Origin of the sequence: Krasilnikovia sp. M28-CT-15 (assembly GCF_047159595.1) — a bacterium.
In the GTDB taxonomy this organism is placed as follows: Bacteria; Actinomycetota; Actinomycetes; order Mycobacteriales; family Micromonosporaceae; genus Actinoplanes.
On sequence record NZ_BAAGAK010000001.1, the window covers coordinates 3,645,331 to 3,701,924 of the forward strand.

The 56,594-nt window shown below is 72.6% G+C and carries 49 protein-coding genes (2 of these 49 only partly in view); 17 read left to right on the top strand and 32 right to left on the bottom strand.

What is annotated here, in order from left to right:
* The 3 genes in view from nirB to ACMCNO_RS16840 are tightly spaced (each overlapping or abutting the next) and all read left to right on the top strand, a layout consistent with a single transcriptional unit that may run on beyond the window.
* A protein-coding gene (gene nirB, locus ACMCNO_RS16830) for a nitrite reductase large subunit NirB (protein ID WP_412750389.1) crosses the window boundary here: on the top strand, nucleotides 1–49 show its final stretch. 2,468 nt of this gene lie to the left of the window's left edge; 49 of the gene's 2,517 nt are visible here — the last part of the coding sequence; its start codon lies beyond the left edge, outside the window; it ends in the stop codon at nucleotides 47–49.
* Nucleotides 46–375 (top strand): Rieske (2Fe-2S) protein, encoded by a 330-nt coding sequence (locus ACMCNO_RS16835; protein ID WP_412750390.1) that lies wholly within the window; start codon nucleotides 46–48, stop codon nucleotides 373–375. Before nirB ends, ACMCNO_RS16835 begins: the two co-directional genes overlap by 4 nt.
* Nucleotides 372–1,748, top strand: coding sequence for a nitrate/nitrite transporter (locus ACMCNO_RS16840; RefSeq protein WP_412750391.1), 1,377 nt, complete (start codon nucleotides 372–374; stop codon nucleotides 1,746–1,748). Before ACMCNO_RS16835 ends, ACMCNO_RS16840 begins: the two co-directional genes overlap by 4 nt.
* A 97-nt stretch (nucleotides 1,749–1,845) precedes the next feature.
* Here the strand turns inward: ACMCNO_RS16840 and ACMCNO_RS16845 are convergent, their stop codons facing one another.
* Nucleotides 1,846–2,313 carry a DUF4396 domain-containing protein gene (locus ACMCNO_RS16845; protein ID WP_412753722.1) on the bottom strand — a complete coding sequence of 156 codons (468 nt, stop codon included), beginning with the start codon at nucleotides 2,311–2,313 and terminating at the stop codon, nucleotides 1,846–1,848.
* Between the two features lie 9 nt (nucleotides 2,314–2,322).
* Between ACMCNO_RS16845 and ACMCNO_RS16850 the strand changes: the two genes are divergently transcribed.
* Complete coding sequence (locus tag ACMCNO_RS16850) at nucleotides 2,323–2,847, top strand: hypothetical protein (RefSeq protein WP_412750392.1); 525 nt, start codon at nucleotides 2,323–2,325, stop codon at nucleotides 2,845–2,847.
* 58 nt (nucleotides 2,848–2,905) lie between these two features.
* Here ACMCNO_RS16850 and ACMCNO_RS16855 read toward each other — a convergent pair whose 3' ends face one another.
* The 11 genes from ACMCNO_RS16855 to ACMCNO_RS16905 all read right to left on the bottom strand — a co-directional run bounded on the left by ACMCNO_RS16855 (nucleotide 2,906) and on the right by ACMCNO_RS16905 (nucleotide 16,839).
* Nucleotides 2,906–3,319 (bottom strand): nitroreductase family deazaflavin-dependent oxidoreductase, encoded by a 414-nt coding sequence (locus ACMCNO_RS16855; RefSeq protein WP_412750393.1) that lies wholly within the window; start codon nucleotides 3,317–3,319, stop codon nucleotides 2,906–2,908.
* 86 nt (nucleotides 3,320–3,405) lie between these two features.
* Nucleotides 3,406–4,344 (bottom strand): alpha/beta fold hydrolase, encoded by a 939-nt coding sequence (locus ACMCNO_RS16860; RefSeq protein ID WP_412750394.1) that lies wholly within the window; start codon nucleotides 4,342–4,344, stop codon nucleotides 3,406–3,408.
* Nucleotides 4,345–4,476: 132 nt separating this feature from the next.
* A complete protein-coding gene (locus ACMCNO_RS16865; protein WP_412753723.1) occupies nucleotides 4,477–4,734 on the bottom strand; it encodes a diguanylate cyclase in 258 nt (85 codons plus the stop codon).
* Between the two features lie 3 nt (nucleotides 4,735–4,737).
* Nucleotides 4,738–5,460, bottom strand: a complete 723-nt coding sequence (locus tag ACMCNO_RS16870) for a hypothetical protein (protein ID WP_412750395.1) — start codon at nucleotides 5,458–5,460, stop codon at nucleotides 4,738–4,740.
* Nucleotides 5,461–5,611: 151 nt separating this feature from the next.
* Nucleotides 5,612–10,777 carry a hypothetical protein gene (locus ACMCNO_RS16875; protein WP_412750396.1) on the bottom strand — a complete coding sequence of 1,722 codons (5,166 nt, stop codon included), beginning with the start codon at nucleotides 10,775–10,777 and terminating at the stop codon, nucleotides 5,612–5,614.
* Nucleotides 10,778–10,912: 135 nt separating this feature from the next.
* Nucleotides 10,913–11,533, bottom strand: coding sequence for an L-threonylcarbamoyladenylate synthase (locus ACMCNO_RS16880; protein WP_412750397.1), 621 nt, complete (start codon nucleotides 11,531–11,533; stop codon nucleotides 10,913–10,915).
* 145 nt (nucleotides 11,534–11,678) lie between these two features.
* Nucleotides 11,679–12,893 carry an L-2-hydroxyglutarate oxidase gene (lhgO, locus tag ACMCNO_RS16885; RefSeq protein ID WP_412750398.1) on the bottom strand — a complete coding sequence of 405 codons (1,215 nt, stop codon included), beginning with the start codon at nucleotides 12,891–12,893 and terminating at the stop codon, nucleotides 11,679–11,681.
* Between the two features lie 8 nt (nucleotides 12,894–12,901).
* Nucleotides 12,902–14,008 (bottom strand): serine/threonine-protein kinase, encoded by a 1,107-nt coding sequence (locus tag ACMCNO_RS16890; RefSeq protein ID WP_412750399.1) that lies wholly within the window; start codon nucleotides 14,006–14,008, stop codon nucleotides 12,902–12,904.
* Nucleotides 14,009–14,203: 195 nt separating this feature from the next.
* Nucleotides 14,204–14,704, bottom strand: a complete 501-nt coding sequence (smpB, locus tag ACMCNO_RS16895; protein ID WP_412750400.1) for an SsrA-binding protein SmpB — start codon at nucleotides 14,702–14,704, stop codon at nucleotides 14,204–14,206.
* Between the two features lie 11 nt (nucleotides 14,705–14,715).
* Nucleotides 14,716–16,116, bottom strand: a complete 1,401-nt coding sequence (locus ACMCNO_RS16900; RefSeq protein WP_412750401.1) for an acyl-CoA synthetase — start codon at nucleotides 16,114–16,116, stop codon at nucleotides 14,716–14,718.
* A gap of 48 nt (nucleotides 16,117–16,164) precedes the next feature.
* A complete protein-coding gene (locus ACMCNO_RS16905; protein ID WP_412750402.1) occupies nucleotides 16,165–16,839 on the bottom strand; it encodes a 4'-phosphopantetheinyl transferase family protein in 675 nt (224 codons plus the stop codon).
* 106 nt (nucleotides 16,840–16,945) lie between these two features.
* Here ACMCNO_RS16905 and ACMCNO_RS16910 point away from each other — a divergent pair, with 106 nt between their 5' ends.
* Nucleotides 16,946–17,269 (top strand): putative quinol monooxygenase, encoded by a 324-nt coding sequence (locus ACMCNO_RS16910; RefSeq protein ID WP_412750403.1) that lies wholly within the window; start codon nucleotides 16,946–16,948, stop codon nucleotides 17,267–17,269.
* Here ACMCNO_RS16910 and ACMCNO_RS16915 read toward each other — a convergent pair.
* The 4 genes from ACMCNO_RS16915 to ACMCNO_RS16930 form a co-directional block, all read right to left on the bottom strand.
* Nucleotides 17,266–18,633: a (Fe-S)-binding protein gene (locus tag ACMCNO_RS16915; protein WP_412750404.1), complete on the bottom strand. Its 1,368-nt coding sequence runs from the start codon at nucleotides 18,631–18,633 to the stop codon at nucleotides 17,266–17,268. The genes ACMCNO_RS16910 and ACMCNO_RS16915 overlap by 4 nt on opposite strands.
* The gene (locus tag ACMCNO_RS16920; protein ID WP_412750405.1) at nucleotides 18,633–19,802 is read right to left on the bottom strand and encodes an FAD-binding oxidoreductase; all 1,170 of its coding nucleotides are present in this window, start codon (nucleotides 19,800–19,802) and stop codon (nucleotides 18,633–18,635) included. The genes ACMCNO_RS16915 and ACMCNO_RS16920 overlap by 1 nt, the downstream gene beginning before the upstream one ends.
* Nucleotides 19,802–21,262, bottom strand: coding sequence for an FAD-linked oxidase C-terminal domain-containing protein (locus ACMCNO_RS16925; RefSeq protein WP_412750406.1), 1,461 nt, complete (start codon nucleotides 21,260–21,262; stop codon nucleotides 19,802–19,804). The genes ACMCNO_RS16920 and ACMCNO_RS16925 overlap by 1 nt, the downstream gene beginning before the upstream one ends.
* Nucleotides 21,263–21,368: 106 nt before the next feature.
* Entirely contained in the window at nucleotides 21,369–22,511 is a 1,143-nt protein-coding gene (locus tag ACMCNO_RS16930; RefSeq protein WP_412750407.1) for a S1 family peptidase, read from the bottom strand.
* 285 nt (nucleotides 22,512–22,796) lie between these two features.
* Between ACMCNO_RS16930 and ACMCNO_RS16935 the strand changes: the two genes are divergently transcribed.
* Complete coding sequence (locus ACMCNO_RS16935) at nucleotides 22,797–25,637, top strand: M36 family metallopeptidase (RefSeq protein ID WP_412750408.1); 2,841 nt, start codon at nucleotides 22,797–22,799, stop codon at nucleotides 25,635–25,637.
* A 327-nt stretch (nucleotides 25,638–25,964) separates the two neighbouring features.
* Complete coding sequence (gene ppdK, locus ACMCNO_RS16940) at nucleotides 25,965–28,625, top strand: pyruvate, phosphate dikinase (RefSeq protein ID WP_412750409.1); 2,661 nt, start codon at nucleotides 25,965–25,967, stop codon at nucleotides 28,623–28,625.
* 133 nt (nucleotides 28,626–28,758) lie between these two features.
* Here the strand turns inward: ppdK and ACMCNO_RS16945 are convergent, their stop codons facing one another.
* The 4 genes from ACMCNO_RS16945 to ACMCNO_RS16960 form a co-directional block, all read right to left on the bottom strand.
* Nucleotides 28,759–29,673 carry a carbohydrate ABC transporter permease gene (locus ACMCNO_RS16945; protein WP_412750410.1) on the bottom strand — a complete coding sequence of 305 codons (915 nt, stop codon included), beginning with the start codon at nucleotides 29,671–29,673 and terminating at the stop codon, nucleotides 28,759–28,761.
* The gene (locus tag ACMCNO_RS16950; protein WP_412753724.1) at nucleotides 29,670–30,617 is read right to left on the bottom strand and encodes a carbohydrate ABC transporter permease; all 948 of its coding nucleotides are present in this window, start codon (nucleotides 30,615–30,617) and stop codon (nucleotides 29,670–29,672) included. Before ACMCNO_RS16950 ends, ACMCNO_RS16945 begins: the two co-directional genes overlap by 4 nt.
* A gap of 132 nt (nucleotides 30,618–30,749) precedes the next feature.
* Complete coding sequence (locus tag ACMCNO_RS16955) at nucleotides 30,750–32,120, bottom strand: ABC transporter substrate-binding protein (protein WP_412750411.1); 1,371 nt, start codon at nucleotides 32,118–32,120, stop codon at nucleotides 30,750–30,752.
* 314 nt (nucleotides 32,121–32,434) lie between these two features.
* Nucleotides 32,435–33,973 (bottom strand): M4 family metallopeptidase, encoded by a 1,539-nt coding sequence (locus ACMCNO_RS16960; RefSeq protein ID WP_412750412.1) that lies wholly within the window; start codon nucleotides 33,971–33,973, stop codon nucleotides 32,435–32,437.
* 402 nt (nucleotides 33,974–34,375) lie between these two features.
* Here ACMCNO_RS16960 and ACMCNO_RS16965 point away from each other — a divergent pair, with 402 nt between their 5' ends.
* The 3 genes from ACMCNO_RS16965 to ACMCNO_RS16975 all read left to right on the top strand — a co-directional run bounded on the left by ACMCNO_RS16965 (nucleotide 34,376) and on the right by ACMCNO_RS16975 (nucleotide 37,254).
* A complete protein-coding gene (locus ACMCNO_RS16965) occupies nucleotides 34,376–35,386 on the top strand; it encodes a 3-oxoacyl-ACP synthase III family protein (protein WP_412750413.1) in 1,011 nt (336 codons plus the stop codon).
* Between the two features lie 48 nt (nucleotides 35,387–35,434).
* Entirely contained in the window at nucleotides 35,435–36,442 is a 1,008-nt protein-coding gene (locus ACMCNO_RS16970; protein ID WP_412750414.1) for an MsnO8 family LLM class oxidoreductase, read from the top strand.
* Between the two features lie 95 nt (nucleotides 36,443–36,537).
* Nucleotides 36,538–37,254, top strand: a complete 717-nt coding sequence (locus ACMCNO_RS16975; protein ID WP_412750415.1) for a hypothetical protein — start codon at nucleotides 36,538–36,540, stop codon at nucleotides 37,252–37,254.
* Nucleotides 37,255–37,389: 135 nt separating this feature from the next.
* Here ACMCNO_RS16975 and ACMCNO_RS16980 read toward each other — a convergent pair whose 3' ends face one another.
* Together ACMCNO_RS16980 and ACMCNO_RS16985 are read right to left on the bottom strand one after the other, a co-directional pair.
* Nucleotides 37,390–39,153 carry a carbohydrate-binding module family 20 domain-containing protein gene (locus ACMCNO_RS16980; RefSeq protein WP_412750416.1) on the bottom strand — a complete coding sequence of 588 codons (1,764 nt, stop codon included), beginning with the start codon at nucleotides 39,151–39,153 and terminating at the stop codon, nucleotides 37,390–37,392.
* A 319-nt stretch (nucleotides 39,154–39,472) separates the two neighbouring features.
* Nucleotides 39,473–40,525 (bottom strand): LacI family DNA-binding transcriptional regulator, encoded by a 1,053-nt coding sequence (locus ACMCNO_RS16985; RefSeq protein WP_412750417.1) that lies wholly within the window; start codon nucleotides 40,523–40,525, stop codon nucleotides 39,473–39,475.
* Between the two features lie 232 nt (nucleotides 40,526–40,757).
* Here ACMCNO_RS16985 and ACMCNO_RS16990 point away from each other — a divergent pair, with 232 nt between their 5' ends.
* Nucleotides 40,758–41,153, top strand: coding sequence for a spore germination protein GerW family protein (locus ACMCNO_RS16990; RefSeq protein ID WP_412750418.1), 396 nt, complete (start codon nucleotides 40,758–40,760; stop codon nucleotides 41,151–41,153).
* Between the two features lie 95 nt (nucleotides 41,154–41,248).
* Nucleotides 41,249–41,659: a VOC family protein gene (locus tag ACMCNO_RS16995; protein WP_412750419.1), complete on the top strand. Its 411-nt coding sequence runs from the start codon at nucleotides 41,249–41,251 to the stop codon at nucleotides 41,657–41,659.
* A 7-nt stretch (nucleotides 41,660–41,666) separates the two neighbouring features.
* On the opposite strand, the gene recQ is transcribed toward ACMCNO_RS16995, so the two are convergent.
* Both recQ and ACMCNO_RS17005 read right to left on the bottom strand, forming a co-directional pair.
* Complete coding sequence (gene recQ / locus ACMCNO_RS17000) at nucleotides 41,667–43,502, bottom strand: DNA helicase RecQ (protein WP_412750420.1); 1,836 nt, start codon at nucleotides 43,500–43,502, stop codon at nucleotides 41,667–41,669.
* A 249-nt stretch (nucleotides 43,503–43,751) separates the two neighbouring features.
* Nucleotides 43,752–44,447 carry a GTP cyclohydrolase II gene (locus ACMCNO_RS17005; protein ID WP_412750421.1) on the bottom strand — a complete coding sequence of 232 codons (696 nt, stop codon included), beginning with the start codon at nucleotides 44,445–44,447 and terminating at the stop codon, nucleotides 43,752–43,754.
* 170 nt (nucleotides 44,448–44,617) lie between these two features.
* On the opposite strand from ACMCNO_RS17005, the gene ACMCNO_RS17010 reads away from it, so the two are divergent.
* The gene (locus ACMCNO_RS17010) at nucleotides 44,618–45,310 is read left to right on the top strand and encodes a RibD family protein (protein WP_412750422.1); all 693 of its coding nucleotides are present in this window, start codon (nucleotides 44,618–44,620) and stop codon (nucleotides 45,308–45,310) included.
* A 4-nt stretch (nucleotides 45,311–45,314) separates the two neighbouring features.
* On the opposite strand, the gene ACMCNO_RS17015 is transcribed toward ACMCNO_RS17010, so the two are convergent.
* The 5 genes from ACMCNO_RS17015 to ACMCNO_RS17035 are packed head-to-tail and all read right to left on the bottom strand — an operon-like array spanning nucleotide 45,315 to nucleotide 49,853.
* Nucleotides 45,315–46,370, bottom strand: coding sequence for a lysylphosphatidylglycerol synthase transmembrane domain-containing protein (locus tag ACMCNO_RS17015; RefSeq protein WP_412750423.1), 1,056 nt, complete (start codon nucleotides 46,368–46,370; stop codon nucleotides 45,315–45,317).
* Nucleotides 46,371–46,424: 54 nt separating this feature from the next.
* Nucleotides 46,425–47,216 (bottom strand): class I SAM-dependent methyltransferase, encoded by a 792-nt coding sequence (locus tag ACMCNO_RS17020; RefSeq protein WP_412750424.1) that lies wholly within the window; start codon nucleotides 47,214–47,216, stop codon nucleotides 46,425–46,427.
* Nucleotides 47,213–48,469, bottom strand: a complete 1,257-nt coding sequence (locus ACMCNO_RS17025; protein ID WP_412750425.1) for a glycosyltransferase — start codon at nucleotides 48,467–48,469, stop codon at nucleotides 47,213–47,215. The genes ACMCNO_RS17020 and ACMCNO_RS17025 overlap by 4 nt, the downstream gene beginning before the upstream one ends.
* Nucleotides 48,466–48,864: a 6-pyruvoyl trahydropterin synthase family protein gene (locus ACMCNO_RS17030; RefSeq protein ID WP_412753725.1), complete on the bottom strand. Its 399-nt coding sequence runs from the start codon at nucleotides 48,862–48,864 to the stop codon at nucleotides 48,466–48,468. The genes ACMCNO_RS17025 and ACMCNO_RS17030 overlap by 4 nt, the downstream gene beginning before the upstream one ends.
* Nucleotides 48,865–48,869: 5 nt before the next feature.
* Nucleotides 48,870–49,853 carry a zinc-dependent alcohol dehydrogenase gene (locus ACMCNO_RS17035; protein WP_412750426.1) on the bottom strand — a complete coding sequence of 328 codons (984 nt, stop codon included), beginning with the start codon at nucleotides 49,851–49,853 and terminating at the stop codon, nucleotides 48,870–48,872.
* A gap of 257 nt (nucleotides 49,854–50,110) precedes the next feature.
* Here ACMCNO_RS17035 and ACMCNO_RS17040 point away from each other — a divergent pair, with 257 nt between their 5' ends.
* The gene (locus ACMCNO_RS17040) at nucleotides 50,111–50,947 is read left to right on the top strand and encodes a CDP-alcohol phosphatidyltransferase family protein (RefSeq protein WP_412750427.1); all 837 of its coding nucleotides are present in this window, start codon (nucleotides 50,111–50,113) and stop codon (nucleotides 50,945–50,947) included.
* Between the two features lie 38 nt (nucleotides 50,948–50,985).
* On the opposite strand, the gene ACMCNO_RS17045 is transcribed toward ACMCNO_RS17040, so the two are convergent.
* Entirely contained in the window at nucleotides 50,986–51,870 is an 885-nt protein-coding gene (locus ACMCNO_RS17045; RefSeq protein ID WP_412750428.1) for an ABC transporter substrate-binding protein, read from the bottom strand.
* Nucleotides 51,871–51,907: 37 nt separating this feature from the next.
* On the bottom strand, nucleotides 51,908–52,744 hold the full coding sequence (locus ACMCNO_RS17050; RefSeq protein ID WP_412750429.1) for an alpha/beta hydrolase-fold protein: 837 nt from the start codon (nucleotides 52,742–52,744) through the stop codon (nucleotides 51,908–51,910).
* 257 nt (nucleotides 52,745–53,001) lie between these two features.
* On the opposite strand from ACMCNO_RS17050, the gene ACMCNO_RS17055 reads away from it, so the two are divergent.
* The 3 genes from ACMCNO_RS17055 (at nucleotide 53,002) to ACMCNO_RS17065 (ending at nucleotide 56,310) form a co-directional block, all read left to right on the top strand.
* The gene (locus ACMCNO_RS17055; protein WP_412750430.1) at nucleotides 53,002–53,220 is read left to right on the top strand and encodes a hypothetical protein; all 219 of its coding nucleotides are present in this window, start codon (nucleotides 53,002–53,004) and stop codon (nucleotides 53,218–53,220) included.
* A gap of 153 nt (nucleotides 53,221–53,373) precedes the next feature.
* On the top strand, nucleotides 53,374–55,206 hold the full coding sequence (htpG, locus tag ACMCNO_RS17060) for a molecular chaperone HtpG (RefSeq protein ID WP_412750431.1): 1,833 nt from the start codon (nucleotides 53,374–53,376) through the stop codon (nucleotides 55,204–55,206).
* Nucleotides 55,207–55,299: 93 nt separating this feature from the next.
* On the top strand, nucleotides 55,300–56,310 hold the full coding sequence (locus ACMCNO_RS17065; protein WP_412750432.1) for an NADP-dependent oxidoreductase: 1,011 nt from the start codon (nucleotides 55,300–55,302) through the stop codon (nucleotides 56,308–56,310).
* A 55-nt stretch (nucleotides 56,311–56,365) separates the two neighbouring features.
* Here the strand turns inward: ACMCNO_RS17065 and ACMCNO_RS17070 are convergent, their stop codons facing one another.
* Nucleotides 56,366–56,594, bottom strand: the 3' end of a protein-coding gene (locus tag ACMCNO_RS17070; RefSeq protein WP_412750433.1) for a PfkB family carbohydrate kinase. The gene runs 689 nt beyond the window's last position; 229 of the gene's 918 nt are visible here — the last part of the coding sequence; its start codon lies beyond the right edge, outside the window; the stop codon is at nucleotides 56,366–56,368.

Genomic DNA, 56,594 nt, shown 5'->3' on the forward strand with positions numbered 1-56,594 from the left:
GCCCGTGCGGGAGCCCGTCGGCGCCGTCGCCCAGGAAGGACTCGCATGACCATCCAGTCACTCGCCGAACACCGGCTCGGACCGGTGGACGAGATCCCGGTCGGTGAAGCCCGGGCGTACGCGGTCGGCGGGGAGATGGTCGCCGTGTTCCGGCTGCGCGACGGCGGCCTGCGGGCCGTGTCCGCGGTCTGTCCGCACGCGGGCGGACCCCTCGCGGACGGCCTGGCCGACCAGCGGGTCGTGGTCTGCCCGCTGCACCAGCACGCCTTCGACCTGCGCACCGGGTGCTCCACGACCGGCGCGCCACCGATAACCGTCTACCCGGTGCGGGTGGACGACGACAACACCATCATCATTTCGGGAGGTCTGCCATGACAGCCACCTTGCCCGTTGCGCCCGCGCCCCGGCCGACGCTGACGATCCGGGGCCACTGGATCGACGACTGGCGGCCCGAGGATCCGGTGTTCTGGAAGGCGTACGGTGCCCGGATCGCCCGGCGCAACCTGATCTTCTCCATCCTCAGCGAGCACATCGGCTTCTCGGTGTGGACGATGTGGTCGGTGCTGGTGCTGTTCCTCGGCCCCGCGTACGGCATCGATCCGGCCGGAAAGTTCCTGCTCACCGCGGTGCCCGCGCTGGTCGGCGCGAGCCTGCGGATCCCGTACACGTTCGCGGTGGCCCGCTTCGGCGGGCGCAACTGGACCATCGTCAGTGCGGCGCTGCTGCTGGTGCCGTCGATCCTCGCCGCGTTCCTGATCGAGCCCGGGGTGTCGTACACCACCCTGCTGATCATGGCGGCGGTCGCCGGGGTGGGCGGCGGCAACTTCGCCTCCTCGATGGCCAACATCAACGCGTTCTACCCCGACCGGCTCAAGGGCTGGGCGCTGGGCATCAACGCGGGCGGCGGCAACATCGGCGTCGCCGCGGTGCAGCTGGTCGGCCTGGCCGTGCTGGCCACCCTCGGCGCCGGTCACCCCGGGGTGGTGGCGGGCATCTACATCCCGCTGATCGTCATCGCGGCGCTGTGCGCGGCCCTGTTCATGGACAACCTCAGCCACGCCCGCAACGAGAAGCGGGCCATGCGCGACGTCACCCGCGAACCGCACACCTGGATCATGTCGTTGCTGTACATCGGCACGTTCGGCTCGTTCATCGGCTTCGGGTTCGCGTTCGGCCAGGTGTTGCAGGTGCAGTTCGCGGACACGTTCAGCACCCCGGTCAAGGCGGCGTACCTGACGTTCCTGGGACCACTGCTCGGCTCCCTGATCCGGCCCGTCGGCGGGGCACTGGCCGACCGGCTCGGCGGGGCGAAGGTCACGTTCGTCAACTTCGCGGCCATGACGCTCGGTGCCAGCATCGTGCTGGTCGCCTCGCAGCAGCACTCGCTGCCGATGTACCTCGTCGGTTTCATCTCGCTGTTCGTGTTCAGCGGCGTCGGCAACGGCTCGACGTACAAGATGATCCCGGCCATCCTGCGGGCCAAATGCGCGGCGCGGGTCCTGCCGGGCGACGATCCGCGGGAGGCCGAGCACGAGGCGCGGCGGCTGTCCAACGCGCTGATCGGCATCGCCGGCGCGGTCGGGGCGTTCGGCGGGGTGCTGGTGAACCTGGCGTTCCGGCAGTCGTTCCTGGAGACCAAGAGCGCCGACGCGGCCTATCTGGCCTTCATCGCCTTCTACGTCGTCTGCCTCGCGGTCACCTGGGCCGTCTACCTCCGGCCCTCGGCCGGCCGCCTGCGCGGCGTCTGACCACCACCTTTCCCACGGGGTGCTGCTGCTCCGGGGGGTGTCTGAGGCCGCCCGGCAGGTTCTGCCGGGCGGCCTCGCCGTGTGCCCTGGATCGGGGTCAGTGTGCGTGGTGGTACTGATGCACCACGGCGTGACCCTTGCCCCGCGAGATCATCCACCGGTTCACCGGGGTGGTGAGCAGGAACGCGACCACCAGCGAGAACGTCAGCGAACCCCAGAACAGGGCGCTGGTCAGCCCGGCGTCCATGGCACCGGGCACCGCGACGACGACCGCGTTGTCGAGCAGTTCCATCACCGCGATCGACACGGTGTCCGCCGCCAGCGCGATCTTCAAGACGGCCCGGAAACCCACCCCGGCGCGCAGCACCGCCTGCATGGTGAGCCCGTAGCCGAACCCGAACGCCAGCGCGATCGAGAGCGCCACGGTGGCCGCGTTGTGCAGCCCGGCAGCGGCGCCGATCACCATGCCCAGCACTTCACCGATCGCGCAGCCGGTGAGGCAGGGGTATGTCAGGCAACGGGGCGACCCCCAGCCACCCCGGAGTGGTCGGCCACCGCCGCATATCCTGCCGGGATGGACCTCGCCGACGATGGTGTGCTGGTAGCTGCGGATCTCACCGCCTGCCTGAGCGAGCTGACCTTCGCCGATCTGGACCGGCAGGAGGTCGCCGCGCAGATCACCGACGCGGTGGTGGGCTGGGCTCAAGGACAGGGCTGGCGGGCCTACCGGCGTGCGGCCAGCGTCGTCCCGCTGCCGCCACCGCTGCAGCACCGGCAGTCCGTGCTCGACGTGGCGTGCGCCCGCCCGGACGCCCCACCGGTGGTGATCGAGGTGGATCACACCGACCGCAAACGTACGGTCGAGAAGCTGCTGGCGGAGGCGCAGGCCGGTCGCGTGGCGATCTGGATCCGCTGGGGTACGGGCCGGTTCGCCGCCGCGCCCGCGCCGGTGCACCTGGTGACGCTGGAGGTCGTCCGCCGACCGGGTGCCCGGTTCAGCCGGGTGCCGGGAGCGGAGCCACCGGCCGCGCCGCGGCACTCCGGAGCGGCCCCACTGGCCGGCGAGCCGCCCCTGCTGCCGCTACCCGCAGATTCCTGACCTTGAAGCCGGCCCGGACGCCCGCCCGGGACGGTCAGGCGGTGTCCGGGCCGTTGCGCTAGGAAAAGGTGACCTCGACGAGGGGACTGCTCGCCACCCACACCTCGGGCTCCTGGCCCGGCTGGCTGGTGAAGTCGCCGAGCGGGGCAAGGAGCCCGGCAAGAACCTTCTCTCGCTCGGCCGGGTCAGTGACGGGGCGGGCGGTCGCCTGCAGATCGGCGGTCACGGACTCTTTGAGGTGGAAGGTGAACGCGGAGTTCGCGACCAGATTGGCGTACCAGTCGCGCGGACGGCCGGGGGTGCCGGTGATGTAATACCGGCCGTCCAGCCGGTGGAACCAGATCTCGATCCGGCGCGGCTCGCCGGTCTTGCGCCCGGTGGTGGTGATGTCGATGACCCGGTCCTGTGCCAGCGCCGTGGCGGTCTCGTTGCGCATGTTCGCTGCCTTCTTGGTCGTCGTCCGAGTGTCCACGAGCGACAACCTCCGGCGCGGCTGCCATTATTTCCACCACGGACGATTCCCGACAGTCCACCGGAGGTGCACGCGACCGCAGTCGGTTACTGCACCGCGTTTTCGGCAGCCATGGCCCGCGAGGCTCCCGAGCGGGCCTGTAGCAGGTGACGCCAGCGGCGGGCGTCCCAGCGCTTCGGTGTGGTTCCCTCGACGAAGTCGGTCACCGCACGGACGAATTCCTCCGGCGCCTCCCGGTGCGGGAAGTGCCCGACGCCGGGCAGGACTACCGACTGCGCCCCGGGCATCAGCTCGGCAGCGCCCTTGGCGTGCTCGACGGGGAGGACGTGGTCCCGGTCGCCCCAGACGACCAGAGTCGGCAGGCCCTGCGCGAGGTAAGCGCGGTCCCGCATGGTGATCAGCTGTCCGCGCCAATCCGCGACGTGCCGCAGCACATGCAGGAACGCCGACCGGGCAGCTGGGTCGCGCAGCCCGGTGTGCACGGCGTACGCCTCGTTCAGGTCGGCCGCGAGCGCGGCCGGGGCGACCAGCCCGGCGGCAGTTCGCAGCGCACCGAGGGCCAGGCGGGACGGCGGCAGGTGGCTGAGACCCAGCACTACGGAAGCGCCCGGCAGGGTCAGCGCGCGAAACGCCACGCTCACCTGCGCGCCGAGCCCGCCACCGGCGACCACCACCAGCCGGTCGGTCCGCTCCGGGAACTGGTAGGCGAACTGCATCGTCACGCCGCCGCCGAAGCTGTGGCCGACCACGGTCACCCGGTCGATGTCGAGCACGCTGAGCAGATCCCGCAAACCGTTGGCGTACCCGCCGATGCTGTAGTCCGCTCGCGGCTTTGCCGACCGGCCATGGCCGAGCAGGTCGGGCACGACCACCGTGTACCGCTCGGCGAGCGCGGGCGCGACCGCGTCCCAGGTGGTGCCGTCGCATCCGATGCCGTGCACGAGCAGCAGGACGGTCGGGCCGGTGCCCAGCATCCGGAAGGCTCGAGCGTGCCCGTGTAGCTGGACCGTCAGCTGCTCCGCCATCCGCGCAGCGTAGTGAACCGACGTTTCGCCGCAGTAACCACGTCCTCGCGAGACCGACTTCTAGACGGCCGCCACTCTCGCCTGATCAGCCCGTACACCCACGAGTTCGAGCCCGCTGACTGCCAGCGCACGCTATGCGGCCAGCCGATCGCGGCCGGCGCGTTCCGCGCGGTAGAGCTTTTCGTCCGCGGCGGCGTAGAGGTCCTCGCCGATCATGCCGGGCCCGCGCGAGGCCAGGCCCATGCTGACCGTGACGTGCAGGCCCGCGGCGATCTGGTGCCATTCGTGGTCGCGGATCGCGGTCCGTATCCGGGTCGCGATCCCCGCCGCGGTCTCCACATCGGTGGCCAGGAAGACGCCGAACTCGTCGCCCCCGAATCGGGCGGCCAGGACCTATCCGGTCTTGGCGAGCGCGCACGCGAGCGTGGCGACGCGCAGGCTGTGGTCCGCGTCCAGCTCGGTGGTCGCCGCCGGGTCCGCCCACGGCCGCATCAGTGTGATCACCTCCTGGTAGCGGACCTCCGCTTCCTCGGTGCGGCCGACGTGTTCGAGCCGCAGCGCCCACTCGAGCAGGCACTCGGCGCGCTGGCCCGCGTGGATGGCGCGCCGCTCCGGGTTCGCCATCCATTGCGGGTCGGCGACCGACGCCTGCTCGGCCAGCTCGTACAGTTCGACCCAGCGGGCCGGCTCGACGATCGACGACAGCGCGGAGTAGTAGCGCCAGTCCCGCGGGCAGGTCTCCAGAGTGTTCATGGCCACCCCAAGCAGGTGCAGACCCTCTTCCAGGCGCCCGAGCCGGACCAGTACGTCGGCCAGGTCGGGGCTCGCCTTCGCCTGGGCGACCCGGGACACCACGCGGCCCAGCAGCGCCCGCCCGAACGCCTCGGCCCCCGTGTTGCGGCCCATCTCGGTGAGCACGTAAAGGCGGGCCTGCAAGACGCCCCGGGAGGTTTCCCGGTCGTGGAACGCCAGGGCGATCCACTCGTACTCGTCGGCGATCTCGAGGGCCGTGTCGTAGCTGGCCTGTAGGTAGAGCTCGTGCATGGGATCCGCCAGCCGCCTCGCCGGCGGGCCCGCGGGCACGATGGGTGCGGGCAGCGCCGGCGTCGAGCTCATGGGGTTCCCCCTCCGTCGACCGGCCGCTGCTCCGCGCCGTCAGCATCGGCCGCTTCCGGAGAACCCCTGTGCGCATTCCGGAGCGCGGCCTCCGACATCGAGGCCGGGCAGACGGCACGTTCCCTGCAGGAGCGCGCCGTGCACCGGGGGATCACCGTTGCCCTGCGGGGGCGCCGATCTCCAGCGAGATCACGCCGCGCTCGGTTCCGGCGACGACGCGGCAGTCGCGCGCGGCCACGGACAGGACCGGCGTGTCCAGCACGATCTCCCGCTCGACGTCCGCGCCGATCCGGCAGAGCAGCAGCGCCGGCCCGGCCGCGACCACCAGCTGCCCGTCGCCGAGATGCGCCAGCCCGCGCACCGGCGCACCGACGCGCAGTTCGGGCAGGTGCAGCGCCGGGCGTTCCTTGCGCAGCGACCACCGGCGCCGGTGCAACCCGGCCTCCAGGTCCCAGGTCCGGACGGTCCCGTCCTCGGCGCCGGTGACCGCGACGAGGTGCTCGCCGACGCGGGCCAGGGCGAGGCAGGTGACGGCGGCGCCATGCCCGGTCAGGGGTTCCCCGAGAAGATGGCCGGTCGCCAGGTCCCACCGCCGTACGGTGCGGTCCTGGCTGCCGGTGACCGCGACGGCGCTCCCCTCGAGCTGGGCGACCGCGGCGCAGCTGACGGCGCCGGTGTGGCCCGTCAGCGGCTCGCCGAGCGGGTGGCCGCTCGCCAGCTCCCACCGCCGTACGGTGCGGTCGTGGCCGCCGGTCACCGCGACCGGGCTGTCGCCGGCCAGGCCGGCCGCGACGCAGCAGACGCCGCCGGTGTGGCCGGTCAGCGGTTCGCCGATGGCCCGTCCGTCGGCGAGCTCCCACAGGCGGACGGTCTCGTCCGGCCCGGCGGACACGGCGACGGCGCGCCCGTCCACGTCGGACAACGCGAGCGCCGTGACCGGGCCGGCGTGTCCGGTGAACGGCGTATGCACCGGCCGCCCGGTACTCAGCTCCCACACCCGGACGGTGTGGTCGGCGCCGCCGGAGACGGCCACGGCCGTACCGTGGAGGTCGCCCACCGCGACCGCCGGCACGGCGTCGCTGTCCGCGGCGTAGTCGATCGGTGCGCCGGTGGCGAGGTCCCACAGGCGGATGGTGTTGTCGTGCCCGCCGGAGACGACGATCGGGGTGCCGTGGCGTTCGGTGACCACCACGGCCCGGACGCCGTCGTCGTGCCCGGTCAGCGGTCTGCCGACGGCCTTGCGGGTGGTGAGGTCCCAGACCCGTACGGTCTTGTCGTCGCTGCCGGAGACCGCCACCGGGCGGCCGTCGAGTTCGCCGAGGGCCAGGGCGGTCACGGTGTCGCGGTGCCCGCCCATCGGCAGGCCGAGCGCCTCGCCCGTGGTCAGGTCCCACACCCGCACGGTCTGGTCGGCGGCGCCGGACACCACAACGGGCTGCCCGTCCACCTCGCCGATCGCCACCGCCCAGACCGCGCGGGCGTGACCGGTCAGCGGTTCGCCGCCGGGGCGGCCGGTACGCAGGTTCCACACCCGCAGGTTCTGGTCGCGGCCACCCGACACGGCCACCGGCCGCTCGCCCAGCCGGCCCACCGCGAGCGCGGTGACGCCGCTGCTGTGCCCGGCACGCTCGTGGATCGCCGTCAGGTCGTCCAGGCCCCAGGTGCGTACGGTGTGGTCGTCGCTGGCGGACACCGCGACCAGGCGACCGTCCACATCGGTCAGCGCCACCGCCCACACCCAGGCGGTGTGGCCCGTCAAGGGTTCGCCGATCGGCTCGTGGGTGGCCAGGTCCCACAGCCGCAGCCGCTGGTCGGCGCCTGTGGACACGGCGACCGGGTGGCCGTCGCGTTCGCCGGTGGCGACCGACCAGACGCCGCCGGTGTGCCCGCTCAGCGGACGTCCGATCGGATGGCCGGTCGTGAGGTCCCACACCCGTACGGTGTGATCGGCGCTGCCGGAGACGACGACGGGTGTCCCGGCGATGGTCTGCGCGGCCAGCGACATCACCGAGTCGGTGTGCCCGCCGAACGGCCGGCCGACGCGCCGTTCCAGCGCCGAGTCCCACAGCCGCACGGTGTGGTCGTGGCCGCCGGAGACGGCGACCGGCCGCCCGTCGACGTGCCCGACGGCGACCGCGGCGACGCCGCGGGTGTGGCCGGTCAGCGGCTCGCCGACGGGCGTTCCGGTGGTCAGGTCCCATAGCATCAGGGTCCGGTCGGCGGAGCAGGAGACCGCCACCGGGTAGCCGTCCAGTTCGGCCAGGGCGACGCCGGTGACCGCCTCCGCGTGGCCCTCCAACGGGGTGCCGATGGGGCTGTGGGTGCCGACGTTCCACCGGCGGACGGTGTGGTCGAGGCTGGCCGAGACCGCGGTGGGCACCCCGTCGCGCGCCTCGAACGCGACCGCGGTGACCGGCGCGGTGTGGCCGCTGATCGGCTTGCCGAGCGGGGCCCCGGCGGCCAGGTCCCACAGCCGGACGGTGGCGTCGTGCCCACCGGTGACGGCGATCGGCACCCCGTCGAGTTCCCCCAGCACGAGCGCGGTGACCGGGCCGGTGTGCCCGGTCAGCGGGGGTCCGTCGGGGCGCCCGGTGCGCGGGTCCCACCTCCGCAGGGTGCCGTCGTGCCCCGCGGACACCAGCCAGGTGCGCCCGGCCCAGGTGCCGAGGCCGAGCGCGTGGACGCCGCCGGTGTGCCCGGTCAGCGGCGCGCCGATCGGCGCGCCGGTGCCGAGGTCCCAGAGCCGGATCGTACGGTCGTCGCTGCCGGAGACGGCGACCGGGCGGTCGTCGATCCGGCCGACCGCGACCGCGGTGACCCCGGCGGTGTGCCCGCGCAGCGGCTGCCCGACCGGCTCGCCGCTGGTCAGGTCCCACACCCGTAGCTCGTGGTCGTCGGCTCCGGTGACGGCCACGTCCACGCCGTCGCGCTGGCCGACCGCGGTGCACAGGACGGCGCCGGTGTGCCCGGTCAACGGGCGGTGCAGGACGGCCACCTGCCAGGACGCCCACCGCGTCGCCCATGGGCGCGGCACGCCGCTGGCCGCGACGGCGTCGGCCAGCGCCGTCGCCCCGCCGCACCGGGCGGCCAGTTCCAGGTAGGCCGCGTGCGTGCCGGCCGGGGCGGTGCGCAGCCGTTCCTCGGCGCGGCGGTACACGTCGGCTGCCGCGCGGGCCGGTTCGCTGCGGGCCGCCGGCAGCGCGGCCACGACGGCCGGGTGCGCCGCGCACATCAGGAAGCCCGCGTCGGTCAGCAGGTCGTCCACGTCCCGGGCGGCCGCGGCGTGCGTGATGAGGTGGGCACGGGCGTACGGCTGAGCAGCCGCCCAGTCGGCGCGGCCATCGGGAGTGCGTGGCACGGCGGCGCGCAGGGCGGTGGCGATCGCCTGCTCGTCGGCGGTCTCGTCGCGCCCGGCACGCAGGCAACCGGCGAGGGCGGCGTGGCGCAGCCGGTACACCGACTGGTCACCGCTCAACTCCTCCACGATGTACCCGCCCGCGGCGTCGCACAGCCACTGCAGGTCGTCGTGGCCGAACCGGGCGCCGGGGTGCAGCGCCTCGGCGAGCGCCGGCCAGATGTCCTCCCACGGCAGCCCGGCGCCCTGGGCGTAGGCGAGCGGACGCAACAGCGCCCGCGCCCGGTCGGCGTCCTCGCCGAGCCGCCGGGCCAGGTCGGCGGTCACGGCCTCGGCCAGGTCGTGGGGCAGGGCGGCCGTCCACTGCGGATCGTCGACGGCAACGGCCGTGGCGGCGCTCGCGGGCGCGATGCTCGCGGTGGCGGCGACGATCAGGGCGGTGAGGAACGACGGTCCCGTCGCCGCCACGATCGCCTCGGCGGCACCGGCCCGGACGTCCGCCTCGGCCGTCGCGAACGGTCCGCCCGATCGGGTCAGCTGCTCACGGACGAGCGCGCGGACCGCTTCCCGGTCGGCGTACGGGTCGGCGTCGAGGTCGATGACCTCCGCGTCGTCGCCCAGTACGGGCAGCAGTTCGTGCCGGGCGGCCAGCAGCACCCGTACCGCGCCGTCGCCGTGCACGGCCAGCGGGAGCAGGGCGGCGCGGATCAGCTCGGGCGGATCGGCCGCCTCGTCCACGCCGTCCACGAGGACGGTCAACGGCTGGGTGCGCCCGGCCAGATGGGCCAGCAGCGCGTCCACGGTGGCGGTGCCGGCACCCGCCGCGGCGCTGATCCGGGTGAGGATCTCGTCCTCGGTGCATCCTTTGGCGTCCAGCGTGAGGTCGGGGCGGGTGCCGGGTCGGTCCGGGTCGGTCAGCATGCGCAGCACGGCGGACTTGCCGGAGCCGGCGGCGCCCGTCACCACCTGGACGGCCGGGGCGTCCCGGCCCGCGCCCAGCCAGCCCTCGATCGCGGTGAGGGCCGCCGTACGACCGGTGAGCCGTGGCGGTCCCGGCTCCCCGGCGGCGTCGGCCGGCGCCAGTGGCAGTCCGGCGCTGCCCGGCACGTGGCGGGGATTCGGCAGGGTCATGCCCTCCGCGTCGGCGGGACCCAGCCGGTGGTAGGTGACGGTCAGCGGTGGGGCCTTGGTGGATGCATCGGCCGCCGGTGACGCGACCTCACCGGCGGGCCCGGCGTCGGGTGGCGCGGCGTCCCGGGGCGTGGTGTCGCGTGGCGTGGCGTCGGTGGTTGGCTCGGCGGGTGGACGCGGCAGGTCGGCGGTGAGGGTGCGGACGAGGCCTGCCAGAGTCAGCGTCGGCTGAGCGGCGCCACCGCTGGCGGGCAGTCCGGCGGCGCGCGCGAACAGGGTCGCGAACCCCGCCGGAGCGCTTCCGGGGCCATCGGCGGTAGGCCCCGTGGTGGCGAGCACGACCTCCACGAGGATGTCGCGGCGGTCGTCGCGACCGTGCAGCCAGCCGGGTACCTGCCGCCGTGCCGTCGCGGCGGTGTCCGGGTCGCAGCGCACGTCGAGCAGCACGGCGAGCCTGTTCGTCGTCGCGGCGAGCCACTCGAGGAGCCGACCCGCGGACACGCCCGGGTGTTCCAGGATGTCCGGATCGGTGCCATCGTCGGTGTCGGGCAGCAGGAACAGGTCGTCCTCGACGATCGAGCCGCGGGCCCGCACGGTGACGATCAAGGCGTCAGCGGTCAGGTCAGCCAGCCTGTCCTGGATCTCGTCGGACCCGTGGGCAAGGTCGAGGATCGGCAGCTCGCGGAAGCCGAATTCTGTGGTGAGCAGCGCCGCGACGGGATCGACGTCGCCGCGCTGTGCGGCCGTACCGGTGGTCAGCAGCAGGCGGGCGCCACCGTCGCCCGGTGCGGGGCGGGGCTCACCGGACGCTGTGCCTTGCGAAGCGGTCACGGGAAAATGCTACGTTTTGTGCCTCTTCCGGGTGGTTGGAACCGGTCACGTTGCCGTCGGAATCCCGTGGCCCGCGCCCGGCCCGGGTTCCATGGTCGTCGCCGTGTTAGCGACCTGGTCGGCAGGAAACGCCGGTCACTCGAACAGGGACGGGTCGCCGCCGCCGACCCGGACGATCTCGGCCTCGCCCGAGGACAGGTCCACCACCGTGGTGGGTGTGGTGCCGCACTCGCCGGAGTCGATGACCGCGTCGACGGCGTGGTCGAGCCGTTCCTTGATCTCCCAGCCCTGGGTCATCGGTTCCTCGTCGCCGGGCAGCAGCAGGGTGGTGGACAGCAGGGGCTCGCCCAGTTCCTCCAGCAACTTCTGCGCGACCACATGGTCGGGGATACGGACGCCGACGGTCTTCTTGCGCGGGTGCAGCAGCCGGCGCGGCACCTCGCGGGTGGCCGGCAGGATGAACGTGTAGTTGCCCGGCGTGACCGCTTTGAGCGTACGGAAAATGTTGTTGTTGATCTGCACGAACTGGCCCAGCTGTGCGAAGTCGCGGCACACCAGGGTGAAGTGATGGTCCGGGCCGAGGCGGCGGATCTCCCGCAGCCGGTCCAGTCCGTTCTTGTCACCGAGGTGGGTGCCGAGGGCGAAGCAGGAGTCCGTCGGATACGCGATGACCCCACCATTGCGGACGATGCCGACCACCTGGTTGATCGCGCGTGGCTGCGGGTTGTCCGGGTGCACGTCGAAATACTTCGCCATATGGCCCAGCCTACGGCCGTGAGCTGGCGCCCCACGGTTCCCCCGCCGCCCACGGCCGGTGCCCGGAACGTCCGGGGAAGGCCTGGAACGGCGGTTTCCAGGGGGGAGGTCATGGTGCACGCCGGTGAACGGCCGGCGGCGTGGGTCAGCGGTGACCCGCGCCCGGCCCGTCGAGCGCCAGTGCGGCGACGTGTTCCGCGATGGCCAGCGCGGAGGTGGCCGCGGGCGACGGCGCGTTGCGCACGGCCACGATCGGGCCGAGGCGGTGGATCCGGAAGTCGTCCACCAATGCGCCGTCGGCGTCCACGGCCTGGGCGCGCACCCCGGCGCCGCCGGGCACCACGTCGTCCGCCGACAGCTCCGGGACATAGCTGCGGGCGGCGGCCACGAAGGCCCGCCGGGACACGGCGCCGCGCAGTTCGCGGGCGCCGGTGCGCCAGTGCCTGCGGGCCATCCGCCAGAAGCCGGGCCACCGTACGGTGTCCCAGACGTCGCCCGCCGACACGGCGGCCCGGCCGTAGCCCTCGCGGGCGAGCGCGAGCACCGCGTTCGGGCCGACCTCCACGGTGCCGTCGATCCGGCGGGTCAGATGGATGCCGAGGAACGGGTAGCGCGGGTCCGGCACCGGGTAGATGAGCCCGCGCACCAGGTGGGCGCGTTCCGGGCGGATCCGGTGGTACGCACCGCGGAACGGCACGATCGCCGGGCCGGGCCCGTCCCCGGCCAGGCGGCTCAGCCGGTCGGCCTGCAGCCCGGCGCAGATCACCAGCAGGTCGAACCCGTACTCGTCGTCGGCCCGGACCCGGACGGTGGCGCCGGCCCGGTCGATCGCGGTGACCGGGCAGCCGAGGCGGACCCGGCCACCGGCCGCGCGCAGGTCCTCCGCGAGAGCGCGGGCCACCGCGGGAAAGTCCACCACCGCGGTACCCGGCGAGTGCAGGGCGGCCACCCCGCGGGCGTACGGCTCCACCTCGCGCAGCCCGGTCGCGTCAAGGCGGCGCAGGCCGGGTACGCCGTTCGCCCGCGCCCGCCGCTCGATCTCGGCCAGCCCCGCGGTCTCCCGTTCGTCGCGGGCCACGACGAGCTTGCCGCAGGCCACGTACGGCAGTCCCCGCTCACCGCAGTAGCGCTCCAGCAGCGTCACGCCGCGACGGCACAGCCGCGCCTTCAGCGACCCGGGCGGGTAGTACAGCCCCGCGTGCGCCACGCCGCTGTTGTGCCCGGTCTGGTGCGCGCCGACGCGGTCCTCCTTGTCCAGGACCGTGATCCGGGCCGCGGGCCGGTCGAGTGCCAGCCGCCGGGCGGTGGCGAGCCCGACGATCCCGGCGCCGATGACACCGATGCGCAGCGGTACGGACACGGCGCGGCTCAGGTCGCGGACCGCAACGCCGACTCGATCACCGCGACCACCGGGGCCAGCACGGCCGCGCTGACCGCCAGTGCCAGCCGCAGCCGACCGGGCACCCCATGGACGGGAACGGCATCCCGGCCCGGCGCTCCGGGCCGGGATGCGGGCACGCCGGGCGGCCTCCGGCGCGGACGTGCGGCGAGCCACCCGGGACGGTGCCGTTCGAGGCGGCCCTCCGCACGGTCCGCCGGTGCGCTGCGGCGTGCGGCGCTCGGCGGATCGTCGATGCGGCGCGGTACGTGCCGCAGATGCACGGTCGTCCGCACGTCGGCCAGGCGGCGCAACCGCCGCTCGGCTTCCGTCACGCTCATCCGCGCCCGCGGATCGGGCCGCAGCAGCCCGGTGATCACCGGCCGGAGCGGCCCGGCCCGCCTGATCGGTCCCGGCCGCCCGGCCCGCACGCGGTGCCGACCCGGGGAGCCGGTGAACGGCTGGCGCCCCTCGACGGCCGCATACAGGGTGGCCCCGAGTGACCAGAGGTCGGACTCCGAGGTGGACACCCCCGCGTCCCCGGACTCGTGCCCGGCCTGCTCGGACGGGCCCGGCCCGGTGTCGTGCACGGCCGCCGGGGGGAATCCGTCCAGCATGGCCGGGCCGAACCCGGTCAGCACCACCCGGCCGTCGTCGGCCAGCAGCACCGCGCCCGGGGAGACGTCGCGGTGCCGCACCCCGGCCCGGTCCGCGGCGTCCATGGCGGAGAGCACCGCGAGGCCGATCGCGGCCACCTGCGCTACCGGAAGCGCCCCGGACTCCGCGACGAACTGCGGCAGGGGACGGGAGTGGACGTACTCCAGGATGAGCCACGGCTGCTCGTCGCCGGACCGTACGTCGTAGATCTGGATGACGTTGGGGTGACTGAACCGGGCCGCGCTGCGGGCCTCCCGCAGGGCCCGCAGCCGCAGCCCGTCGCGGGCGCCGGGTGGGCCAGGCGGCACCGTGAGTTCCTTGATCGCGACGTCGCGATCCAGCATCTCGTCGCGGGCCAGCCAGACCGGACCGGTGTCGCCCCCGTCCAGTGCCCGGACGATCCGGTAGCGCCCGTCGAGCAATGCCTCCGGCTGCGGCATCGGTCCCCTTCCGGTTGCGCCTGCCCTGGTCGAGCTGCGCCTGCCCTGATCGAGCCGGGTACGGCCCGGGGCGTGGCGGTCGCGCGGTGGTGGATCTGGCGACGCTTGCGTCGGCGACGTCGTTGATTCGGAACCTAGCCCCTGTAAGGACCGGCCCACATCCACCGATTCGGTGATGTGGCCGTCACTCAGGGTTCACTCACCCGGGCGGCGGGCGGGGGAGCGGCCCTTGAGGTGGCGGCCCATCGCCCGGGCGATCTCCTTGTCGGCGTCGCGCTTCGCGATCACCTGCCGCTTGTCGTACGACCGGAGGCCGCGGGCCAGCGCCAGCTCCACCTTGGCCCAGCCGCCCGCGAAATACAGCGACAGCGGCACCAGCGTGAGCCCGCTGCCGTCGCGCAACCGCTGCCGGATGCGGTCGATCTCGACGCGGTGCAGCAGCAGCTTGCGGGTACGCCGGGGAGCGTGGTTGGTCCAGGAGCCGAAGCCGTACTCGGCGATGTGCAGCTGGTACAGCATCAACTCGCCCTCGTGCTCACCCGCGAACGCGTCCACCAGCGAGGCGTACCCGGCGCGCAGCGACTTCACCTCCGTGCCGGCCAGCACGAGCCCCGCCTCGTACGTCTTGAGCACCTCGTAGTCGTGCCGCGCCCGGCGGTTGGACGCGATGACCGTGCGGCCGGTCGGCTTCGCCACGCCGATCCCCCTCATCCTCGGCCGAGCAGCGTCTTTCGCACCTTACCCATGGCGTTGCGGGGTAGCTCGGCGACGAACCGGACCTCCCGCGGCCGCTTGTGCGCCGACAGGGTACGCGCCACGAAGTCGATCAGCTCGGGCTCGCCCACCCCGTCGGCCACCACGTACGCGGTGATCTGTTCGCCCAGGTCGTCGTGGGGGGTGCCGACCACCGCGGCCTCCCGCACCGCCGGGTGCGCCAGCAGGGCGTCCTCCACCTCGCCCGCGCCGACGCGGTAGCCGCCGCTCTTGATGAGGTCGGTGGAGCGGCGCCCGACGATGCGGTGCCAGCCGTCCGAGCCGATCGCGGCGATGTCCCCGGTGCGCATCCACCCGTCGGGGGTGCGCGCCGCGGCGGTGGCGTCGGGGCGGTTCAGGTAGCCGTCGAACAGCATCGGCCCGCGTACCCACAGCTCGCCGATCGACGCGCCGTCGCGGGGCAGGTCGCGGCCCTCGTCGTCGACGACCCGGGTCCGTACCCCGGCCAGCGGGAGCCCGACGTGGCCGGGGCGGCGTTCGCCGTCGGCGCGGCCGCTCACGGTGATCAGGGTTTCGGTCATGCCGTAACGCTCGACCGGACGGTGCCCGCTGAGCGCGGCCAGCCGCTCGAACACCGGCACGGGCAGCGCGGCGCTGCCGGAGACGAGCAGGCGGGCGCCGGTCAGCGCGGTGGCGGCTGCCGGGTCGGCGCACACCCGGGACCAGACCGTGGGTACGCCGAAGTAGAGGGTGCCACCGGCCGAGGCGTACGCCTGCGGGTGGGGCCGCCCGGTGTGGTGCAGCCGGCAGCCGACCCGCAGCGCGCCCAGTACCCCGAGCACCAGTCCGTGGACGTGGAACAGCGGTAGCCCGTGCACCAGCACGTCGTCCGGGGTCCAGGCCCACGCGTCGGCCAGCGCGTCCAGGTCGGCCGCGATCGCGGCGTGCGACACCACCACCCCTTTGGGGGCGCCGGTGGTCCCGCTGGTGTACATGATCAGGGCCGGGTCGCCCGGTGCGGTGGCGGCCGGACCGGGAATCCCGGTGCGCGACAGGTCCACCGGCACCACGGGCAGGGTGGTGTGCGGTGGCTCGGCGACACCGGTGAGAAGCAGCGTGGCGCCGGAGTCGGCGAGGATGTGGTCCGCCTCGGCCGGGCCTGAGTCCGGTGGCAGCGGCACCACGGCCGCGCCGCCCAGCAGCGCCCCGGCGACGGCGACGACGGTGTGCAGGGTCGCGGTGGCATGCACGGCGACGACCCGGGCGCCGCGCACGTCGGCGGCGACGGCCGCGGCCGTCGCCAGCAGCCGCCCGGCGGACATCCCGTCGTCGCCGACGCGGACCGCGTCGGCGGTGTCCATCTCGGGTCGTGACAGCCCCGCCAGCAGGTCCATCCGATGTCCTCTCGGTCGGCGGCCACGTCACGGCCGTCCGGGCCCCGTTCAGTCCGCCGTCACGGTCACGGCCGTGCGGATCAGGTCCTGGCCGACCAGGAACCGGCCGTGCAGCTCGGTCAGCGGCGCCCCGCCGTCGCGGCGGGTGCCGCTGACGAGCAGGTCGGCGCGGAACGTGCCCGCATCCGGGTCGATGCTCAGCCGGGCGTCCTCGAATCCCAGCCATCGCCCGGTGAGCGGGAACCACGCCTTGTACACCGACTCCTTCGCGCTGAACAGCACCTTGCCCCAGGACGCGGCGGGGTGGGCGGCGGTCAGCCGGTCGAGCAGCTCCGGCTCGCCCGGCACGGTGATCAGCCCCTGCACCCCGTCGGGCAGGGGCCCGGCCCCCTCGGCGTCGATGCCGACGCTGACGATGTCGCCGATGGGGACGACGGCGGCCGCGCGGAACCCGGTGCAGTGGGTGATGCTGCCCGCGACGCCGGACGGCCACACCGGCGCACCTTTGGGGCCGCGCCGGATCGGGGCGGGGGCGTGACCGAGCCGGGCCAGTGCCTCGCGGGCACACCGGCGGGCCGTCACGAACTCGCGGCGGCGGCCTTCCACCGCGTTGGCCACGAGGTCCTCCTCGCCGGGGTACACCGGTTCGGTGCCGGGATCGCCGTACGCCTCGACCGCCACCACCGTTTCGGGTAGCAACCGGGCGAAGGTGGGTGGCGGCACCCTTGGATCCTGCCACGCGGCCGTGGCCGCGCCCGAGCGGCCCGGCGCCGGGCAGAATGGGAGTTCCGCACGGCGGTGCGGGCGGTCAGGAAAGGGGCGCGTTCAGATGATCTTCATTACGGCGAAGTTCCGGGTCAGGCCCGAGGACGCCGACCGCTGGCCGGCGATCGCGGCGCCGTTCACCCAAGCCACCCGCGCCGAGCCGGGGTGCCTGTGGTTCGACTGGTCCCGCAGCATCGCCGACCCGACCGAGTACGTGCTGGTCGAGGCGTTCCGCGACGGCGAGGCCGGGGCCGCGCACGTGAACAGCGCCCACTTCAAGCAGGCCCAGCAGGACCTGCCCCGGCACCTGGCCGAGACCCCGCGCATCATCAACACCGTCCTCGACCAGGACGACTGGTCCGAGCTGGGGGAGATGGCGGTCCGCTAGCCCGCTGGTCCCCTCTGGACCGTCAGCGCGGTTGCGGGCAGCCCGCGGATCGCGGCGTCCAGCACCACCGCGGTGTGCGCCAGCCCGATCGTCGCGCCCTGGCGTCGCAGCGCCGCGGCGACCTGCATGAGGCAGCCCGGGTTCGCGGTCACGAGCAGCTCGGCGCCGGTGGCCAGGACGTCGCGGGCCTTGCGGTCGCCGAGCTGCGCGGCCGGTTCCGGGTTCAGGACGTTCCAGATGCCGGCCGAGCCGCAGCAGATCTCCGGGTCGGCGATCTCCCGCAGCTGCAGCCCGGGGATCGCGCGCAGCAGTTCCCGGGGCTGGTCGCGCACCCCCTGGGCGTGCCCGAGATGGCAGGCGTCGTGGTAGGCGACCGTGACCGGCAGCCGGTGTCGGGGCGCGGCCGGGCCCAGCTCCACCAGCACCTCGGACAGGTCCCGCACCCGGGCGGCGAAGGCCGCCGCGCGCGATGCGTACGCGGGGTCGTCGCGCAGCAGGTCGCCGTACTCCTTGAGGGACGACCCGCAGCCCGCCGCGTTGACCACGAGGTAGTCCATGCCGGTGTCCGCGAACGTGTCGATCAGCTCCCGCGCGAACCGCCGGGCCTCCGACGTCCGTCCGTTGTGCACACTCAGCGCCCCGCAGCACCCCTGCCGCGCCGGGATGAGCACGTCGCAACCCTCGGCGGCCAGCACCCGCACGGTCGCGGAGTTGACATCCGGGAAGAACGCGCTCTGCACGCACCCGGTCAGCATGCCCACCACGGCCCGGCGCGGCCCGCGCGCGGGCACCCGGCGCGGCGGGCGCGGCACCGCGCTCAGCCGCGGGGTCAGCGACTCCAGGGTGGCCAGCGTGGGCGCGAGGCGGTCCAGCAGTCCGGTACGGGCCACCAGGCGTTGCAGGCCGCTGGCCCGGTACGCCCGCAGCGGGCCGCGCAGCAGCCGCAGCCGGTTCGGATACGGGAACAGCGCGAACACGGCCGCGCGCAGGGCGCGTTCGCGGGCCGTGCGGGGGTGCCGCCGTTCCACCTGCGCCCGGGTGGTCTCGATGAGCCGGTCGTAGCGCACCCCGGACGGGCACGCGGTCACACACGCCATGCAGCCCAGGCAGCGGTCGACGTGGGTCACCATCGAGTCGGTCAGCGGCTCGCCCTCCAGCCCCTGCTGGATGAGGTGGATGCGCCCGCGCGGCGAGTCCGCCTCCTCGCCCCACAGTACGTATGTGGGACAGGTCGTCAGGCAGAACCCGCAGTGCACGCAGTCCGCGGCCAGTTCGCGCGACGGCGGCTCGTCCGCGTCGAACGCGCCCACGACCGGCCCGAGCACGTCGCCGGGAACGGGTGCCGGGTCTGTCGCCTCGCTCATCAGATGCCTCCCACGAAACGCCCCGGCGCCAGCCGGGCATCCGGGTCGAACTGCTGCTTGACCCGCCGCATCAGCGCCAGCCCGTCCACCGGCCCCCACAGATCCACCCGCGCGCGGACCTCGGCGGGTGCGGTGAGCACGACCGCGTGCCCGCCCGCGGCACCGGCCGCGGCCCGCAACTCGGCCACCGCGTCGGCCGCCTCGTCCGGCGGCGTGTCGGGAGGCAGGCCCGCGTACAGCACCCCGGTGCCGGCGGAGCCGCGCACCCGCGCGCGGGCGGCGGCGCGGGCCACCAGTGCGGGCACCCGCGACAGCGCGGCGGTCAGCTTGACGCCGGTGCCGCCGGGCTCCCAGGGGTACGTGCCCCACCAGTGCGGGCGTCCCGCGTCGTCGCCGAGGATCCGGGTCAGCGTGGCGGCCCGGTCCCGCACCCCGGCCGGGGTGCCCTCGACCAGGACGGCGACCTCGCCGGTCTCCGCGTCCAGCTCCACCGCACTGGGCACGACCTGGGCCGCACGGATCGCGGCCAGCGCCGCACCGAGGTCGGGCGGTGCCGCGCGGACGACGGCCCCGGCACCGGGCAGCGGGTGCAGCCGGAACGCGCACCGGGTGATCAGCCCCAGCGTGCCGTACGCGCCGGTGAACAGCCTGGCCAGGTCGTACCCGGCGACGTTCTTGACGACCTTGCCCCCGGAGTGCGCGACCGTGCCGTCGGCGCGGACCACGGTCATGCCGATGATCAGATCCCGGGCCGCGCCGTACAGCTGGCGGCGCGGGCCGCTGGTGCCGACCGCCACCGTGCCGCCGACCGTGGCGCCGGGCTCCGCGGTGTCCAGCGCGAGCTGCTGCCCGGCCGGGGTGAGCAGTTCGCGCAGCTCGGCCATGGGCGTGCCGGCCCGGACGACCACGATGAGGTCACCCGCCGCGTGCTCGACCACGCCGGTCAGGCGGCGGGTGTCCACGATGAGGTCGAGCTGCCGTGGTGGGGCGCCCCAGTCCAGTTTGGTGCCACCGCCGCGGAACGCCACGGCCAACCCGGCCGCGGCCGCCGCCCGCAGCACCGCCGACGCCTCGGCGGTCGAGGTGGGCGCGGCCACCAGCCGCGCCGGTATCCCCCCGACGGCGTCGTCGTCCTTCGCGGGCTCGGTCAGCTCGTCCAGGTCGGTCATCAGAAGACCTCCCCGAGTCCGGCCTCCTGGGCCGGATGGGCGCCCTTGCGCCGTCCGGGAACCTCGCCGCACAGCCGTGGGGTGGGGAACACCTTGCCCGGGTTGGACAGTCCGTCCGGGTCGAACGCGCACCGCACGAGCTGCATCGTGTCCAGGTCGTCGGCGGTGAACATGCGCGGCATGTAGCGCGCCTTGTCGACCCCGACGCCGTGCTCCCCGGTGATCGAGCCGCCGTGCTCGATGCACAGGTCGAGGATGGCTCCGGAGACCTGTTCGGCGCGTTCGGCCTCGCCGGGCACGGCGTCGTCGAACAGCACGAGCGGGTGCAGGTTGCCGTCGCCCGCGTGGAACACGTTGGCCACCCGCACGCCGTGCTCGGCCGCCACCTCGCCGATGCGGTGCAGCACCTGAGGCAGCGCGGTCCGGGGGATCACCCCGTCCTGCACGATGTAGTCCGGGCTGATCCGGCCGACCGCCGCGAACGCGGACTTGCGTCCCTTCCAGAACAAAGCCCGTTCGGCGTCGTCGGCGGCGATCCGGATCTCGAACGCGCCGTTCGCCTCGCACAGCGCGGTGACCTGCGCGAACTGGGCCTGTACCTCGGCGGTCGGGCCGTCGAGCTCGACGATGAGCACCGCGCCCGCGCCCGGCGGGTAGCCACAGTTCACGGCGGCCTCGGCGGCCTCGATGGCCAGCGCGTCCATCATCTCGACCGCGGCCGGGACCACCCCGGCGGCGATGATGGCGGAGGTCGCCGCGCCGGCCTGGTCGGTGCTGTGGAACGCGGCCAGCAGCGTACGGACGGTCTCCGGCGCTCGGACCAGGCGCACGGTCACCTCGGTGGCGATGCCGAGGGTGCCCTCGGAGCCGACGAACGCGCCGAGCAGGTCGTAGCCGGGGGTGTCCGGGGCGCGCCCGCCGAGGCGTACCACCTCGCCGTCGGGGGTGACCACGGTGGCGCCGGTGACGTGGTGGGTGGTGAAGCCGTACTTGAGACAGTGCGCGCCGCCGGAGTTCTCCGCGACGTTGCCGCCGATCGAGCAGATCTGCTGGCTGGACGGGTCCGGCGCGTAGTAGTAGCCGTACGGCGCCGCGGCGCGGCTGACCTGCAGGTTGATCACGCCTGGTTCGACGACGGCCCGCTCGTCGTCCGGGGCGACCTCGACGATGGCGCGCATTCGCGAGATCACCACGAGCACGCCGTCGGCGTGCGGCAGCGCGCCGCCGGACAGTCCCGTGCCGGAGCCGCGCGCCACGAACGGCACTCCGGCCGCCGCGCAGGCCCGTACGGTGCGGGCGACCTCGGCGTGGTCGCGGGGGAGCACGGCCAGGGCGGGCACGACCCGGTAGTGGGTGAGGCCGTCGCACTCGTACGTGCGCAGTTCCTGCCGGTCACTGATGACGCGGTCCGGGCCGAGTTCGGCGCGGAGCCGCGCGGCCAGCGGGCCGATCCGGTCCATTCAGGTCCTCCCGTCGACGCCGCCCCACCGCCAACCTAGCGGTGCCGTGTCGGGTTGGGGAACCTGTCGGACATCGCCGGACCCATCCGGCGACGCCCGTTCCGGGTCAACCGACCACGAGCGTCACGGCGTACGCGGCGAGGATCTCCCCGACCGGCTGGAAGAACGTGGTGCCGCCGGTGGTGCAGTTCCCGCTCCCGCCGGAGGTGACCCCTTGGGCCTGGCGGCCACTGACGTAGGGCCCGCCGGAGTCACCCGGCTCGGCGCACACGGTGGTGCGGGTCAGGCCGAACACGGTGCCCTGCGGGTAGTGCACGGTCTGGTTGCGGGCGGTGACGGTGCCGCAGTGGTATCCGGTGGTCGAACCGGACCGGCACACCGAGCTGCCGACCGGGGCGACCGTCGAGCCGAGCACGGACGAACCACCTTTGATCTTGGAGGTGGGCGTCCAGGCGGCCAGGTTGACGTTGATCGAGCCGTAGTCGTTGGTCGGGAACGAGGTGCCGAACCGGGTTCCGATCACGACCCGGTTGAACCCGGACCACGTGGTGGCGATGTTGGTGCAGTGCCCGGCGGTCAGCACCAGGTAGGTCCCGTTGCCCCGGCGGGCGTTGAAGCCCAGCGAGCACCGGGAACCCCCGCCGTAGATCGCGTCGCCGCCGGTCAGCTCGGCCAGCGGCGCCACCGCGGGCGCGCGGTAGTCCACCCGCAGGTTCGCCAGGCCGGCGACGAACCGGCGCACGGGGGCGGTCGGGCCGCGCCCGGTGGCGGTCACGACGACCAGGTTCGCGGCCTCGTCCACCCGCCAGCCGGTGACCGTGCGGGGTGCGGGCCGGGCGTCGAGCACGCCCAGGGTGGCGGTGAGGCCGGCGAGGCTGTGGGGGACCAGTCTGGCGGCGGCGCCGGTGGCGCGGACCCGGGTGGCGGCGGCCCGTCCGGTGACGCCGACGACGAGATTCGCGGCGGCCGGGTCGAAGACCGCGCCGCCGTACGCCGGGCCCGCGGCGCTGCGGGCCGCCGGTGCGATCAGGGCTGCGCGGTACTCGGCGCGGACCCGGGCCCGCGCCTGGGCCGGTGTCAGCCCGAGGTCGGCGGCCAGCTGCTGGACCATCCCCGGCGCCGGTACGGCGGGATCGGCCGGCGCGGCGGTCGCGGGTACGCCGAGGAACCCCACGGCGGTGACCGTGGCCAGGACCGTGACGGCGAGCGTGGTGACGCGGCGGCGGATGGGCAGGGTTTCGTGGCTCATGGATGCCTCCTCGCACGCCCTGCGCCGGCAGCGCCGCACGCGGGGCACCTCGGGATCCGAAGCGGGCGCGACCGTTCATCCTAGGTCCGATTTTGAATGATTTTATCGGAATCGAGAGATATGCCGGGGAGCGGTGATGGCCGGAGGCTGGCGCACGGCCCCGTCGCCCGCCGCGACGCCACCCGCCGAAAAGAGACGGAGTTGTTAACCGGTTTCGTTCATCTATGAATGTCGATGGAGACGTATCGTCCGACGATCGGCATCGATCGATCTACGGAGGAACGCGTGCGCAGACCCAGAAGGTCCGCCGTCGTCGGATTACTCGCCACCACCCTGGTCATCACCGCGCCGCTCGGCGCCGCCGCCGGCCCGCAGCACCCACCGGCGGCCACCCCGCTCACCGGCACTCCGGTCGGCTCGGAGTACGACTTCGTCGACAATCGGCCCGGCACCGCGGCCCCGACCGCCGCCCAGCGGTCCCTGGTCGCGGGCGACGGGGTCGTCGCCCGGTGGAACCGGCTGGGCACCCCCGCCTCGCTCACCCCCACCCCACGCCGGGTGCTGGCGGCCGAGCCCGGCGGCGACCCCGAGACGGTCGCCCGGCGCTACCTCAAGGGCAGCCAGGCGCTGTTCGCGCAGGACGCGGCGGACGTCGACACCATGCAGACCCTCGCGCAGACCAAGGTCGGCACCGGCACGGTCGTGCTGCTGCGCCAACGCTACGGTGGCCTGCCCGCCGCCCATGACGGCCTCGTGGCCGTGGCGGTCAAGGGCGGCGACGTCCTGCGGGTGACCTCCTCGCTGAGCCCGCGCACCGAGCGCCCCGCCCCCGCCACCCTCACCCCGGCCGTGGCGCTGGCGAAAGCCCTGGCAGACGCCCGGATACCCCGTGCCGAGCTGGCCCAGCACCGGATCCGCCGGGTGGCCGTGCCGATGCCCGGCGCCGCCCCGCGCGCCGCGTTCGAAGTGGTCGTGCTCTCGCGCGACGCGGACCACCCGCTCGGATACACGACGTACGTCGACGGGCGCAGCGGTGACGTGCTGATCCGCGAGAACCTGGTCAACTTCGACGCCGACAACCCCCGCTGGAAGGTCTTCCCCGCCACCCCGACCGGCACCTCGGACACCCGGCAGACGTGGTGTGCCCGCACCGCCACCGACTGCGCCCGGGCCGTGCTCGACCCGGCGACCGGCCGGGACTGGGACATCGACCCGGCCACCGGTGCGTCGTCGTCGACCACCGTGGGCAACTCCGCCGAGTCCGTGCGCTACTGGGGCAACGGGACCCCGCAGATCCCGGCCGCGGCCCGGCCCGACCGCGAGTACACGTACCCGTTCACCAACCAGTGGAACGCCACCAAGTGCGATCCCGCGTCGCTCACGTCGCCGGAGCAGGCCGACGTCGACGCCGCCACCGCGAACCTGTTCGCGATGCACAACCGCATGCACGACTGGGCGTACCACCTGGGCTTCACCGAGGCCACCTGGAACCTGCAGAAGACCAACACCAGGTACGGCAAGGGCGGCGACCCCGAGCACGGCAACGCCCAGCAGGGCGCCGCCACCTCGAGCATCCGCAACAACGCCAACCAGTCCACCCCGCCGGACGGCATGCTGCCGGTCACGAACATGTACATGTGGCAGCCGTTCGCGGGTGTGTCGTACCCGCCGTGCGTCGACGGCGACTTCGACATGACGGTGATCGGGCACGAGTACACCCATGCGATCTCGAACCGGATGGTCGCCGGGCCGGACTCGGGCCTCAGCTCCAGCCAGGGCGGCGCGATGGGCGAGAGCTGGTCCGACCTGATGGCGATGGAGTACCTGTACGAGAGCGGCTACACCCCGCGCGGCAACACCCCGTTCGTCACGGGGGCGTTTGTGACCGGCGACAACGCCACCGGCATCCGCAACTACGACATGAGCAACAGCCCGCTCAACTACAGCGACTACGGCTACGACCGGTTCCCCGGCGTGCACCCCGACGGCGAGATCTGGAGCGCGACCAACGTCGACATCCGCCGCGCTCTGCTCGCCAAGTACGGCTCGGGCACCCGCGCCCTCCAGGAGAGCTGCGCGAACGGCACCACCGCGGTGACGGAATGCCCGGGCAACCGCCGCTGGGTGCAGCTCGTCTTCGACTCGTTCCTGCTGCAGGCCACCGGCCAGGCCAGCATGCTCGACATGCGGGACAACATGATCACCGCGGACGCGCTGCGCTTCGACGGGGCCAACGCCGACCTGCTGTGGAACGCGTTCGCGGCGCGCGGTTTCGGCGCCGGTGCGGCCAGCGGCCCGTCGGACACCGACCCGGTGCCCAGCTTCGCCTCACCGGTGGTGGACAACATCGAGGCGACGTTCAAGCCGCTGGGTGACGCCACCGGCAAGCCGGTGCGGCTCTACATCGGCGACTACGAGTCCGGGGTGGTCCCGGTCGCCGACACCGACCCGGCCACCGCGATCCCGGACACGGTGACGCTGGCCCCGGGCACGTACCGGTTCTACGCGGTGGGCCGCGGTTTCGGCGGCAAGCGGTGGACCCAGACGTTGTATCCGGGCGGCAGCCCGGTGCTCGGCGTGGTGCTGCCCACCAACCTCGCGTCGTCCGCGTCCGGCGCCACGCTCACCGGCGACGGTTCTTCGCCGGGCGCCCTGGCCGACGACGCGGAGGCCAGCGTGTGGAGCGCCAGCGGTGGGGCGGCCGGCCGGCAGGTCACCGTGGACCTGGCGGGGGACACCGCCAAGCTGGTGTCGCGGGTGCAGCTGAGCACGTTCGGCGGCGGGTTCAGCGGGCTGCGCCAGTTCGAGGTGCTGGCCTGCGACGCCACCCGTGGTCAGGACTGCGCCACGGATGCCGGGTACCGCAGCATCTACACCAGTGCGGCGGACGCGTTCCCGGCCGGGCAGTTCCGGCCGAAGGTGCCGCAGCAGATCCTGCGCTCGTTCACGGTCCGGCCGACCCCGGCCACCCACGTGCGGCTACGCACCCTGCAGAACCAGTGCACCAGCAACCCGCTCTATGCCGGGGAGCAGGACAACGACCCGCGGGCCGCCACGGACTGCGCCACCGCGTCGAGCGCCGGCCAGTCGGTGAACGCCGCGGAGTTCCAGGTGTTCAGCAGCTGAGTCACCGGGCCCGCCCGCCGGGATCGGCGGGCGGGCCCATTCACCACCGAGGCGGAAAATTGACCGGCAATGGGGCGGCCCGCGAAAGAACAGCGATTCTTTCGCTCACTTTCCCCTTCCATTCCCGCCAGAAATGCGCAACCGCCACCCGCGTTGACCAGGGTTCTTGCGTGTTCGTGCGCGGTGGAAGCGTTTTCCGAGCAGCAACCGTTGGTCTCCTGTGCAGTCAGTCTCAAAGCATTTCGGGCATGTTTGAACGATGCCTAACATGCGGAATCCCGTGGGACTCTCACCAGGAGAAAACGCGGCGCTGCGGAGGAGGCAACCATGGCCGAGACGTTCGTGTACGACTTCGCCGACGGCAACCGGGACCTCAAGGACCTGCTCGGCGGCAAGGGCGCGAACCTGGCCGAGATGACGAACCTCGGGCTGCCCGTGCCACCCGGGTTCACCATCACCACGACCGCCTGCCGCCGCTACCTCGCCGACGGGCACCGCCCCGCCGGACTCGACACCCAGATCGCCGAGCACCTCGCGAGCCTGGAATCCGCGATGGGCCGCCGCCTCGGCGACGCCGCGGACCCGCTGCTGGTCTCCGTACGCTCCGGGGCGGTGCACTCCATGCCCGGCATGATGGAGACCGTCCTCAACGTCGGCCTCAACGACGAGTCCGTGACCGGCCTGTCCGCCCAGGCGGGTGGCAACGACCGGTTCGCCTGGGACTCCTACCGCAGGCTCATCCAGATGTTCGGCAAGACGGTCTGCGACGTGCCCGGCGAGGACTTCGAGGAGGCCATCGCCGAGGCCAAGCGCGCCAAGGGTGTCCGCGAGGACCTCGCGCTGGACGCCGACGACCTGCGCGGACTCGTCACCGCGTTCAAGAAGATCTTCGCCAAGCACACCGGGCACGACTTCCCCCAGGACCCGCGCGAGCAGCTGGACCTCGCCATCGAGGCGGTGTTCCGGTCCTGGAACGCCGAGCGCGCCGTGCTGTACCGCCGCCAGGAGCGCATCCCCGCCGACCTGGGCACCGCCGTGAACATCTGCTCCATGGTCTTCGGCAACCTGGGCGCCGACTCCGGCACGGGCGTCGCGTTCACCCGCGACCCCGCCACCGGCGAGCCCGGCGTGTACGGCGACTACCTCGCCAACGCCCAGGGCGAGGACGTGGTCGCGGGCATCCGCAACACCGTGCCCCTGCAGGACCTGGAGCAGCTCGACAAGAAGTCCTTCGACGAGCTGATGGGCATCATGTCCACGTTGGAGGAGCACTACCGCGACCTGTGCGACATCGAGTTCACCATCGAGCGCGGCAAGCTGTGGATGCTGCAGACCCGGGTCGGCAAGCGCACCGCCGCGGCCGCGTTCCGGATCGCCGCCGGGCTGGTCGCCGAGGGCCGCATCGACCTGGACGAGGCGCTGCGCCGGGTCTCCGGCGCCCAGCTCGCTCAGCTGATGTTCCCCCGCTTCGACCTGTCCTCCGAGCCGACCCCGCTGACCCGCGGCGTCGGCGCCTCCCCGGGCGCGGCGGTCGGCCAGGCCGTGTTCGACTCGCGCCGCGCGGTCGAGCTGGCCGCCGACGGCGTACCCGTGATCCTGGTGCGCCGGGAGACCAACCCGGACGACCTGGCCGGGATGATCGCCGCCCAGGGCATCCTCACCGCGCGCGGCGGCAAGACCAGCCACGCCGCCGTGGTGGCCCGGGGCATGGGCAAGACGTGTGTCTGCGGCGCGGACGAGATGGAGGTCGGCCGGGACGCGTTCACGGTCGGCGGCACCCGCATCGAAGAAGGCCAGGTCGTCTCGATCGACGGCACCACCGGCCGGGTCTACCTGGGCCCGGTGCCGGTGCGCCCGTCCGAGGTGGTGCGCTACTTCGAGGGCGAGCTGGACGCCGGGCACGACGACGACCCGCTGGTCGCCGCGGTGCACCTGATCATGTCGCATGCGGACGCCCAGCGCCGGCTGCGGGTGCGCACCAACGCCGACACCGGCGCGGACGCCGCCCGGGCCCGCCGCTTCGGCGCGGAGGGCATCGGCCTGTGCCGCACCGAGCACATGTTCCTCGGCGACCGCCGCGAGCTCGTGGAGCGCCTCATCCTGGCGGCCACGGACACCGAACGCGCGGACGCCCTGGCGGCCCTGCTGCCGCTGCAGCGGGCCGACTTCGTCGACATCCTGCGCGAGATGGACGGCCTGCCGGTCACCGTGCGGCTCATCGACCCGCCGCTGCACGAGTTCCTGCCGTCGCTGGAGGACCTGGCGGTGCAGGTCGCGGTGGCCCACGAGCGTGGCGAGGACGCGGGGCGTACCGAGGAGATGCTGGCCGCGGTGCGCCGCATGCACGAACAGAACCCGATGCTGGGCCTGCGCGGCGTACGTCTGGGCCTGGTCATTCCGGGCCTGTTCGCGATGCAGGTCCGCGCGATCGCCGAGGCCGCCGCGACGCTGGCCCGCGAGGGCCGCGACCCGCGGCCCGAGATCATGGTGCCGTTGGTCGGCGCGGTGCAGGAGCTGGAGACGGTACGCACGGAGGCGGAGAAGATCATCGCCGAGGTGATCGGGGACGCCGGGGTGACCGTCCTGATCGGCACGATGATCGAGGTGCCGCGGGCGGCGCTGACCGCCGGGCAGATCGCCGAGGCGGCCGAGTTCTTCTCCTTCGGCACCAACGACCTGACCCAGATGGCCTGGGGCTTCTCCCGCGACGACGTGGAGGGCGCCTTCTTCTGGAAGTACCTGGAGCTGGGCATCTTCGGCATCTCGCCGTTCGAGTCGCTGGACCGCGACGGCGTCGGGCGGCTGGTGCGCATCGCCGTGCAGGAAGGCCGGGCGGCCCGCCCGGACCTGAAGCTCGGGGTGTGCGGCGAGCACGGCGGCGACCCGGAGTCGGTGCACTTCTTCCACGAGGCGGGGCTGGACTACGTGTCCTGTTCCCCGTTCCGGGTACCGGTGGCGCGGCTGGAGGCCGGCCGAGCCGCCCTGTGACTGAACGGGCCGCGGTCAATGGCGACCGCGGCCCGTTCATTACGACGGTTGTGCCTGCAGCGCAGCCAGGTAGGAACCGGGGCAGCCAGGTAGGAACCGGGGCAGCCAGGTAGGAACCGGGGCGAACGCCGCCTTACCCCTTCACGCTGCCCGCCAGCAGGCCGCGGACGAAGTAACGCTGCAGCAGCAGGAAGATCGTGACGGGCACGATGATCGAGATGAAGGCGCCCGCGGACAGCAGGTGCCAGGCGGTTCCGCGGGTGCCGCTGAGGTTCGCCAGGGCGAGCGTGACCGGCGCGACCTCGGTGCCGCCCCCGGCGAAGGTCAGTGCCACCAGCAGGTCGTTCCACACCCACAGGAACTGGAAGATGGCGAACGCCGCCAGCGCGGGAATCATCAGCGGCAGCAGCACCCGGAAGAAGATCGCCACGTGTCCCGCGCCGTCGATCCGGGCCGCCTCGAGCAGCCCGGCGGGCACCTCCCGCATGAAGTTGTGCAGCAGGTAGATGGCCAGCGGCAGCGCGAACGCCGAGTGCGACAGCCACAGCGTCCAGAACGTGTTGTTGATCCCGGTACCCACATAGAGCTTGAGCAGGGGGATCAGGGCCACCTGCAACGGGACGACCTGTAGCGCGAACACGGCCAGGAACAGGACGTTGCGACCCGGGAATTTGATCCACGCGAACGCGTACGCGGCCAGCGACGCCAGGAACAGCGGGATCAGCACCGACGGGATCGCGATGACGATCGAGTTGACGAAGTACTCGCCCAGCCCGGCACCGGTCTCGGGGTCGAGCACGGCGCGGTAGTTGTCCATGGTGACCGTGGAGTCGCTGAAGAAGAACGTCCACCAGCCGGTCGTCTTGATCTCCTTCTCCGGGCGGAAGGACGAGACGAGCAGCCCGAAGGTGGGGATCGTCCAGACGAACGCGATGACCACCGCGACCAGCGAGGCCCAGGGGGAGGTGAGCCGCCGCTTGGCGACCGCCGCGGCGGTCAGCTTCTCCGTGGTCAGTGGAGCGGTCTGCACGTCAGAGGTCGTGCTCATGGGGACTCCGAGGCTCGCAGGTGCCGGACGTTGTAGACCACGATCGGGATGACCAGGATGAACAGCAGCACCGCCAGCGCGGCGCCGAGTCCCTGGTTGCCGCTGCGGAAGCTCTGGCTGTAGAACTCGTTGGCGATGACGCTGGTGTCGAACTGGCCGCCGGTCATGGTTCGGACGATGTCGAAGACCTTCAGGGTCCCGATGCCGATCGTGGTGAGCACGACGACCACGGCCGGGCGGATGCTGGGCAGCGTCACGAATCGGAACATCCCCCACGCGCCGACCCCGTCGAGCCGCGCCGCCTCGACGATGTCATCAGGGATGGCCTTGATGGCCGCGGACAGCACGGTCATCGCGAACCCGGACTGGATCCAGATCATGACCACGATGAGCAGGAACGTGTTCAGCGGCGAGTCCACCAGCCACTGCTGGGGTTCCCCGCCCAGCCAGACGATGATCTGGTTGAGCAGCCCGATCTGCTGCACCCCGGGTTGGTCCGGCCGGTACGTGTACACGAACCGCCAGATGATCGAGGCGCCGACGAACGAGATCGCCATGGGCAGGAAGATCAGCGCCTTGGCGAACGACTCGAGCGTGGCCTTGTCCACCAGGATCGCGTAGAGCAGGCCGATCGCCGTGGCCACGAACGGCGTCACCACCACCCACAGCACCGTATTGCGCAGCACCACGAGCTGGCCGGCGTCGGTGAAGATCGTCTTGTAGTTGTCGAGGCCGATGAAGTTCACCAGCTGGGCGTCGAAGAACGACTCGTAGATGGTGCGCATGCCGGGATAGACCAGCCCGACGCTCAGCATGAGCAAAGCGGGCGCCAGGTAGGCGTACGCGACGACCCGGTCGTTGCGCCGCCCGCCGACGCGCCCGGCGACGAAGAGGATCACGCCCATGACCGCCGCGAACATGCCGATCGCGGCGAACATCTGCATGAACTTCTCCGAGGTGGTCTGCGCCGTGGTGAACACGGACCCTTACCTCCTTGGGGATGAACGGGCCGGCCGACGGCGAGGGGGTCCGCCACCGGCCGGCCCGGACGGTACGTCAGGCCAATCGGCCGTGGCCTACTTGGGCCAGGCCTTCTCGATGTTGTCCACCGTCGTCTTGGTGTCCTGGCCGGTGATCCAGTTCGTCGCCTGCTTCCAGAACGCGTTCGAGCCGATCGCCGCGGGCATCTGGTCGGAGCCGTCGAAGCGGAACACCGCCGCCGGGTCCTGCAGCAGCGTGGCGGCGAGCTTGTCGATCGGGCTGCCCAGCTTGCTGACGTCGAGGCCCTTGTTGGCGCTCACCCACCCCTGCGAGACCGATGCCTTGACGTTGGCCCAGGTGTCCGTGGACAGGTAGGTCTGGAACGCCTTGACCTCGGGCCGGTCCGCGAACGCCAGGTTGAACTCGCCACCGCCGAGCAGCGGCTTGCTGCTGGCGTCCTTGCCGGGCAGGTAGAACGCGAAGACGGCGCCGTCCTCGGCCACCTTGGTCTCCTTGGGGAAGTTCGCGGCGTAGAAGCTGGCCTGCCGGTGCATCGCGCACTGGTCCTCCAGGATCGGCAGACCCGCGTCCTGGAAGGTGGTGGTGGCGATGCTCTTGACGTCGCCCAGTCCGCCGTTCACATAGGCCGGATTCTTCAGGTACGCACCGACCGCGTCGAGCGCGGCGGTGGACTCGGGGCCGTTGAACGGGATCTGGTGCTTGACCCACTTGTCGTAGGTCTCCGGCCCGGACAGCCGGAGCATGAAGTCCTCCATCCAGTCCGTGACCGGCCAGCCGGTGGCCTCACCGCTGCTGATGCCCGCGCACCACGGCTTCGGGACCTTCTTGTCCGCGACCATCTTGTCGGTCAGTGCCTTGAGATCATCGAGGGTCTTCGGGACCTGGTAGTTGTTGTCCTGGAAGAACTTCGGGGAGTACCAGACAAGGCTCTTGATGCTGGCCCCGGACGGCGCGGCGTAGAACTTGCCGTTGACCGTGCCGTAGCTCTTCCATTCCTTGCTCCAGAACTTGTCGACGTTGGCCGAGACCTCCTCGGGCGCCGGCTTGGCCTTGCCCGTGGCCACGAGCTGCTGCACCAGGCCGGGCTGCGGCACGATCGCGATGTCGGGCGGGTTACCGGCCTGGGCCCGGACCAGGATCTGGGTCTCGAAGGACTTGTCGCCCTCGTATTTGACCGTCACCCCGGTGCAGTTCTCGAATGGCTTGTAGGAATCCTTGTACGCCTGGTCCTCCGGCGTGACGATGCCGGCGAACACCGTGACCGTCTTGCCCTTGAGGTCGCCGTACTTGGTATATGGAGAACAGTCGATTGCCTGGGCCGACGGGCCGGAGCCGCCGCTCTTCGTGTCGCTGCTACCGCACGCGGCCAGGCTGAACGCCAGCCCCACACCGAGCGTTCCGGCGAGGGCGACCCGGAATACGGGTCTGGTTGGTTGACCGGACATGCCTCTCCCTATGTTCGCGTTTCGGATGTGACAGCACATGCCCCTTCCCGGGCGCTACCCGGAACTCAGTCAATGCGTGACAGCGGGGTTGCGCAACGATTTCCGCTTGATCGACTGGATAACAATTGGGCCTACGTCACGGGAACCAAACGTTAAGTTTGTTTACTGTTACTGTTCGACCTCATTAGTCCATGATCGCGCGCGGTCGTCACCCCCGCAGCCGGACGGCGAAGCTCCCGGCGTGGCGTACACACGAGCCGGGGGCCGCACGCCGAACGGCGTGCGGCCCCCGAGGGGAGCGCGTCAGAGCGGGGTCAGCCCACGCTCACCGCGGACCAGGCGGCCGCGGTGGCGCTGTACTGCGCGCTGCCCGTGCCGTACAGGTCGCGGGCGGCGTTCAGGGTGGCGGTCCGGGCCGCCGCGTAGTCCGTGTTCGACGTCATGTACGTGGTCAGGGCCTTGTAGAAGATCGCCCCGGCGGCGGCGTTGCCGATGCCGCTGACCGTACCGTTGTTGCAGGTCGGGCTGGTGTACGTCACGCCATTGACGGTGTGCGTGCCGCTGCCGACCGCCAGCAGGAAGAAGGCGTGGTTGCCGACGCCGGAGGAGTAGTGCACGTCCAGGTTCTTCACCGTGCTGCTCCAGCACTTCGCCGACCGGGTGTCCTTGGACGGGTCATCCATGTAGCGCAGCGGCTGGTGGCTCAGCGCGATGTTCTCACCGATCAGGTAGTCGCCCGGGTCCTGGGCGTTGTTCGAGTAGAACTCGACCAGGGTGCCGAAGATGTCGCTCATCGACTCGTTGAGCCCGCCGGACTCACCGCTGTACACCAGGCCCGCGGTCCGGGAGGTGACGCCGTGGGTCATCTCGTGGCCCGCCACGTCCAGCGAGGCGAACGGGCCGTAGGTGCTGCCGTCGCCGTCGCCGTAGGTCATGCAGAAGCAGCTGTCGGACCAGCTGGCGTTGTTGTACCCGGTGCCGTAGTGCACCCGGTTGTAGCTGCCCTTGCCGTCGCCCGCGATGCCGCGGCGGCCGAACGTCTCCAGGTAGTAGTCCCAGGTCTCCGCGACGCCGAACTGGGCGTCGACCGCGACCGTCTGGCGGTTCGACAGGGCGCCCGTACCCCAGGTGTTGTCGGGGTCGGTGAACAGCGTGCCCTTGCCGAAGCGCCGGTTGTTCATGTCCACGGTGTACGTGCCGCCCCGCTCGGGGTCCTTGAGCTGGTACGCGCTGCCGGACTGCGTGGTGTCCAGCGCGACCGCGCCCACGTTGAAGCCGGTGCCGGTGCCGCCGATGGTCTGCTCCTCGGCCCAGCGGTCGACCACCGCGCCGCTGGCGGCGTCGATCAGGGCGTGGAACTGCCCCTGCGCGGTGTCGACCTTGGTGCGCCAGACCAGCACCGGGGTGCCCGGAATCGCGTCGACGGCGAGGGTGGCAGCACCGTTCGGGGTGCCCTTGAGTGCCGCGGCGGCGGCCCGGTTCGCCTTGGCGGCGCTGAGCTTCGGGGTCGTCGCCAGGGTGAGAGGCGCCGCCTGGCTGCGGGTCACGTCGCGCAGGGCGCCGGTCGTGTTCAGGTGCGCGATGACGTCGCCACCGATGACCGGCAGGCCGAGGTAGCTGCGGTTGAGGTGGACGTGGCTGGTGCCGTCGGTCTCGACGAGCACCCCGCGCGAGGCGAAGGTGTCGCCCGCGCCGGCGGCGAACGCGGTGGCGTGGCCCCGCACGGCGCTGGTGGCGTGGTCGACCGCGAAACTGGGGGTGACCGGTCCGACGGCGGCCTGCGCCGGGGCTGCGGCTGCGGCCAGCGCCACGGACGCGAACGTCGTGGCGCTCAGAATGGCTTTGATGCGCACCGTTGCTCCTCTCCTTCCCGGCCGGGGTCGGGCCGGGATGTGAGATAGATTTTCATGAATGCCATTCAAAATGTGAAGTGTTCACGCGTAACAGATATGTGACACATCTGGCATTTACTTCGCTCTACCAAAAGAGTGATGATGTTCGATTGGCTCCCACCTGGTGGTATTGCCCGCCAACCATGGGAATCGGCCGTACGTGCCATCAGCCCTGGCCACAACGGACCCTTGCCGGCGGCCCGTTCGCCCGCCCGCCGACGCCTTCGGCCCCCGGCGCCCGCCGGTTCGCGCACGCTCAGACCTTTTTTGCGTATAGCGAAAACGAACCGGTGCGACCAGGCTCCGATAGGCAGCCCCGCGTCGGCGGGGCGAATTTGTCGGATTTGCGAGAGGCGGGCAAAAATGACCGAAGGTGGCGTCGGAATCCTCGGTACCGGCTCCTACCTTCCCGACCGCGTGGTCACCAACGACGAGTTGGCGACGTTCACGCGCGGGGCGGATCCCGCCTGGGTGGTGCGCAAGACCCGGATCGAGGCCCGCCGGTTCGCGGCACCGCACGAGGCGACCTCCGACCTGGCGACCGGCGCCGCGCGGGCGGCCCTGGCGGACGCCCGGATGCCGGCTGACCGCGTCGACTACCTGATCGTCGCCACCTCGACCGGTGACTCGCCCCAGCCGCCGACCTCCAACCTCGTGCAGGCCGCGATCGGCGCCACCCGCGCCGCCTGCCTCGACATCAACGTGGTCTGCGCGGGCTTCGTCTTCGGCCTCGCTCTCGCCCGCAGCCTCGTGGTCGCCAACCCGGACGCGGTGGTGCTGGTCGTGGCCGCCGACGTGTACTCACGAATCCTGGACTTCACCGACCGCCGCACCGCCGCCCTGTTCGGCGACGGCGCCGGGGCCGCGGTGGTCGGCGCGGTCGCCGAACCGTACGGGCTGCTCGACGTCGAGCTGGTCAGCCGCGGCGACGCGCACCGGCTGATCCGGGTCGAGGCCGGTGGCAGCCGGATGCCCGCCTCGCACGAGACCGTGGCCAGCGGCGCCCACTGGTTCCGGATGGACGGCCGTGGCGTGCGCGACTTCGTCGCCGACGGCGTACCGCCGGTCCTCGCCGACCTGCTCAAGCGCGCCGGGCTGACCACCGACGAGGTGCACCACTTCGTGCCGCACCAGGCCAACGGGGTCATGCTCGACGAACTGGTCGGTGCCTGCGGGCTACAAGGCGCGCAGACCCACCTCGTGCTCGACCGGTACGGCAACACCGGCAGCGCGTCGGTGCCCATCGCGCTGGACGCCGCGGCCCGCGAGGGAGCGTTGCGCGAGGGCGACGTGGTGCTGCTGGCCGGCTTCGGCGGCGGCATGTCCGTCGGCGCAGCGGTGCTGCGCTGGTCGCGGACCCCGCGCCCGGCGTAGCCGTACCCGGGCGGGGCGCGGGCGCGGTGCGCCGATAGAGTTTCGTGCATGAGTGAGCCCGCCGCCCGCCGCCTGCCCCCGTTGTCCATGTTGGAGGTCGCGCCGGTCGAGCAGGGCCGCTCGGCGCGTGAGGCACTGGCCATCACGGTCGCCACGGTGGAGCTGGCCGACCGGCTCGGCCTGCGCCGCGCGTGGTTCGCCGAGCATCACGGCGCCCCGATGATCAGCAGCGCCGCCCCGGCCGTGCTGGCCGCGCACACCGCCGCGACAACCACCCGGATCCGGGTCGGCTCCGGGGGAGTGCTGCTGCCCAACCACGCCCCGTGGGCGGTCGCCGAACAGTTCGCCACGCTGGACGCGCTGCATCCGGACCGGATCGACCTGGGCATCGGCCGGGGCCCCGGCACGTTCGACCCCGCGATCGTGGCGGCGCTGCAACGCGGCGCCCCGGCCACCACCGACGAGAGCTACCGCGGGAGCATCGTCGAACTGCTCGGATACCTGACCGGCCAGGGCCCGGCGCCCGTGCTGCCCGAGCAGTCGCCGACGGTCGAGCCCTGGCTGCTGTCGTCGAGCGCCGCGGGCGCGGCCCTCGCCGGTGAACTGGGCCTGCCGCTGGCGTTCGCCCACCACATCCGGCCGCAGAACACCGCCGAGGCGGTGGACCGCTACCACGGGAGTTTCCGGGCCTCGCGCTGGCGCCATCAGCCGTACGTGCTGGTCGCGGTCGAGACGACCTGCGCGGACACCGACGACGAGGCGGCCCTGCTGGGACGGCCGCTGGACGTGGTCCGGGCGGGGCTGTTCGAGGGGCGCGCCGACCAGCCGCTGCTGCCGCCGGACGCCGCCGCCGAGGTGAAGCTGCCGGACGAGGTCGAGCAGCAACTGGCCGAGTACCGCGCCCGGCAGGCGCTCGGCTCGCCCGCCACCGTCGCCGCGCGACTGGCGGCCGTGGCCGCCGAGACCGGCGCGGACGAGATCATGCTGGCCACGACGATCTACGACCCGGCCGCCCGGCGCCGGTGCCTGGAACTGGTCGCCGAGTCGGTCGCCTGAGCCGGAACACCGTCCGGCCACGGCCCGGTGTGCTCGGCCGATCACTCAAGGTGATCGTCCGTGTGCGACCTGGCCGGGTCTGCAAAGATGGCCGGATGCTCGTGACCCGACACGCCTTCCGGGGCGCCGCCGCCACCCTCTGCGCCGCCGCGCTCGCCGCCGGATGCAGCTCCGGCGGCCACGACTCCCCGGCGCCCAAGGGTGGTGTCATCAGCGCCGCGACGATGCGCGCCGCCCTGTTGCAGGGCAAGGACGTCGGGCCGACCTGGAAGGCGCCCGACGCCTCCACCGCGCCGCCCCAGCTGGCCAGCCTCTGCGGCGCCGACAACCCCGCCCCGCCGCTGCCGGGCACCCCCGAGGTGGTCACCGCCCCGCTGGTGGACGAGGGGACGACCGGGGCGCAGACGCTGACCCAGACCGCCCTGGTCTACCCCGACGCCGCGGCCGCACAGGCGGCGCAGTACGCGTTGAAGGTGGTCACCGACGCGTGCCCGCGCACGATCGACATGGACGCCCGCGACACCGGCGAGGCCCAGGAACCGGCGTACACGGAGACGGTCGCCACCACTGCGCTGAACCAGGGCGAATGGTCCGGATTCGTGGTGTTGCGTCACAAGCAGTACGAGCCCAAGCACCCGAGCACCGCCGACACCGCGATCGCCGTGCTGGTCAAGCGCAATGTGCTGCTGTTCGACTCGTACGCCATCTACCGGCTGAACAACAGCAGCCAGAGCCCACAGTTCACCTCGGACTGGCGCAAGCTCATCGGTTCGGTCATCTCCCGGGTGGACGGGCAGCCCGCCAACGGCTAACCTTTCCCCAACGCCGTTGCGAGTTCTTCCCCCGTGGAATTCGCAGCGGCGCCTTATTTTGTGCGACGACCCGCACCGGACACGAGGAAAGGGGCCGGATGCATCGCATGCATCCGGCCCCTTTCGTCGGTCAGCTCATCGCCAGCTGTCGCTCCACGTCCCCGTGCACGGGGCGGATCCGGTGGTGCGGCTCCGGTTGGGGTCGCTCTCCCAGATCACGTCCGAGCCGTTCTTCTTGACGTACTTGTACTGCACCGCTGTGCCGGGCGGCAGGTGCGCGGTGCCCCGCCACACCGGGTACGTCGCCGACGACAGCGGCACCGCCCGGGCCGGATCCCAGTTGCCCAGCGCGGCCGTGTCGCCGACCACGAAGACGTTCTGACCCCAGGACGTCGTGGCGTTCACCTCGAACCCGGTGGAACAGAACGCCGGACCCCCGGTACGGGCGCCGATGTGCAGCGCCAGGGCCCCGTTGGCGGGCACGGTCGCGGAGACCTGCCCGGCGCTGTTCACCTGGTACGTGGTGCCGCCACACGAACCGTTCGTGAAGTCGCCGCTCATCACGTCGCAGTACGTGCCCGCGGGCAGGTTCGTTTGGAAGGTGCGGGTCAGGGCCGACCCGGCACGGTTGAAGGCGACGAACGCCGCGCTGCCCCGGCCGAACGCGATCTGGTTCGAGCCGTTCGACCACCACGCGGTGACTCCGACACCCGCGGCCGCGTTGCGCAGCCCGACCATGTTCTGGGTGGTGCGCCAGCGGTGCTCGCAGACCCAGCCGTTGGCGCAGTCGACGGCCGTCGTGATGCCCTTGTCGGTGGCGGGCGGCCCGGCCTCCTTGTTGGTGAAGGCGAAACTCGACATCACCTGCGGCACCCCGTACGGCCAGGAGAGCATGAAGGCCTCGGCGAGCGCGTACGACGAGCCGTTCTTGTAGGTGAGTTTGGCGCCGCCGTTGCGCTGGGTGTCGTGATTGTCGATGAACGCGATCGCGTCGTCGGTGCCGACCCGCATGGACCCGGCGAGGTTGCCGAGGTTCGACAGGTTGCCGTCGCGGAACGCGGAGCCGACCACGTCGCCGTAGCGGAACTCGGTGACGTCGCCGATCCCGGTGTACTCCTCGGGGGTGGGACCGCCCGCGTCACCCTCGATGGTCTCGGAGTACACGTACGGGTCGCCGGTGACCGGGTTGACGATCGCGGCCAGGTCGCCCGCGGGGATGTGCTTGGCGGCGTCGACCCGGAATCCGTCCACGCCGAGCGACACCAGGTCGTTGAGGTACGCGGTCAGCTTGCCGCGCACGTTCGCCGACTCGGTCTTGAGGTCGGACAGGTCGTCGAGCTCGCAGTTCTGCACCTCCCACTTGTCCTTGTAGTTCTTGATGTCGTCGTTGCCGTTGCGGCCGCAGTGGTGGAAGTCGGAGTCGGTGTAGGCCACGGCGGGGTAGTCGAACTGGGTGTAGCTGGAGCCCGCGCTGCCCTTGCCGGTGGAGGCACCGCCGGCCATGTGGTTGACCACGGCGTCCACGTAGATCTTCACGTGCGCGTCGTGGCAGGTGTCGACCATCTTCTTGAACGCGTCCCGGTCGCCGCGCCGGCTGGTGAGCTGGTAGCTCACCGGCTGATAGTCCTGCCACCAGGGGTAGCCCTTGCCGGGCAGCACGACGTGCTCCTGCGGCGGGGAGACCTGCACGGCGCCGAAGCCCTTCGGGCCGAGCACGTTCTTGCACTCGGTGGCGACATCGGCCCACGGCCACTCGAACAGATGCACGATGACGTCGTGCGCGCCGGGCGAGGCGGACGACGCCTCGGCCCGGTCACCCTGACGGATGGCGCCGACGGTGACCAGCGCCGAAGCGAGGACGGCGGTCGCCGTGGCGGCGACGACCTTTCGGGTACGCATGGGAAGCCTCCAGGACGCTGGGAGCGGGGGGCTGATGGAAGGCCCGGTGCAACTTCTTGCGGAAGTGTGAGGGAAATTACCACCGTGTTACCAGGTGGTAAAGAGACCGCACTCGATTGCCGGGCGCGCTTTGCCCCGTTCAGTCCTGGTCTGTGTTACAGAAAAGATCGTTGCCCGATGGCGTCCGATGGGGCAGAACGCCTGCTCGGCGGGTTGTCCGGTGCCGTCCGTTCCGCAAGAACTTTCATCGGCAAATCGAAAACGGCGTTCCCGACGAGCCGGGAACGCCGTTCACTGATGACCGCGGTGCGGTCCGGGCTCAGGCGACGGAGAACGCCGCCGGAGTCGCGGTGCGCCGCCCGGGGGAGACGGCGGTGGAGCCGCGTACCACCAGCTCCGGGGTGAAGACGTACTCGGAGCGCGGGGTGCCGTGCCCGTTGATCTCGTCGACCAGGGCCCGCACCGCGGCGTTGCCCATCGCGGCCACCGGCTGGCGCAGCGTGGTCAGCGGCGGATCGGTGAACGCGATCAGCGGCGAGTCGTCGTAGCCGACCACCGAGACGTCGCGGGGCACGTGCAGGTCGTGGCGCCTGGCGGCGCGGATGGCGCCCAGGGCCATCAGGTCCGAGCCGCAGACCAGGCCGGTCACCCCGCGCTCCAGCAGGCGGCTGGCGGCCACCTCGCCGCCCTCGACCCCGAACAGGGTCAGCGCGATCAGCTCGTCCAGCTCGCGGTCGGTCGCGCCCAGCTCGCGGGTCATGGCGGCCCGGTAGCCCGCGAGCTTGCGCTGCACCGCGAGGAAGCGGTCGGGGCCGGAGATGAAGCCGATCCGCTGGTGACCGAGTGCCACCAGGTGGGCGACCGCCGCCTCGCCGGCCGTCCGGTCGTCGGCGGAGACGAACGGCGCGTCGAGGCCCTGCGCATACCCGTTGATGAAGACGATCGGCAGCGGGCGCTCGATCAGGCGGGCGTACCGCTCGTGGTCGGCGGAGGTGTCGGCATGCAGGCCGGCGACGAAGATGATGCCGGAAACCTGCCGGTCGAGCAGCATATCGACGTATTCGTCCTCGGTGACCCCGCCCGGCGTCTGGGTGCACAGCACTGGGGTGTAGCCGGTCTGGGCCAGCGACGACTCGATCACCTGGGCGAACGCGGGGAAGATCGGGTTGTCCAGCTCGGGCACCACGAGGCCGACCAGGCCCGCGCTGCGTTTGCGCAACCGCTCCGGGCGCTCGTAGCCGAGCACGTCCAGGGCCGTCAGGACCGCCTGCCGGGTTTCGGCCGAGACGCCGGGCCGGTCATTGAGGACGCGGGAGACCGTGGCCTCGCTGACTTGGGCTTGGCGGGCGATGTCGGACAATCGTGCGCGCATGGCGTCACTGTAACGCTTCAGCAAACTCTTTCCGCAGTCCTGAAAACCCTTCCAATCGCTGAAATTGCTTGCTCGCCTGGCCTGGTGCCGCCGGGGCAGGGCCGAACGGCCCGGTCCGGGGTCCGCTCGCCTCTGGCTGCCGTGCGCCGGGCGATTCGACGCTGGGGCGGCAGGGGAAGCGCCGGGGCGGCGGCGCACCTCACGAGACGCCGAGGAGAAGGAGAGCAGCATCATGACCCAGACGATGACCGGCGACGCGGGCGTGTTGGAGACCCTGCGCGAGGTCGTGGATCAGGCATCGGCCGGACGCGTGTTCGGCGAGCCCATCACCACCGCCGACGGCATGATCGTGCTGCCGGTCGCCCGGGTCGGCGGCGGTGGCGGCGGAGGCGGAGGCACCGCGCCTGCCGAGGACGGCAAGGAGAACGGCGGGGCGGGCGGCGGTTTCACCGTCTCGGCCAAGCCGCTGGGGGTCTTCGTGATCCGCGACCGTGGCGTCTCGTGGCGCCCGGCCGTCGACGTCAACAAGATCATCCTCGGTGGGCAGCTGGTCGCCGTGACGGCGCTGCTCGTCGCCCGCGCGGTGCTCACGGCCCGGGCTGCCCGGCGACGCCGACCTTCGTGGTGATCCCATCCGGGTGACCGGCCGCTCGGCGCTCGTTCGATGTCAGGGGGTGGGTCTAGCCTGCGGTGGCAATGACATCCACGACAAAGGAGAGTCCGATGTCCTCCCGGCTCAACCCCTATCTCACCTTCGCGGGAAACGCCCGCGAAGCGATGGAGTTCTACCACGACGTCTTCGGCGGAAACCTGACCGTCAACACGTTCGGCGAGTTCGGCTCGCCCGATCCCGCGATCGCCGACAAGGTCATGCACGCCATGCTCGAAACGGACGGCGGCTACACGCTGATGGCCTCCGACACCGCGCCTGGCATGGACTTCAACCCGGGCAACACCATCACCGTCAGCCTCAGCGGCGACGACGAGGCGCTGCGGCGGCACTGGGAGCGGCTCGCCGAGGGCGGCACCGTGGCGATGCCGCTGGAGAAGCAGATGTGGGGCGACGAGTTCGGCATGTGCACCGACCGGTTCGGTGTGGCCTGGATGGTGAACATCAGCCAGCCGCCAGCCTGACCCGGCCTCACGGCTCGGCCAGCACGTCCAGCACCTGCTGTCCGAACCTGGCCAGCTTGTTCTGGCCCACGCCGCTGACCGTCCCGAGCTGCTCCAGCGTGGTGGGGTTCAAGGCGGCGACCGCGCGCAGGGTCGCGTCGTGGAAGATCACGTACGCGGGCATGCCCTGCTCCTTGGCCACGCCGGCCCGCCAGGCCCGCAGCCGTTCGAACACCGGCGCGGCGCCCTCCGGCAACTCCGCGGCAGCCGCGGTGTCGCGGGCTCGCGCCTGCCGGGGCGCCCGGGCCCGCTCGGCCTCGCGGCGCAGCCGCACCGGGTGCGTGCCGCGCAGCACGTCGGCGCTGCCGTCGGTGAGCACCAGGGTGCCGTAGTCGCCCTCGACCGCCAGCAGACCCTGGGCCAGTAGCTGCCGGACGACGCCGCGCCACTCCTGCTCGCGCAGCTCCGTGCCGATGCCGAAGACCGACAGCTCGTCGTGGCGGAACTGGGTGACCTTGGCCGTGGTGCGGCCCAGCAGGATGTCGATGGACTGCCCGGCGCCGAACTTCTGGCCGCGCTCGCGTTGCAGGCGCAGCACCGTGGAGAGCAGCTTTTGCGCCGCGACCGTGCCGTCCCAGGACTCGGGCGGCGCCAGGCACGTGTCGCAGTTGCCGCACGACCCGGGCGCCGGCTCGCCGAAATACGCCAGGACCTGGCCGCGGCGGCAGGAGACCGTCTCGCACAGCGCCAGCATGGCGTCCAGGTGCGCGGCGGCGTTGCGGCGGAACGCGAGGTCGCCGTCGGAGGTCTCGATGAGCCGGCGCTGCTGCACCACGTCCTGCAATCCGTACGCCAGCCAGGCGGTGGAGGGCTGGCCGTCGCGCCCGGCCCGGCCGGTCTCCTGGTAGTAGCCCTCCACGGACTTGGGCAGGTCCAGGTGGGCGACGAACCGCACGTCCGGCTTGTCGATGCCCATCCCGAACGCGATCGTGGCCACCATGACCAGCCCGTCCTCCCGCAGGAACCGGGCCTGGTTGGCGGCGCGGGTGCCCGCGTCGAGCCCGGCGTGATAGGGCAGTGCGGTGATCCCGTTCGCGGTGAGGAACTCGGCGGTCTTCTCGACCGAGGCGCGGGAGAGGCAGTACACGATCCCGGCGTCGCCCGCGTGCTCGGTGCGCAGCAGCTCCAGCAGCTGGCGCCGGGGCTCGTTCTTGGCGACGATGCGGTACTGGATGTTGGGCCGGTCGAAGCTCGCGGTGAAGTGGCGGGCGTCGGTGAGCTGCAGCCGGGTGGCGATCTCGGCCCGGGTGGCGGTGGTCGCGGTGGCGGTCAGCGCGATCCGCGGCACCTCGGGCCAGCGTTCGTGCAGCATCGACAGGCCCAGATAGTCGGGGCGGAAGTCGTGGCCCCACTGGGCGACGCAGTGCGCCTCGTCGATGGCGAACAGCGCGATCCGGCCGGAGTCCAGCAGCCGCTGGGTGGCCGGCACCCCGAGGCCCTCGGGCGCCACATACAGCAGATCGAGCTCGCCTGCCAGGAACTGCCGCTCGACCAGGCGGCGCTGCGACAGGTCCTGGGTCGAATTGAGGAAGCCCGCCCGCACTCCGAGGGTCCGCAGCGCGTCGACCTGGTCCTGCATCAGCGCGATGAGCGGGGAGACCACCACCGCGACGCCGTCGCGGACCAGCGCGGGGATCTGGTAGCACAGCGACTTGCCGCCGCCGGTCGGCATGAGCACGAGCGCGTCGCCGCCGCCGACCACGTGGTCGATGATCTCGCGCTGCCGCCCCCGGAAGGCCGGGTAGCCGAAGACCTTGGTGAGCACGTCCATGGCGGCATCCGTGCCGACCGGAGCTGACGTCATCCCGCGATCCTAGAGACCCGGGCGGACACCCGGCGGACCCTGTGGACGACGCCCGCCCCATCCGGGCCACCCTGTGGACGGCTGTCAGCGTGCACACGATGGCGTGCTTGCGGGCGCCGGACCGCGCCGCGGCCCGGTCAGCCCTGGTGGCGACGCGACCAGTCACCCAGCCGGTCGGGGCGGGCTGCCGGGGTCGTCCCAGGCCGCCGTGCCCGTCCGGCGGTGACCGGTCGCGGCGCCGTCGAGCGGTCAGTCCGCGTTCGGCAGCTTCAGCGTGTGCGCGGTGTGCGACACCTTGGTGGACAGGTACCGCACGTTGGCGGGGGACACGTGCACCTCGGTGGGGATCCGCTCGGACACGGCGACGCCGCGTTCCTCCAGCTGTTCCGCCTTGTCCGGGTTGTTGCTCAGCAGCCGCACCCGGTCGGCGCCCAGGGCCAGCAGCATCTGGGCGGCCGGAGCGTAGTCCCGCTCGTCCTCGCCGCGGCCCAGCGCCACGTTCGCCTCGTACGTGTCCATCCCCGCCTCCTGCAGGGCGTACGCGTCGAGCTTGGCGTACAGGCCGATGCCGCGGCCCTCCTGGCGCAGGTAGAGCAGCAGGCCGCCGGTGTCGGCGATGCGCTCCACCGCCTCGCGCAGCTGCGGCCCGCAGTCGCAGCGCTGGCTGCCGAACACGTCGCCGGTGAGGCATTCGCTGTGCGGGCGCACCAGTGGTGCCGGTCCGCCGGCCGCACCCCGCCGCAGCGCGCGCTGCCAGTCGCCGAGGCCCAGGGCCAGGTGCTCGCGGCCGTCGACCAGGCCGTCGAACGTGAGGACCCGGGCGGTGGTGGAGTATCCGTCCGCGAACCGCAGCGGAACGGTCACCTGCCGCCGTACCGTGGCCGGCGGGGGCTCCGCCACCACGACCGGGCGCTCCACGACCCTGCGCAGCGCTGCTTCTGACATCGGCCCTCCTCGTACGTGAACCCGGGAATCTTTCGTGCCGCACGGTGCCCCAAGATCAAGATCACCATGCTCCGGCACGAGGTCGGTGTACCGGTACCCCGCGACCGGATTATCTTGGACGCATCTGTTCGACCGGGGTGACGATCGTCGCTCGACTGGAGGCGTCATCGGTGGTTGAGCGTCCTTACGTTCTGTTGAGCTGTGGCATGTCCATCGACGGCTACGTCGACGACGCCACCGGCGAGCGTCTGCTGCTGTCCAACGACGCCGACTTCGACCGCGTCGACGCGGTCCGGGCCGGGTGCGACGCCATCCTGGTGGGCGCCGGCACGATCCGCCAGGACAATCCGCGACTGCTGGTGCGCTCGGCGCAGCGTCGCCGCGCCCGTGTCGCGGACGGTCACGAACCGACCCCGGTGAAGGTCACCGTCACCAGCAGTTGCGGGCTGGACGCGACCGCGCAGTTCTTCACCGCCGGCGACGTGGACAAACTGGTCTACTGCGCCAGCCCCGCGGTCGAGGAGGCGCACAAGCTGCTCGGGCACGTCGCCACCGTGATCGACGGTGGTGAGCCGGTGGACCTGCACCAGGTGACCGCCGACCTGCACGCGCGCGGGGTCCGCAAGCTGATGGTCGAGGGCGGCGGCACCATGCACACCCAGTTCCTGTCCACGGGACTGGCCGACGAGCTGCAGTTGGTGGTCGCGCCGTTCTTCGTCGGCGACTCGCGGGCGCCACGCTTCGTCTACGACGGGGCGTTCCCGTGGGGCCCGCAACGCCGCGCCACCCTGGCCGAGGTGCGGCAGATCGGCGACGTGGTGCTGCTGCGCTACGCGCTGTCCGACCGCTACCCGGCGACCTGAGCCCTCACGCACCGGAGTGCGCCAGCTGCCGGACCGGCACCGCGACCGGTTCGGGCACGGGCCGCACCACCGGTGCGGTGGCGGGCATGAGGACCGCGGTGGCGGCGGCCGGCCCGGCCGCGCGGCCCGCCCGGGCCCGCTGCAGCGCCCGGGCCAGCAGCACCGCGGCGCCGGGCAGGCTGGCCACGAACGCGAACAGCCCGTACACCACGGCGATGGTGAGGCCCTGGGTGGCGCTGAGCCCGGCGGCGCCGAACGCCCACGCGGTCACCCCCTCGCGGGGACCCCAGCCGCCGATGTTCACCGGCAGGGTCATCGCCAGCAGCGCCAGCAGCATGAGCGGGGCGAGGCGCAGCACCGGCGCCGACGACCCGGCCGCCCGGGCAGCCACCACGAATGTCGCCAGGTGCCCGGCCAGCACCACGACCGAGGCCAGCAGCACACCGGGCAGGTTGCGCCGGGCCAGCAGGCCGTCGCGGATCTCACCCAGGCCGGTGCGAGCCGCGCGGGCCCACCGCGACGTGCCGCGCCGCAGCCGGGCGCAGGCCGCCAGTACCACGGCGGCGGTGCCCAGGACGGCCGCGATGGTCACCGCGACCGCGGTGCTGTGCGCTTTGAGCTGCGTCAACACCGGAGACGGTACGGTCGCCAGCACCGTGATGCCGACACCCACCAGCACGACCTGACCCGCCGTACGCTCCAGCACCACGGCCCGGACCCCGCGACCCACGTTGCCGGAGTCCTTGCCGTGCCGGACCGCCCGGTCGACGTCACCGAGTACCCCGCCGGGCAGCGCCGCATTGAGGAACAGCGCCTTGTAGTAGTCCGCGACCGCGGCGCGCAGCGACAGCCGCAGCCCGAGTCCCCGGGCCACCAGGCACCACCGCCACGCGCTGAACACCGTGGTCGCGACGCCGATGAGGAACGCCACCAGCAGGGTGGGTCCGTCGATCACCCGCAGGCCGTCCAGGAACGCGCTCGTGCCGAGCCGCCACAGCAGCAGCGCAATGATGCCCGCCCCACCGAGCACCCGCGCCCATGCCCAGACCGTTCTCGCCACGTTGCCCCCTTCGTCGTCCTCCAGGCACTAGTACGCCGGGTCCGCGCGCGAGGTTCAGTTGAAGATCGCAAGAAGGTCCGTGTGGCCCACCCTGGCCCGCAGCGTTCCGGCCCGCAGGGCGTCCAGCCGCGCGTCCAAATACGCGTCGAGACCCAGCTCAGGCCGCTGTTCCGCGGCAGCCCCGACCCAGCCGCGCAGCCACTGCTCGGTCAGCGTCGCCCGTTCGGGGCCCAGCCGCCACGGGCTCGGGCGTACCGTCACCCGGGCGCCGACCGCCGCGAAGGCGTCCGCCGCGACCGCGGGCGCGTCCGGGCCCAGCAGACGCCGCCCGTCGACGGTGCGCCGCTGGTGGGCGTTGAAGGCGTCCGCGACCGCGGCGTCGCGCGGGTCGCCGGGCTCCAGGGTCACCTCGCCCACCACCGACAGCGTGAACAGGGCGGTGCAGCGGGCCCGCGCGCACACCCGGGCCAGCTCCGCGACCTCGGCCTCGGTGAGCAGGTCGAGCAGGGCGGAGCAGGTCACCAGGTCGGTGCCGTCCAGATCGGCGGCGGTGAGCCGGGTGACGTCGCCCACCCGGGTCTCGACGGTGGCCCCGGCGGGCGGGTGCGCCGCGGCGTACGCCAGCAGGTCCGGGTCGCGGTCCTCCAGCACCCAGTGCTGCGGGCCGCCCAGCTGCGGGCCCAGCCAGCGGGCCAGCGAGCCGGCGCCGCAGCCCAGGTCACGCACTACCGGCGTGGCCCGGCCGGCGAGGGTCGCGCGCAGCGGTGCCAGCAGGTCCGCGGCGCGGGCGTCGGCGTCGGCCGGTTCCCGCAGCGTCAGCCATGCCGTACTGAACTCGCCGCTCATCCGCATACCACCTTCGTCAGTTCCCGGACCGTCACATCCCAGCCGGGCAGCGCCGCCCGTCGGGTGGCCGCCGCCGCTCGCAGCCGCTGCCGCAGCCCGGCGTCGGTGAGCCATTCCCGCAGCGCCGCGGCCAGCGCGGCCGGGTCGCCCGGCGGCACCAGCACCCCGGGTGCCTGAGCGCCCGCCACCCCGGTCGCGATCGTCGCGGTGCGGGCCGCCGCCGCGCCCCCAGCGTCTCCGCTGAGCGCCACCCCGGGCGCAGCGCCCGTGCCCAGCGCCTCACCTGGGCCCAGCGCCTCACCTGGGCCCAGCGCCTCACCTGGGCCCAGCGCCTCACCTGGGCCCAGCGCCTCACCTGGGCCGGGCGCCTCGACCGACCCGAGCGCCTCGGCCACCCCGTCCAGCTGGGAGGCCAGCACGGGCACGCCGCGGGCCAGCGCCTCGGTGACCACCATCCCGTACGTCTCGGCGCGCGACGGGAGGATCAGCAGGTCCGCCGCGGCGTACGCGGCGGCCAGCCCGGGCCCGGTACGGGTGCCGAGCAGCTGGAGCCGCCCGGGCCCGAGGTCGGCGGCCCGGGCCCGGACCTGCGCCGCGAAGTCGGGCTGCCGCTCCAGGTCGCCGACGCAGCGGCACTCCCAGGCCAGGTCGGCGACCCGGGCCAGCGCCTCCACCAGCACGTCGTGGCCCTTGCGCGGGGTCACCGCGGCGACGCACAGCAGCCGCGTGCCCGCCGGCGAGGCGGGGGCCGCAGGCGCGGGTTCGACGCCGGGGGCGGCGACGTGGATGTGCGCCGGGTCCAGCCCGTGCACCGCGGCCACCCGGCGCCCGGCCGCCGCGCTGGTGGCCACGACCGCCGCCGCGGCGTGCACGGTGCGCCGCTCGCGTTCGGTCAGCGTGGCGACGTCCTCGGGGGTCAGCCCCGTCTCGTCGCCCAGCGGCAGGTGCACGAGCACGATCAGCCGTAACCGCCGGGCGGCGGGCACCAGCACGTCCGGCACCCCGGCCAGCAGGCCGTCGAGCAACACGTCGGCCCCGTCGGGCAGCTCGTCCAGCGCGTCGGCGAGGGCTCGTTCCGCGGCCGGGCCCGGCCGCGGCCAGGCACCCGGAAAGGCCAGCTCATGAACGTCGAAGTCCGCGGTCAGCCCGTCGCACACCCGGCGGTCGTAGTGGTTTCCGCCGCTCGGCGCGGCGGGGTCGTCGATGTCGCCCGGCAGCACCACGTACAGGGCGGCCCGGCGCGGTCGGCTCACAGGGTCCGCTCGTAGCTCGCCCACGCGATGTGCGACTCGTGCAGCGTGACCGAGATGCCCGTGAGGTCGCGGGCGCCCGCGCCGAGCTCGCCCGCGCGCGCGGCGTCGGCCAGCCGGTCCGCGATCACCTTGGCGAGGAACTCGGTCGAGGTGTTGACGCCCTTGAAGTCGGGCTCGCCGTCGAGGTTGCGGTAGCTGAGCGCGCCGCAGATGGCGTGCAGCTGCTCGCTGGCGCGGCCGATGTCCACGACGATGTTGTCCGCGTCCAGTTCGGCGCGGCGGAACGTGGCGTCGACGACGAACGTGGCGCCGTGCAGCCGCTGCGCGGGCCCGAACACCTCACCGGTGAAGCTGTGGGCGACCATGATGTGGTCGCGGACGGTGACGCTGAACACTGGGTTCACTCTCCGGAATCGTCGTAGGTCACGAGGTGGCACAGCGTGTCGAGGTCGCCGCGGGCCAGCCGGGGCAGCACCTCGGGCAGTTCGGTGAAGTGGCAGCGCCCGGTGAGCAGCGCGTCGAAGGCCGGGTCGCGCAGCAGGTCCAGCGCCAGCGCCAGCCGGTCGGCATAGCTGCGCCGGGCCCGCCGGGCCGGGGCGACCGCGCCGACCTGGCTGCTGCGTACGGTAAGCCGCCGCGAGTGGAACTGCTCGCCGAGCGGCACGCTCACCGGCCGGTCGCCGAACCAGCTCAGCTCCACCACCGTGCCCTCGAACGCCAGCAGTTCCAGGGCCCGGGTCAGGCCCGCCGACGTGGCGCTGGCATGCACCACGAGGTCGCAGTCGCCGGCCGCCTCCGCGGGCAGCGCGAAGCCCACACCGAGCGCGTCGGCGATCGCCGCCCGGGCCGGGTTGGCGTCGACGAGCTGCACCCGGGCGCCCGGGAACCGGGCCAGGACACCCGCCACCGCGCACCCGACCATGCCGCCGCCGATCACGGCGATGCGGTCGCCGACCAGCGGGGCCGCGTCCCACAGCGCGTTGACCGCGGTCTCCACGGTGCCGGCCAGCACGGCCCGGGCCGCGGGCACCCCCGCCGGGATCACGGTGACCGCGTCGGCGGGCACGACGTACCGGGTCTGGTGGGGGTACAGGCAGAAGACGGTACGGCCGGTCAGCTCGGCGGGGCCCTGCTCGACCACGCCGACGTTGAGGTAGCCGTACTTGACCGGCGCGGGGAAGTCCCCCTGCTGGTAGGGGGCGCGCATCGCGGCGTGCTGGCTGTCCGGGACCCCGCCCCGGAACACCAGCGTCTCGGTGCCGCGGCTCACCCCCGAGTGCAGCGTGCGGACCAGCACCTCGTCCGGGCCGGGCTCGGGTACGGCCTCGGCGCGCAGCTCGCCGACGCCGGGGGCGGCCAGCCAGAACGCGCGGGCGGTGCTCACGCGACGTCTCCTTCGTTCGGGGTACGGCGTGGCCGTGGTGATCGGACGGGCCGGGCGGCGCTGTCCGGGGGCCACCATAGCCGCCAGCGATCATGGTGGCGGGTGAACGGGGTCACGGCTGCCGGGGCGGGCACCCGGCTCACCCGCGCAGGGGAATCGGGAACCGGTTTTCTCGCCCGCTCGCTGAACCGTTCACCGAATGCAAGCGTGTTCTTTCAGGACGGCGGCAGGAGGCCGCGCCAGACATCGGAGGCACCGTGACGATCGGAAGAGCAACGGCCCCGGACGCACCGTCGCGCGGTGCCGCCGCCGGGCTGCTCGTCCTGTTCGCCCTGCTGGCGGCGTTGTCGGCCACGGTCGGCATCGGCGTGGTGGGATGGCTGGCCGGCCTCGCGTACGGACTGGTCCTCAGCGGTGCGCTCGTGGCCGGTGCCCGCCGGACCGGACTGCGGCGGCTGGGCGCCGCGAACCTGGTCACCTTGAGCCGCGCGTTGCTGGTGGGCGGGGTGACCGCGCTGGTCGCGTACTCATTCGAACGTCCCGCGCCGACCGCGGTGCTGGTCGCCCTGGTCGGGGCGGCGCTGGCCCTGGACGGCGTCGACGGCCAGGTGGCGCGCCGGACCGGCTCGACGACCACGCTGGGCGCGCGGTTCGACATGGAGGTCGACGCGTTCCTCATCCTCGTCCTGAGCGTGTACGTGGCGGGCCCGCTGGGCTGGTGGACTGTCGCGATGGGAGCGTACCGGTACGTGTTCGTGGCCGCCTCCTGGGCGCTGCCGTGGCTGAGCCGCGCGCTGCCGCCGCGATTCTCCCGCAAGGTGGTGGCGGCCACCCAGGGTGTGGCGCTGGTCGTGGCCACCGCCGGCATCCTGCCCACCACGGTGAACCTGGTCGTGGTCGCGGCGGCCCTGGTGTCGCTGACCTGGTCGTTCGCCCGCGACACCGCGTGGCTGTGGCGCGCCGAGGGGGCCCGCCGCGCGGCCCACGCGGCCACCGCGATCGCGCTGGCCGCCCCGGTCCGCTCGCTGGGCATCACGGTCGCCGCCGGCTCCCGCCGCCAGCCCGTCGCGGTCCCCGCCTCCCTGAGCGCCTGAACTGGTCGGTCTTCTTGATCGCCTGACCCTTGGACCGGTCAGGCGATGCGGGTGACCGCGGTCGGAGGTGGCGCGGGGACGGTGCCGGGGTGCAGCGCCGCGGCGATCGCCTCCACGCCGTCGACCAGCCGAGGGCCGGGCCGTACCACCAGCGCGTCGCCGTCGACCGCCCACACCTGAGCGCCCGGGAAATGCGGGACGACTTCCTGGGCCTGCCGGGCGGCCCCGTCGAGATGGAACCCGCACGGCGTGACCAGGACGACGTCCGGGTCAGCGGACGCCAGCTCCGTCCAGGTCGTCTCGACGGACTTCGCGCCCGGCCGGGCGGCGACCGGCTCCCCGCCGGCGGCCGTGACCAGGTCCGGCACCCAATGCCCGGCCGTGAACGGCGGATCCACCCACTCGACGACGACCACCCGGGGCCGTGGGCGCCCGGCCACGGCGGCCGCGACCGCGTCCAGCCGGTCCCGCAGCGCTGTGATCAGCGCCGCCGCGCGGCCGGGCACGCCGGTGCGGGCGCCGACCTCGGCGATCGTGCCCAGCACCTCCTCCAGCGTGTACGGATCCAGTGAGACGACGTCCGCCCGGCAGCCGAGATGCGTCAGCGCGTCGGAGACGTGCCCGGAGGGAAGCGCGCACACGCGGCACAGGTCCTGCGTCAGAATCACGTCCGGGGCCAGCCCGGCAAGGGCGTCGGCATGCAGCGTGTACAGGTCACCGCCCGCCGCGAGCTGCTGCTTGACGTACGCGTCGATCTCGGCCGGGTCCAGCCCGCGGGTGTCCCGGCCACCGACGACGACCGCCTTCTCGGTCCGTGCCCGGGGCGGCTCGTCGCACTCGAAGGTCACGCCGACCAGGTCGTCGTCGAGCCCGAGCGCGTAGACGATCTCGGTGGCGGACGGCAGCAGGGACACCAGGCGCATGTCCGGCAGTCTGCCACCGGGGGCGGTGCACGGGCGGTCAGCGGGCCAGGGTGCGGGCGATGAAGTCGAACGCCGCCGGGACGACTGTGCTCCAGTAGGCGAAGTTGTGCCGGCCGTCGGCGTACCCGCCCGCGACCGGCGGCGCGGGCAGCGCGCGTTCCAGGGAACGGACCATGTCGTACAGGCTGTCGTCCCGGCCGCACCACAGCCCGACGGGTAGCCGGCCCAGCTGGTGGACACCGCTGAACACGTCGTCGCCGGGGACGACCGCGGGCGAGAAGGCGGCGACACCACGCAGGAGCCCTGGGTACGCCTCGGCCAGCAGCAGGCTGCCCGCGCCGCCCATGGACCAGCCCCACGCGGCGAGTCGCGAGGTGTCGAAGCCGCGGGCGCGGCACCACACGGGCAGTTCGGCCCGCACCATCCGCTGCGGGTCGTCGGGGCCGCCGGGTCGCCAGCCGAGCCGGTCACCGCTGGCCCCTGCCAGTACGAAAGGCGGGGCGCCGCGGCGGACGGCGTCGGTGACGAAACGGCCGAGGCCGAGACCGGAGAAGTCGGGCGGGAACTTGGAACCGCCGTGCAGGATCAGGCAGACCGGAAGGCCGCGGCCGGCGCCGTGCCCGGCGGGCACCGCGGTGTAGAAGTCCACGGTGCGACCGCGGGCGGTGGAGATGCGTTGCTCCAGCCGCTCGTCTCCGGCGGGGGCGTCGGGTACGACCGGCGTCGCCACGCCGAACCGCTGTGCGAACGGCCTGGCCAGTGGCCGGGCAGCCGTGGCGGCCACGGTGAGCCCTAGTGCCACCAGGCCGCCGGCCAGCACACCGCGGCGGTCCACGTGCCGGGTCAACCGCTGCGGCTGACGGTTCGGGTCCACGTCCTGCTCAACGCGGCTGCCCGGGCGGCGAAACGGTGGCGGGACCTCTCGCCATCTCCTGCGGTGGGCATCACAGAAAGTAATGATCGTTTGCCCGACTGGACCATTGAACACTCAGAGTCACGCTGGCTAGCCTGATGATCGTTTGTGTGCCGCCGTCTGGCTGCACCGTGACGAGCGGAGTTTCTGTGAGACTGAGCGAGCTGGCCATGGCGGCCGTGATCACGGTTGGTGTTGGCGGTGCTTCTTACGCTGCGGTGGATGTGCAGGGCCTGACCCGGTCCGCTGAAGCGGTCGCACAGCGCGCTGACTGCCGGACCGTCGACGAGGCGATCGTGGCGTACTACGCCGAGCAGGGTGACGTGCCGCAGCGGGTGGCGGACATCCAGCGCTTCGTGCAGGGCGACATTTCGGCGTACCGGATCCGCGACGGCCGGGCCGCAGGCCCCGGGTGCCCCCCACGCACGCCGCGCTGACCCCACGTACGCGACAAGACCGCGCGGCGGCACCATCGGGCGGCAGCGCGGGCTGATGTGGTCGGCGGTGGCAGCGGGGCGCGGCGTCGTTCGGTCAGCGCGGGGTCATACGATCGGCGGCGACAAACGACGGTCGAGCACAGGAAAGGTCTCATGGAGACGCTCGAGTTCCAGGCCGAAGCCCGCCAGCTGCTGCAGTTGATGGTCCACTCGATCTACTCGAACAAGGACATATTCCTGCGCGAGTTGATCTCGAACGCGTCCGACGCGCTCGACAAGCTACGCCACGCGGCGCTCGTGGACGGCCTCGAGGCCGACACCTCGGACCTGCACATCGAGCTGGTCGTCGACACCGACGCGCGGACCCTCACGGTGCGCGACAACGGCATCGGCATGACCCGCGAGGAGGTCGTCCAGCTCATCGGCACGATCGCCAAGTCGGGCACCGCGGAGCTGCTGCGCAAGCTCAAGGAGAGCGGCGCCGACTCGCGGGAGCTGATCGGCCAGTTCGGTGTGGGGTTCTACTCGACGTTCATGGTCGCCGACAAGGTCACGCTGCTCACCCGCAAGGCCGGCACCCACGACGCCACGAAGTGGGAGTCCGACGGCGCGGGCACGTACACGATCGACACCGTGGTCGGCGCCGAGGTCGGCACGTCGGTGACCCTGCACCTGCGCCCCGCCGACGAGCAGGACGCACTGTACGACTACACCGACGACTGGAAGATCCGCCAGATCGTCAAGCAGTACTCCGACTTCATCGCGTTCCCGATCAGGATGGGCGACAGCGTCCTGAACTCGATGAAGGCCCTTTGGGCGCGGCCGCGCGCCGAGGTCTCCGACGAGGAGTACAAGGAGTTCTACCGGCACGTCAGCCACGACTGGAACGATCCGCTCGAGATCATCCAGATGAAGGCCGAGGGCACCTTCGAGTACGAGGCCCTGTTGTTCATCCCGTCCCGGGCACCGTTCGACCTGTTCCAGCGCGACGGCCGCCGCGGCCTGCAGCTCTACGTCAAGCGGGTGTTCATCGCCGACGACAGCACCGAGCTGATGCCGGACTACCTGCGCTTCGTCAAGGGCGTGGTGGACGCGGCGGACCTGTCGCTGAACATCTCCCGCGAGATCCTGCAGCAGGACCGGCACATCCAGATGATCCGCCGCCGCCTGGTCAAGAAGGTCCTGTCCACGGTCAAGGACCTGATGACCAACGACGCGGAGAAGTACGCGACGTTCTGGGGCGAGTTCGGCCGGGCGGTCAAGGAGGGCCTGCTGGCCGACGACGACAACCAGCGCGCCATCCTCGACATCGCCTCGTTCGCCACCACCGGCGGCGACGAGCCGACCACCCTCGCCGACTACGTGGGCCGGATGAAGGAGGGCCAGGAGGCGATCTACTTCATGACCGGCGAGAGCCGGGCGCAGGTGGAGAACTCGCCGCACATGGAAGCGTTCCGGGCCCAGGGGTACGAGGTGCTGCTGCTCACCGACCCGGTCGACGAGATCTGGGTGGACCGGATCACCGAGTACGACGGTACGAAGCTGCAGTCCATCGCCCGCGGGGCCGTGGACCTGCCCAGTGACACCCCGGCCGAGCCGGAGAAGGAGCAGGAGCTCACGCCGCTGCTGACGTTCCTCACCGAGGCACTCGGCGAGCAGGTCAAGCAGGTACGCCTGACACATCGCCTGACCTCCTCGCCGGCCTGCCTGGTCAGCGACGCGGACGACATGACCCCCACGCTGGAGAAGATGTACCGGGCCATGGGCCAGCAGGTGCCCCCGGTGAAGCGGATCCTCGAACTCAACCCGGAGCACCCGCTGGTCACCGGCCTGGGCTCCGCGCTGGCCGACCGCGCCGACGACCCGGCCCTGAAGGAGACCGCCGAGCTGCTGTACGGCACGGCCCTGCTGGCCGAGGGCGGCGACCTGGCCGACCCGGCGCGCTTCGCCAAGCTGCTGGCGGACCGGCTCGCCCGCACGGTGTGACCACGGTCGCCGTGACGGCCGTCGCGACGGCGGCCGTCACGGCTACCCGTGAGTAGGGTTGGCGGCGTACCCCTCGATCCCTCAGGAGGCACGTTGTCCACCCGTTCCACAGAGGTCCGGCTGGCGGCCCGGCCGCACGGCTGGCCCACCGCGGAGACGTTCGAGTTCGCCGAGACCGAGATCCCGGATCCGGGCCCCGGCCAGGTACTGGTCCGCAACCTGCTGATGAGTGTCGACCCGTACATGCGGGGCCGGATGGACGACCGCGAGTCGTATGTGGCGCCGTTCGAGGTCGGCAAGGCGCTCGAAGGCGGCGCGGTCGGCGAGGTCGTCGCGTCCGGCGACGAGCGGATCAAGCCCGGCACGGTCGTGCTGCACGGCCTCGGCTGGCGTGACTACGCGCTGCTGGACGCTCGGCACGTCAACCCGGTCGACCCGTCGGTGGCGCCGCTCGGCGCGTACCTCGGGGTGCTGGGCATGCCGGGGCTGACCGCGTACGCGGGGCTGTTCGAGACCGCCGAGTTCAAGCCCGGCGACGTCGTCTTCGTCTCCAGCGCGGCCGGGGCGGTCGGGCAGGTCGTCGGCCAGCTCGCGAAGCTCAAGGGCGCCGGCCGGGTCATCGGCAGCGCCGGTTCCGCCGCCAAGGTGGCGTACCTGACCGACGAGCTGGGCTTCGACGCCGGGTTCGACTACCACGACGGGCCGGTGCGGGACCTGCTGGGCGCCGCCGCGCCCGACGGCATCGACGTCTACTTCGACAACGTGGGCGGCGAGCACCTGGAGGCCGCGATCGGCGCGATGCGCGTGCACGGCCGGATCACGATCTGCGGCATGATCAGCGTCTACAACGCCACCGCGCCGACCCCCGCGCCGCGCAACCTGCCGATGATGATCAGCAAGCGGCTCACGATGCGGGGCATGCTGGTCCGCGACCACGCGAAGCTGCAGGGCCGGTTCCTCGCCGAGGTCGCCCCGCTGCTGGCCGACGGCAGCCTGCGTAACCGGGAAACCGTGCACGAGGGCCTGGCACAGGCGCCGGAGGCGTTCCTCGCGATGCTGCGCGGCGACGGTGTCGGCAAGCACCTGATCCGCATCGCCTCCTGACCGCGCGACCAGCGAAGAAGCCTGAGAGCGGCCTCCGGCGTCGTGCCGGGGGCCGTCAGCGCGGGTACGCGGTGAGGTGCAGCGCCGCGAGGCGCGGATCAGCGAGCCAGGCGCGGGGACCGGCGTGGGCCACGCGGACCGCGGCCACGGCGACCGCGTACCGCAACGCGGCGGGCAGATCCGTCGGACCTGCGCCGCCGGGCTTGATCTGGTCGGCGTCGCGCCACGAGCGGGCCACCGCGACCGCGAGCGCGCCGTGGAACACGTCGCCCGCTCCCGCGGTG

Bases quoted from the DNA above. Each gene is read 5' to 3' on its own strand.
- ACMCNO_RS17020 (WP_412750424.1), bottom strand. From the start codon at position 47,216: ATGAGCGGCGAGTTCAGTACGGCATGGCTGACGCTGCGGGAACCGGCC.
- ACMCNO_RS16965 (WP_412750413.1), top strand. From the start codon at position 34,376: ATGACCGAAGGTGGCGTCGGAATCCTCGGTACCGGCTCCTACCTTCCC.
- ACMCNO_RS16870 (WP_412750395.1), bottom strand. From the start codon at position 5,460: ATGAGCTCGACGCCGGCGCTGCCCGCACCCATCGTGCCCGCGGGCCCG.
- ACMCNO_RS16975 (WP_412750415.1), top strand. From the start codon at position 36,538: ATGCTCGTGACCCGACACGCCTTCCGGGGCGCCGCCGCCACCCTCTGC.
- ACMCNO_RS16930 (WP_412750407.1), bottom strand. From the start codon at position 22,511: ATGAGCCACGAAACCCTGCCCATCCGCCGCCGCGTCACCACGCTCGCC.
- ACMCNO_RS16840 (WP_412750391.1), top strand. From the start codon at position 372: ATGACAGCCACCTTGCCCGTTGCGCCCGCGCCCCGGCCGACGCTGACG.
- ACMCNO_RS16860 (WP_412750394.1), bottom strand. From the start codon at position 4,344: ATGGCGGAGCAGCTGACGGTCCAGCTACACGGGCACGCTCGAGCCTTC.
- ACMCNO_RS16950 (WP_412753724.1), bottom strand. From the start codon at position 30,617: ATGCAGATGTTCGCCGCGATCGGCATGTTCGCGGCGGTCATGGGCGTG.
- ACMCNO_RS16910 (WP_412750403.1), top strand. From the start codon at position 16,946: ATGATCTTCATTACGGCGAAGTTCCGGGTCAGGCCCGAGGACGCCGAC.
- ACMCNO_RS16945 (WP_412750410.1), bottom strand. From the start codon at position 29,673: ATGAGCACGACCTCTGACGTGCAGACCGCTCCACTGACCACGGAGAAG.
- ppdK (WP_412750409.1), top strand. From the start codon at position 25,965: ATGGCCGAGACGTTCGTGTACGACTTCGCCGACGGCAACCGGGACCTC.
- ACMCNO_RS16980 (WP_412750416.1), bottom strand. From the start codon at position 39,153: ATGCGTACCCGAAAGGTCGTCGCCGCCACGGCGACCGCCGTCCTCGCT.
- ACMCNO_RS16990 (WP_412750418.1), top strand. From the start codon at position 40,758: ATGACCCAGACGATGACCGGCGACGCGGGCGTGTTGGAGACCCTGCGC.
- ACMCNO_RS16995 (WP_412750419.1), top strand. From the start codon at position 41,249: ATGTCCTCCCGGCTCAACCCCTATCTCACCTTCGCGGGAAACGCCCGC.
- ACMCNO_RS16850 (WP_412750392.1), top strand. From the start codon at position 2,323: ATGGACCTCGCCGACGATGGTGTGCTGGTAGCTGCGGATCTCACCGCC.
- htpG (WP_412750431.1), top strand. From the start codon at position 53,374: ATGGAGACGCTCGAGTTCCAGGCCGAAGCCCGCCAGCTGCTGCAGTTG.
- ACMCNO_RS16970 (WP_412750414.1), top strand. From the start codon at position 35,435: ATGAGTGAGCCCGCCGCCCGCCGCCTGCCCCCGTTGTCCATGTTGGAG.
- ACMCNO_RS16925 (WP_412750406.1), bottom strand. From the start codon at position 21,262: ATGGACCGGATCGGCCCGCTGGCCGCGCGGCTCCGCGCCGAACTCGGC.
- ACMCNO_RS16985 (WP_412750417.1), bottom strand. From the start codon at position 40,525: ATGCGCGCACGATTGTCCGACATCGCCCGCCAAGCCCAAGTCAGCGAG.
- ACMCNO_RS16920 (WP_412750405.1), bottom strand. From the start codon at position 19,802: ATGACCGACCTGGACGAGCTGACCGAGCCCGCGAAGGACGACGACGCC.
- ACMCNO_RS17045 (WP_412750428.1), bottom strand. From the start codon at position 51,870: ATGCGCCTGGTGTCCCTGCTGCCGTCCGCCACCGAGATCGTCTACGCG.
- ACMCNO_RS16835 (WP_412750390.1), top strand. From the start codon at position 46: ATGACCATCCAGTCACTCGCCGAACACCGGCTCGGACCGGTGGACGAG.
- ACMCNO_RS16890 (WP_412750399.1), bottom strand. From the start codon at position 14,008: ATGCCGCAGCCGGAGGCATTGCTCGACGGGCGCTACCGGATCGTCCGG.
- ACMCNO_RS16955 (WP_412750411.1), bottom strand. From the start codon at position 32,120: ATGTCCGGTCAACCAACCAGACCCGTATTCCGGGTCGCCCTCGCCGGA.
- ACMCNO_RS17005 (WP_412750421.1), bottom strand. From the start codon at position 44,447: ATGTCAGAAGCAGCGCTGCGCAGGGTCGTGGAGCGCCCGGTCGTGGTG.
- ACMCNO_RS16915 (WP_412750404.1), bottom strand. From the start codon at position 18,633: ATGAGCGAGGCGACAGACCCGGCACCCGTTCCCGGCGACGTGCTCGGG.
- ACMCNO_RS16900 (WP_412750401.1), bottom strand. From the start codon at position 16,116: ATGGACCTGCTGGCGGGGCTGTCACGACCCGAGATGGACACCGCCGAC.
- ACMCNO_RS16880 (WP_412750397.1), bottom strand. From the start codon at position 11,533: ATGGCGAAGTATTTCGACGTGCACCCGGACAACCCGCAGCCACGCGCG.
- recQ (WP_412750420.1), bottom strand. From the start codon at position 43,502: ATGACGTCAGCTCCGGTCGGCACGGATGCCGCCATGGACGTGCTCACC.